Consider the following 56622-nt stretch of genomic DNA (forward strand, 5'->3'; position numbering starts at 1 on the left):
CTTCTGTCTCCAGCGATACGTCGAGCTCGTGCACGAAGGACGGCACCATTGTCAGTTTGACCTTCTCGCAACGACCGTCGCGGCAGGTCGCGGTTGCCTTGACGAGGCCGGCCGCCGTTTCCAGCGTCACCACCGTTTCCGGCTCGTGCATCTCGACGATGCCGGATTCGAGCAGCGCCGTGGTGACGCAGATCGAGTTCGAGCCGGAGCTGGCATGCGCCTGATCGGGCTGCAGGATGATGAAGGCGGCGTCGGCGTCCGGGTGCCTCGGCGGCAGCAACAGATTGACGGAGCCGATCGGCGCGCCGCGCGGCTCGAGGCAGAGGAAGCGGCGAAGCTCCTGGCCCTTCGGATCGGTGTTCAGCCAGTGCAGCTGCTCGGCAACGGTGTTGCCCGGGATCTTCGGAACGCCGCCGATCGCGACCTTTCCGATCTCACCTTCAGCGTGGACATCCAGAAGCTGGATCGTGCGCTTCCATCTCATCGGCGTCTCCCATTATCCGCCGGCAGAGCGACCTCGTCGCCGCCGGCTCTCATGTTATGTCTCAATAGCGGTCGATACGGAACGGCGTCATGTCGACGGCGGGTTTGGCTCCCGTCACCATATCCGCGATCAGCCGCGCGGTGGTGGCCGAATAAGTGAGGCCGAGATGGCCGTGACCGGTTGCGTACCAGACGCCCTGCATTTTCGAGGACGGCGAGATGATCGGGATCGTATCGGGCAGCGCCGGGCGATGGCCCATCCACTCGCTGGCGTCCTTGACCTCAAGGCCCGGCACGGCGCGCTGGGCATGACGCACGAGGACGCGGGCGCGGCGAAAATCGGGCGCGGCATCCAGCCCCGCCAGCTCGACATTGCCGCCGACGCGGATGCCGCCAGCCGTCGGCGTGATCATGAAGGCGCGGTGCGGCCAGATCACCGAATAGCGCATCGAGACGCCCGGCTGCATGATCTGCGTGTGGTAGCCGCGCTCGGTCTCGAGCGGGATGGGCTCGCCGAGCTTTTCCGCCAGGAAGCGTGTGTGGACGCCGGCCGCCAGCACGACGAAATCGGCCGCGACACGCTCGCCGTTCTCAAGCAGCACGACGGAGGTGCCGTCGGCGTTCTTCTCGACGGTGCGCACGGCGCCGGACACGAAGGTCGCGCCGCGTTCGCGGGCGGCGGCGGCGAGCTTGACCACCAGGCGATAGGGATCGCGGATCGTCTTGTTGTCGGGCAGCAGAACCGCCTTGGCGATCGACGGCGACAGCGAGGGCTCCAGATCGCGGATGGCGGCGCCTTCGAGCACGTCGAAATCGAAGCCGTAGCGGCGCATGAAATCGATGTGGCCGCGATCACCTGTAAATTCCGCCTCGGTCTCGTAGATCGCCAGGCATCCTTCGTCAGTCATCAGCTCGGGAGCTGAAATCGTATCCAGCATGGCGCGGAAATCGGCGAGCGCGGGATTTGAAAGGCTCATGCCCGCATCCTCGATGTCACGCAGCCGCGAGGCCTGCCGGCGGCGATGAAGCGCAGGAACCAAGGCGCCATCTTCAAGGCATAGGCGGGACGCAGCCAGACGGGGCCTTCGGGATCGAGCAGCCAGCGGGGGATCTTGCGCCAGGTATTGGGACCAGAGCCGGCGGCGAAATCGAGCGCGATGCTGGCCATGTTGCCGTAAGAGGTGCCGCGCCCGGGCTCGCCCTTGTCGATCAGCGTCACCTGCAGGCCGCGCCGCTGCAATTCGAGCGCGATCGCAGCACCGATGACACCTGCGCCAACTACCGCGACCGTCCGTTTCCTATCGTTCATTTCCTCACCGCCCATTCGCGCGGCGGACCATGCCGCCGACCGCACTGTGATATATCAGAAGCCAGGCGACTTCCATCTGAATTTTCGGCATCCTCGACCGCTGCCCAATGGCGCTACCTTGATTGCGACGATGGAGCCGCCGAATCAAGAATGCAGGTCAGCAATTAAAATCGGGAAGAGAGGTCCGAAATAGAAAAGAGCCCGGTGCGGGAGGAGGTGCACCGGGCTCTTGATCCTGACTGACAACTGGGAGGAGGAGTGTTGTCAGTCCGATGAAGGAGCGCTGGGAGGAGGAGTGCGCTGCCTTCGAGGAGATAGATAGCCTATGATTTCGATCAGGAATAGGGAGATTCCCGCAACGCAGCAATGCACAAAACGCATAACACGGGAATCCAGATCGTTAGGCACCGTCTGCTTGTGCACATCATTTCATCAAATCAACCAAAACTTGAGCAATTTCAGCTCGAGTCATCGCTTGAGGGTCGAAGGCGACGGCAGAGACCGCCGCCTTCGCGACGACTTTACCAGCCGTTGCCGCACGGCATCGAGCCGTCGCCATTGGTGCCGCCGAATGTGCCCTGACAATAGGTCTGGCTGTGCATCGGTTGCATCTGGGTCTGCACCGGCCGTTGGGTGATCGATCCGGTGGTCTGGCGGTCGATGCCGAAGGCGGCGTCCGGATACCAGTAGCCATCGGTGTGGCGGCGGGTGCCGGGACGCTCGGTGCGCGATCCGCGATAGCCGTTCCAATAGCCCGGCTGGGTCTGCGCCACCTGGACGACCGACGCCTGCTGCATGGACGAGCCGGCCGGCGCGGCCTGAACGGGCACCGCCGCCGAAAGCGCCGCGATGAGGCCAAGCGACAGGGCGGATGGGATATGACGGGAGATTTTCATGATAAACCCTCCTTCAGGTTCACATGAGGAAAATGCCGTCTGAACTTGCAAAGTTCCGCGCCTGCACGCGCGCTCCAACAGTCGTGATCGCAGGCGATTGCGCGTGATCCCGACCCTCTACCGCTCGCCCTCTACTGATCGTAGATCGCGCGGTAGCCCTGGCTGGAAATGCAGGTGACGTACTGACGGCGCGCCGCCGCCCTCGCCTGCGCTTCCTGATTGGCTGGATCGATCGCGTAACGCGACATCTGCGCCCGCGCCTCGTATTGCCGGCGCGCTTCACCATACATGACGTTGCCCTCGGCGACGCACATGGTGTGCGCGATGCCCGGCGGATTGAGCGGCGGGTCGAGCGGATTGACGGGCGACAGCATCGGCCCGTTGGCGCGATCGACACAACCGGCCAAGGCTGCCGCCGACGCCAAAAACACCAGTCCACGAACCATATTGCTCAGCATTCAATCTCTCCGGCCCGCAGCCACGGCACTTCCTGCCCAAACGGCATCTTGCGGAGACAATCGTCCGGCAACATTGTGCCAGGCTAGCGCCGGGCAAAATGCCCGCGTCGCGTGGGTGCCCAACACAGAAACGGAGGATTGAACGTGACAGCCATTCAAGACGACCTCTCATCCGACAGCCCGTCGCATCCGGAGGAGATGAAATCGGTCTTCGACCTTCGCATCGGAAAGCACATCACGCTACAGGGCAGCGCCAGAACAACGCCCGCCGGCGTCATCAGCACGGCGATCGCGGTGGCGGCGATGACGTTCGCCGTGGGGTATCTGATTTCGTCGGTCAATCGGCGGCGGTGGTGAGGCGGGTTGAGAATAGACGTCTGGGAACGTCATCGGAATGCGTGGGAACGCGACCGATTTTCAAACTGACTGGAAGCCCTGAAACATAATGGAAGTTGATGGCGCACCCGAAGAGATTCGAACTCCTGACCCCCAGATTCGTAGTCTGGTGCTCTATCCAGCTGAGCTACGGGTGCGTCTGCAGCGGTGTGTCCCGCTGGCGTGAGCGGTTCTCTAAAGGGTCATCTGAACGAATGCAATAGGGTTTGTAAAAAAAGTGACGTCTTTCTTGTCGGGCCGCCGGGATCGCGGGATCGCATCACTTTTCGGACAGGCTGCGGCCGCGATAATCCTCCAGGGACACAGGGCGATCCGGGATTTCGATGCGGAACTGCGTGCCGATCGACGGCTTTTCCACAAGCGCGATGGTGCCGCCGTGGGCCAGCACCAGCTCGCGGGCGATGGCAAGGCCGAGGCCGGTGCCACCGGAGCGGGCGGAGCCGCGGAAGGCGGCGAAGAGGTTCTGGCGGGCCTTCTGCGGCATGCCGGGACCGGTGTCGTCGACGGTGATGCTGACGACGCTGCCGATGCGGTGGGCCGAGACGGTGATGCGCCGCGGCGTGTCGCCGGCACTGCCCCCGCCATTGCCTGATGTCAGTGCCTGCAACGCGTTGCGACACAGATTGTGAATCACCCGGAACAGCTGTTCGTTGTCGGCATCCACCTCCAGATCGGCGCCGATCTGCTCGATGAATTCGACGCCGCTCTGCGGATCGATCGCCAGCATGTCGCGGACATCCTCGACAAGCGTGATCACCCGCACGAGGCGACGGCGGGGCGCCGATTCGCTGGCCTGACCATAGGAGAGAACTTCGGTCGTGTAGCCGACGGCGCGGTCGATGGTGCGCAGCAGCTTCGGAGCGAAGCGCTTCACCATCGGATCATCGACGTCGACCAGGCGGTCGGACATCAGCTGCGCGGAGGCGAGGATATTGCGCATGTCATGGTTGATCTTGGAGACGGCCAGGCCGAGTGCCGCGAGATTGCTCTGCTGCTTCAGCGTCTTCTGCAGCTGCAGCTGCATGGCGGTCAGATGGCGGCCGGCGATCGCCAGCTCGTCGCGTCCGCCTTCGCCGACAAAAACATGCTGCGGATTTTCGGGATCGGCGGAAAACTGCTGCATGCTGCCCGTCAGCCTGCGGATCGGCCTGATCAGAATGCGGTTGATCGCGAAGAAGACCAGCGTCGCGGTAAACAGCGCGATCATGATCGACAACATGAAGACGTTGCGCGCGTAGAGCAGCATCGCATTGCGCAGATACTTGTCCCTCATCAGCACTTCGACGCCGATATTGGTGTCCCGCACCGGACCATAGACGCGAATCATTCGGTCGCCGCCGAAGACGAGCGTGTCGAGCGCATCGCGAATGGCGGTGACGGGAGGCACGCTGGTCAGGTCGTACTGCGCGTCGACCGACGCCGGCATGTCCCAGGTGGCGAGCAGGCGCGAGGTACCGTCCTTGCGCAGCACGATCGCCTTAGTGCCCGTCGCCTCCAAGGTCTGCTTCTGCAGGTCGGCCGGAAGATCCGCGGGCTGCAGGCCATCAATGGCAATGGCGGCGCCCGCCGCGGCGTTCAACCGCTCGTCCAGCCAGCGCAGGCGCATCGACGCCACGGAGGGAAAGAAGATCAGCACTTCGGCAAGCATGATGCAGACGACCGTCAGCCACAGCAGCTTGCCGGATATGCCGCCGAACATGCCGACGGGCCGGCAGGCGGCACGCGCGGCATCGGTCACCGTGGTCAGTGCTTCGGGAACAGTTTGGCCTTGATCAGGGGCGGGCATCGCTTCTCGTCCAACGGGCGTCTCGCGCCACGACTACAATCTCTATATTAGACGATTCCGCGCCGCGTTCAAATCTTTGCGAGCGGTGCGACATATTGCCGAAACGCGAACGCCGCCCGAAGGCGGCGTTCTCAGTCATCTCGGCACCGCGAAATCAGAATTCTTCCCAGCTCTGATCGACCGCGGCGTTGCCGTTGAAGGCGCGGGCAACGTTGCCCATGGCGCGGCGGGCGGGCGAGGCTACCGGCCGGTGTTCCTCGTATCTGGCGACGGCAACGGGTGCCGCCTGCTGCACGTTGGACACCTTGAAGCGCGAGATCAGGCGCACGAGGCTATCGGCTTCGGACGACAGCTTGTGCGTGGCGGCCGAGGTCTCCTCGACCATGGCGGCATTCTGCTGCGTCACCTGGTCCATCTGGTTGACGGCGGTGTTGACCTCCTTGAGGCCGGTCGACTGCTCCTTGGCCGCCGTGGCGATCGAGTGGATATGGTCGTTGATCGCATTGACGCGGCGTTCGATCTGCGAGAGCGCGTCGCCGGTTTCCTGCACCAGCTTGACGCCGATCTGGACTTCGCCGCCGGATTTGGTGATCAGGCCCTTGATGTCCTTGGCGGCCGTTGCCGAGCGCTGGGCGAGCTCGCGGACTTCCTGCGCGACGACGGCAAAGCCCTTGCCGGCTTCACCGGCGCGCGCGGCCTCGACACCGGCGTTCAGCGCCAGAAGGTTGGTCTGGAAAGCGATCTCGTCGATGACGTTGATGATCTGGCTGATTTCGCGCGATGCCTGCTCGATGCGGCCCATGGCATCGACGGCGTTGCGAACGACGACGCCCGACTTGCCGGCATCGTCCTTGGCCTCGGAAACCATGACGCTGGCTTCCTGGGCGCGATCTGTCGAGTTGTTGACGACGGCCGTGATCTCATCCAGCGCGGCGGAGGTCTCTTCCAGCGCCGCCGCCTGCTGTTCGGTGCGCTTGGAGAGGTCGTCGCTGGCGGAGCGCAGCTCGTTGGTGTTGCCGTGGAAGCCCTCGGCGGTTTCGCGCACTTCACGCATGGTCGATTGCAGCGTGGCGAAGGTGCTGTTGACGTTCTTCTGCAATTCCGCGAAGGCGCCCTGGAAATTGCCGCGCATGGTCTGCGTCAGGTCGCCTTCCGAGAGGCTGGCGATGACGCGGCGGGTTTCGCCGACGCCGCCATCGACGCCCGACAGCAGATGATTGATGTTGCTGGCGAACTGGTTGAGGTTCTCGTCGCCGTAGTCCTTGTCGATCCGGCGCGAGAAATCGCCGGCGGCGGCGGCGGCCACCACGACCGACATGCTGGACTGCAGGTCGTCGCTCTTGGCGCGCATGGCCGCTTCCTGGGCATTCATGCGGCGCACGGCAAGGCCATTTTCCTTGAACACGGCAACGGCGGCGGCCATCTCGCCGATCTCGTCGTTGCGGCCGGGGAACGGAACTTCGGTATCGAAGTTGCCGTCGGCGACATTGTTGATGGCTTCGGTGACTTTCTTGATCGGACGGGAAAGATGGATGGTGCCGACATAAAGACCCATGCCGATGCCGGCCGCGATGCCAACGCCGGTGATGCCGAGAACCAGCCACAGGATCGACGTGCGGAAGTTTTCGACTTCCTCGTTGACGGCGTCAAGCGTTGCCCTGTCGGTGGCGACAACCGCGTCGATCTCGGCCTGGAAGGCCTTGCGGTTGGCGCGGTTGGCGTCGTTGTTGCCCTGCTCGTTGGCGGCTTGCGGGCTGACTTCCGTGCCGAGACGCGCGGTTTCCGCGCGGAAGGTCCGGAATTCGGCGGCGCGGGCCTTGAGCTTGCTGAACGCCTCCATCTGATTTTCCGGCACAAGAGGCGTCCAGGATGCGATGGTGGCGTCCACCTGATCGAGGGCTGCAAGCAGACCCTTGGCGAAGCTTGCGGCTTCCTTCGTGGAGGGGGCGCCATAGATGCCGCGCGCTTCCATCACGGTCGCGGTCACATAGCGGTTCAAGCGCTCGCCGGAATAGGCGCGGCTGGCGGCATCCTCGTAGGCGGTGAGATTTTCGTTGTAGCGCTGCACGGCCCAAAGAGCCGTCGCGCCGATAACCAGCGCGACACAAGACATGGCGCAGACAAGTATGTTGATCTTACCTCGAATTTTCAAAGGAACCCCCCAATAAACATAGAAGCCGAAAACTGGATGCCCGGCCGTTGCTTCAAATTGGGCTAAAACAATTAATGTTGAATTTCCGATACTTTCGTCGGCTACTATAAAAAATCACCTGTAAACGATGATTGCCGCCGATATTTTTTCGCGGGAAAAGTATATAAACCGATTGAACGCACGTTTTGGCTGCATAAACAGAATAAAATGATAGCGACCATGATATTGACCGGTCGGCGCAATCATTAACAGCAATCGCTAATTTTCACACTCAAATGGCGAGCAGGCGGGATTCTGGCTGGTATAATTGACTTTCGCGACCTTCGTCCGTATAAGCCGCCGCACGTCCGGTCACATAAGGCTTTTTGAGCCTCTCGCCGTTCGAAAAACAACGCTCCTTGCATTATGCAAATTCAAGAAGGGCCGCACTCCGCGGTGATTAAAATAAATGAAGCGTACTTACCAACCTTCCAAGCTTGTTCGCAAGCGTCGTCACGGTTTCCGTGCACGTATGGCTACCAAGGGCGGCCGTAAGGTCATCGTTGCTCGTCGCGGCCGCGGCCGCAAGCGTCTTTCGGCCTAAGGCCGGAAGTGCCCGATCAGATGACGGGCGATCCGACGACCAAAGATCCCAAAATAACTGCCGGGCGGCTGAAAAGCCGCCCGCAGTTTCTTGCTGTTCGCAATGGCGAAAAACGCAGGGGTGGATTCTTCCTTCTCGAGGTGCTCGACAGGAAGGAACCCGACACCGAAGCCCGCGTCGGCTTCACCGTCACCAAGAAGCACGGCAACGCAGTCGAGAGAAACCGCATGCGGCGGCGCCTGAAAGAGGCGGTGCGACTTCATGCAGGGTTTGCAATGCAGCCCGGACACGACTATGTGGTTGTCGCGCGAAGGGACGTGCTCCAAGCATCCTTCAAAGAATTAGCCGCTGAGCTCAAGGCTCGCGTCCAGACGAAGCCGAAACACAAGCGGTCCGGAGACGGCCGCCCCAGGAACGTATGATGCAAAACAACCGCAACTACTTCATTGCGATCGCCCTCTCCGTGCTGATCGTTCTCGGGTGGCAATTCCTTTACATGAATCCGCGCATCGAAGCGCAGCGCAAGGCCGAGCTTGCCCAGAAGGCACAGCAGACGACCCAGCAGACGCAGACACCGGCAGCCGGTGGCGCGCAGCCGGGCGGCGCTGCTCCGACAGGCCAGGCACCGGCCACCACGTCGCTTGCCGACGCGCTCGCCAAGAACCCGCGCGTCGTCATCGACACCGCGGCACTGACCGGCTCGATCAACCTTGCCGGCGGTCGCCTCGACGACCTGAAGCTCAAGGGCTACCGCGAGACGGTCGACGACACCAGCCCGCTCATCACGCTCTTCAGCCCGTCCGAGACCAAGGATGGCTACTTCACCGAGCTCGGCTACATCGGCGACGCCAATACCGGCAATGTTCCCGGCCCCTCGACGCTCTGGACGGCCCCCGAAGGCGCCAAGCTGACCGAGAAGACCCCTGTTACCCTGACCTACACCAACGACAAGGGCATCACCTTCGCCCGCACGATCGCGGTTGACGAACGCTACATGTTCACGATCACCGACAAGATCACCAATGCCGGTCAGGCATCCGCGGCACTTTCCTCCTATGGCCGCATAACGCGCTACAACAAGCCGGCTGTTGCTCCGACCTACGTTCTGCATGAAGGCTTCATCGGCGTCATCGGCGACGACGGCCTGATCGAAAGCAAGTATACGGCCGTCGAGAAGGAAGCCGTGACACCGGCAACGGCGACCGGCGGCTGGCTCGGGATCACCGACAAGTATTGGGCCGCGACGATCATTCCGCCGCAGACGACCGCCTACGACGCACGCTTCAGCCACTTCACGGATGGGCAGCCGCGCTTCCAGGCCGACTACAAGCAGAACGCCGTGACCGTCGCCCCCGGCCAGACGCTCGAATTGAAGAACCTCGTCTTCGCCGGCGCCAAGGAAGTTCCCGTCATCGACGGTTATGAAGCCACTTACCAGATCCCGCGCTTCGACCGCCTGATCGACTGGGGCTGGTTCTACTTCCTGACGAAGCCGATGTTCAAACTGATGGACTTCTTCTTCCGTTACTTCGGCAACTTCGGCGTCGCGATCCTGATGACCACGATCGTCGTCAAGGCGCTGTTCTTCCCGCTCGCCAGCAAGCAGTACGCTTCGATGGCGAACATGAAGCGCGTGCAGCCGAAGATGGAAGAGCTGAAGGCGAAGTTCGGCGACGACCGCATGGCGCTGCAACAGGCGACCATGGCGCTCTACAAGGAAGAGAAGATCAATCCGATCGCCGGTTGCTGGCCGATCGCGCTGCAGATCCCGATCTTCTTCTCGCTCTACAAGGTGATCTACATCACCATCGAGATGCGGCATGCACCGTTCTTCGGCTGGATTCAGGACCTTTCGGCGCCCGATCCGACCTCGTTCATCAACCTGTTCGGCCTGCTGCCGTTCGCCGCTCCGACCTTCCTGCATCTCGGCGTCTGGCCGCTGATCATGGGCGTCACCATGTTCCTGCAGATGCGCATGAACCCGACCCCGCCCGATCCGACGCAGGCGATGATCTTCAACTGGATGCCGCTGGTCTTCACCTTCATGCTGGCGAGCTTCCCGGCCGGTCTGGTCATCTACTGGGCCTGGAACAACACGCTTTCGGTGATGCAGCAGGCGGTGATCATGCGCCGCCACGGCGTGAAGATCGAACTCTTCGACAATCTGAAGGGGCTGTTCAAGCGAAAGCCGGCGCCAACGGAAAAATAGCGAAAAGCCCTGCTTCGGCGGGGCTTTTTCTTTTGTGGCATTCCGCTTCTCAGGACATTCTTCGCTGCCGGTTGACAAAATCGCCCGAAACCTGAATGCCATAGGTTCACTGGAATTGGACGCGCTGGAAAAGGCCGAATGACCGACAACAACAACAAGCCGCTCTTCGGCCGCCCCTGGATCTTCATCCGCGGCGTGCCGTCCCTGAAGTTCCTGCCGCCGGAAGGACCGGCCGAGGTCGCCTTCGCCGGCCGCTCGAATGTCGGCAAGTCGTCGCTGATCAACGCGCTCGTCGGCCAGCATGGTCTGGCGCGCACCTCCAACACGCCGGGCCGCACGCAGGAACTGAACTATTTCGTGCCCGACGGTTATTCCGGAGAGGCCGGCGATCTGCCGCCGATGGCGCTCGTCGACATGCCGGGCTACGGCTACGCCAAGGCGCCCAAGGAGCATGTCGACGCCTGGACCAAGCTGGTGTTCGACTACCTGCGCGGGCGCGCGACGCTGAAGCGCGTCTATGTGCTGATCGACAGCCGCCACGGCATCAAGAAGAACGACGACGAGGTTCTCGACCTGCTCGACAAGGCCGCCGTCTCCTATCAGGTGGTCCTGACCAAGACCGACAAGATCAAGCCGCCAGCCGTGGTCAAGCTCCTGGCGGAGACGGCCGAAAAGATCAAGAAACGCCCCGCCGCCTACCCCGGCATCATCGCCACCTCCTCGGAAAAGAGCGAGGGTCTGGACGATCTGCGCGCGGCGATCGCGCTGACTGTTGGCGTCGACAACTGGAAGTGAAAGAGGCGCCCCGGGTGTAAAGGGGCGCCTCCCGTTGCTGCCTGAACTACCGGTTACATCTTCGGCAGCAGAACCTTGTCGACGACGTGGATGACGCCGTTCGACTGCTTGACGTCGGCGATCGTGACATTGGCGACACCGCCGCTCTCGTCGGTCAGCGTGATCTTGCCCATGCTTTCCTTGGCCTTCAGCACGCAGCCGCCGACTGTCTTGATGTCGTGCTCGCCACCGTCATCCTTGATCATCTTGGCGACGGTCTTTGCCATGGCGTCGGCGGCAACGACGTGGCAGGTGAGAATCTTCACGAGCTTCGCCTTGTTCTCCGGCTTCAGCAGCGTATCGACGGTGCCGGCAGGCAGTGCCGCGAAGGCTTCGTTGGTCGGCGCGAAGACCGTGAACGGACCCTTGCCTTCGAGCGTCGAGACCAGGCCGGCTGCCTTGACGGCGGCCACGAGCGTCGTGTGATCCTTCGACTTCATGGCATTTTCGACGATGTTCTTGGTCGGATACATGGCGGCGCCGCCGACCATCGGGTTCTTGGCCTGCGCGGCGAAAGCGATTGCGGATACGGCGATTGCAAGGGCTGCCGTGCGCAGCGCGAACTTGATCATGACTGTTCTCCTCATCAGTCCGCTCGCGGGTCGCCGGCTGAATGCATCGGCGTCGCACGGACATGAGGATCTACGAAGGGTGGATGGAAAAAGTTTCAGCCGGTCTCACGGCCGGCGCGCGGCGCCGCTTGCGACCACGGGGCCGGTCGGCGCGCCCGTCGGCGAACCGCCGAATGGCTCCAGACTGACCGCGAAGCTCGTGCCCTCGCCGATCGCCGAGCGCATGTCCACGGGGATCACCAGTTCGCCATCGCCGCCCTCTCCCGCGGCGAAGATGCCGAGCGATTTCGGCGTGCCGCCTTCCGGCAGCAACCACAGTTCGAGCGACTTCTCCTCCGGCTTGCCCGCGGCCACCGGAACGATCCGCATCCGGCCGGTCTGCGCCTCGTAAGACGCGAGCAGATTGACCTGGCCGGCGGGCGCCGACAATTGAGCGACCAGCGGCGGGACGGTCGGCTTCAATGGCGAGACCGTCGCCACCGTCAGCGACAATGCCGCCGAGGTGATGACGAGCGAGACGGCGGCGAGACAGCGCCAGAAGAAGATGGAGTTCCAGACGCCCCTGCCCGGCGCGGCGGCCTGCTGCGGCACGCCGAACAAACGCGCTTCGACCTGCTTGAAGGTTTCCTGACCGGGGGTGACGGCATCGTAATCGTCGTTGAACGTTGAGAGGTTCGCTTCCCAGCGGCCGACGATCGCCGCGAACTGCCGGTCGACGCGCATGCGGTCCTCGACGACACGGCGATCCTGAAAAGACAGAACGCCGAGAACATACTCGCCGGCGAGTACCTCATCGCGGGAGCGACCTCCCTTGCTTTGATCGGACGACGTCATCGTTCCAGGCACTCTCTCAGCTTCAATAGGCTGCGCCGCAGCCATGTGCGCATCGTATTCAGGGGCACGCCGAACTCATCGGCCAGTTCCTGATAGCTCAGCCCTTCGACATAAGCCCGCCTGACCGCCACCGCACGATCAGCTTCCAACTGTTCCATGCAGGTGTCAATCCGCCTTCCTTCATCGCGGATCACAGTTGTCGCTTCCGGATCAAGTTGGCTGTCTGCGAGATCATAGGCACTGTCCAATTCGTCGGCTACCGGCTTGCGGCTTCTCAGGGTATCGATCGCCTGGTTGCGCGCGATCGCCGCAAGCCAGGACGAAGGCGTTCCCGAGGAGATCGCGAAGGCGGAAGCGCGTTGCCAGACCTTGATATAGACCTCTTGCAATGCTTCCTCCCCCTCCGTCTTGTCCTTCAAGATACGCAGACAGATCGCAAAAAGTTTCGGGCTTGTTTCACGGTACAGAGCCACGAAAGCCTTTCGGTCGCGCATTGCAACCCGACCGATCAGTTCGGCGATTTCCTCGCTCGTCATGCCGTGTCTCTTCCCCAATGTCCTTCCCTAACTATGGGTGTTCGGTCACGCTTGGCAAGACGGCGGGGTATGGGCAAATTGCGCGAACTATCGGGCCAATGATTATTCCATCTGTCAAAAACTTGGGATAAAAGGCCGCAACCATTTTTCTGCGGGGTATCCGATGACCGAGACCGAAAGCGAAATCCAGGCACGGCTGCTGGCGCAGGCGCTGCCCTTCATGCAGCGTTACGAGAACAAGACGATCGTCGTGAAATACGGCGGCCATGCGATGGGCAATCCGGAGCTCGGCAAGGCGTTCGCCAGCGATATCGCGCTCCTGAAGCAATCGGGCGTCAATCCGATCGTCGTTCACGGCGGCGGACCGCAGATCGGCGCCATGCTGACAAAGATGGGCATCGAGATCGAAATTCGAAGGCGGCCTGCGCGTCACCGACGCCAAGACGGTCGAGATCGTCGAGATGGTTCTCGCCGGCTCGATCAACAAGGAAATCGTCGCCCTCATCAACCAGACGGGCGAATGGGCGATCGGCCTATGCGGCAAGGACGGCAACATGGTCTTCGCCGAAAAGGCGCGCAAGACCATCAAGGACCCGGACAGCAACATCGAGCGCGTTCTCGACCTCGGCTTCGTCGGCGAGGTCGTTGAAGTCGACCGCACGCTGATCGACCTGCTCGCCCGCTCGGAAATGATCCCGGTCATCGCCCCGGTCGCTCCGGGCCGCGACGGCGCGACCTATAACATCAATGCCGATACCTTCGCAGGCGCGATCGCCGGCGCGCTCAACGCGACGCGCCTCTTGTTCCTCACCGACGTTCCCGGCGTGCTCGACAAGCAGGGCAACCTGATCAAGGAACTCTCCGTCTCGCAGGCGCACCAGCTGATCGCCGACGGCACGATTTCCGGCGGCATGATCCCGAAAGTCGAAACCTGCATCGACGCGATCAAGGCCGGCGTCCAGGGCGTCGTCATCCTCAACGGCAAGACCGCCCATTCCGTGCTGCTCGAGATCTTCACCGAGCGCGGCGCGGGAACGCTGATCGTTCCCTGAGGGCGGTATTTTTTCTGTTGCGGTCGGGATTAAGTCCCCTCCCCAACCCCTCCCCACAAGGGGGAGGGGCTAACGCGTTGCGCCCTTTGTGCCATCTCACACCATCTGCATATGTCGAGAGGCTTCGGTCTCGTGGAGAGGGCGCGCCCAGCAAGCCCCTCCCCCTTGTGGGGAGGGGTTGGGGAGGGGTCTATCTTACGTCTACCTTACAGGGGTCTACCTCACAGCGTCCCGTAAACCACAGCAGCCGCTTCTTTCAGCTTCTCCATCATCGCCCGATATGGCCCCGGTCCATAGCTGACACGGGCGACGCCGAGCTTCGCCAGCGTCTTCACATCAGGCGCGCCCGGCCGCATCATGATGTTCACCGGCAGCGGCGAGGCAGCGCAGATCTTCTCGATCAAGGCTTCATCGATCAGCCACGGCACGAAGAAGCCATCGGCACCGGCGGCCGCATAGGCCTTGCCGCGCTCCAGCGCCTCCTCGACCAGACCGGCATGTTTCGAAAGATCGCCCTCGCGCAAGAACAGGTCTGTTCGCGCATTGATGAAGAACGCAATGCCGCGGCGATCCGCCATCTCGCGGATGGCGCGGATGCGGGCGGCCTGCTTCTCGACCGGGTGCAGCCCATCACCGCCCACCACCTGATCCTCGAAATTGATGCCGATCGCGCCGGCATCGATCAGTTGCTCGACATTCGCGGCAGCGCCTAAGGGATCGGTGGAATAGGCGCCCTCGAAATCGACGGAGAGCGGCAGATCGTTGACCGCGGTGATCTGGCGGGTCGTTGCGACCAGCGCTTCCATCGGGATCTTCTCGCCATCGCCATAGCCCTGCGCGGCTGCGACCGACCAGCTGCCGGTCGCCAGCGCCCTGGCGCCGGCCTCGGTCACTGCCTTTGCCGTTCCCGCGTCCCACACATTGTAGAGAACGACAGGATTGCCCTTCTGGTGCAGCGCGCCGAACGTCTTTGCCTTCTCAGCTTGATTCATCTTCTCCTCCTCACTTCGTGTGCCGGAAAGCTAGTGCGATCACGTCAGGCGATCAATCAACGGGCGTGAATGGTCGCATTCCGGATTTCAATCGAACGCGACGCGTGCCATAAGGCAGGCATGAGCAAGATCGATCGCACGCCCACCCATTCCGACTTCGCGCATGTGACAGAGTGGGTCTTCGACCTCGACAACACACTCTATCCGCATCACGTCAATCTGTTCGCGCAGATCGACACGAACATGACGTCCTATGTCTCGACGCTGCTGCAAATGGAGCGCGATGAGGCGCGCAAGCTGCAGAAGCAGTATTATCTGGAGCATGGCACGACGCTGCAGGGGCTGATGATCCACCACGGCGTCGACCCCAACGACTTCCTCGAGAAGGCGCATGCGATCGATTATTCCAGCCTGACGGCGCAGCCGGAACTGGGCGCCGCGATCAAATCCCTGCCGGGCCGCAAGTTCATCTTCACCAATGGCAGCGTCAAGCATGCGGAAATGGCGGCCGGCGCGCTCGGCATTCTCGACCATTTCGATGACATCTTCGATATCGTCGCGGCGGAATTCGTGCCGAAGCCGGCGCAGGAAACCTATGACAAGTTCACCCAGCTGAAGCGCGTCGAGACGCGCAAGGCGGCGATGTTCGAGGATCTGCCGCGCAACCTGACAGTGCCCAAGGCGCTTGGCATGCAGACCGTGCTCCTGGTGCCCAACAACCTCGAGGACACGGTCGTCGAGTGGTGGGAAAAGACCAGCGGCGAGGATGACCACATCGACTTCGTGACCGACGATCTCACTGATTTCCTTGGCAAGATCACGCGCTAAATTACGAAAGTTTCATCCAGCTTACCGATGTTTAACTGGGTAATCGGGCGAGCGCGCCCTACCTTTTCGTCTGTGATCCGCATTGAGATCGCACAGTGAAAGGAACCCAAATGTCTCGGAACAAGCTGATACTGGCCGCACTTTCCTCCGTCCTGATCGTCGGTGCCGCAGCCGGCAGCAGTTTTGCCGCGCCCGGCGACAAGCAGAAGCATCCGCAGAAGCCCCGTCACATGATGATGGGCGGCGAAATGCGCGGACCTGTCATGCGCGAAGTCGCCTTCGTGCGCATGCTGCAGCAGTTCGACACCAACAAGGATGGCCAGATCTCCAAGGACGAAGCCACGACCGGCATGACGACGATCTTCGCGGCGATCGATACCGACAATGACGGCTCGCTGACACCGGGGGAAATCCGCAAGTATCAGGAAGCGCAGATCGCCAAGATCAAGGCATCCGCGGACGACATGGCCGCCGACGACGAAGCACCACCCGCACCGCCTCCGGCCGATGCCGACGCGGGCCAGCCCGCACCGCCGCAGCCCGAAGCCAACCGTGGTCCCGGCCGCAACGGCATGCGCGGCCCCGGCATGATGCGCGAACTGATGCTGATGCAGCGGATCGACACCGACGAGAACGGCCAGATTTCCAAGCAGGAAGCCGAAGCGGCCTTCGAGAAGTTCTTCACGCGCATGGACACCAACAAGGACGGTGTCATCTCGATCGCCGACATGCCGCAACGCCCATTCCTCTAAGGCGGGGCCTGTAAGGCAGGGCCTGCAAGACAGGAAACGACCGGCATCAGAGCCCGCCGCGACGATCGCGGCGGGCTTTTCCGTGTCTTAGTGGAGCCCCCTACTCCGGGTGTTCGTAGAAGTCCTGGATGATCTTCCAGGCGGCGTCGGCGGTGTCGACGAAGCTGATCAGGTTGACGTCGTCGGGCGCGATCGTGCCGAATTCGGCAAGCGCGTCGAAATTGACGATGCTTTTCCAGAACTTTTCGCCGAAGAGGATGAGCGGCATCTTTTCCATGCGGCCTGTCTGGATCAGCGTCAGGCACTCGAAGAATTCGTCCAGCGTGCCGAAGCCGCCCGGGAACACGGCGATCGCCTTGGCGCGCATCATGAAATGCATCTTGCGGATGGCGAAGTAGTGGAAGTTGAAGCTGAGCTCCGGCGTCACATAGACGTTCGGCGCCTGCTCATGCGGCAGCACGATGTTGAGACCGATGGAGGGCGCGCCCTCGTCGGCAGCACCCCGGTTCCCCGCCTCCATCACGCCCGGTCCGCCGCCGGTCACGACGACATACTCGTGGAAATCGAGATCCGGCGGCGTGTTTCGAGCACAGGCGGGCGAACTTGCGCGCCTCGTCGTAATAGACGGACGCCGCCTCCAGATTGGTGCGCTGGGTTTCGTTGCGGGCAGCCCAGGCGCTCTGGCCGGGCGCAGGAATACGGGCGCCGCCGAACATCACGACGGTCGACTTGATGCCGAGCTCGGTGAGCAGCATTTCCGGCTTCAACAGTTCCAGTTGCAGGCGGATCGGCCGCAGTTCCTCGCGGCACAGGAAGTCCTGGTCGGCATAGGCAAGGCGATAGGCCGGCGACAGGGTCTGCGGCGTTTTCGGCACGGCTTCGGCGCGCTGCTTGTCTGTCTCGCTTGATTTCAACGGATCCCAGACGCCGTCCTTGCGCCGCAACCTGCCGTTTTTCGCCTTTGTCATTCCAATGCCTTTCAGTCCTGCGGCAGCACCTGCCGTATGTCGTTGCGCAGCCGTGATCGGGAACCCGGCCGTCCCGAAAAATCATTCCATTTTAGCCCTGCATGCGATAGAGCAGATCGCATCCCGCCAATCACAATTCCCGGAGGCCCTCGCCTCCAACGATAAAGATCGAAGTTTAAGGAATTCTCATGAGCGCCACCGACCTCTCCGCCCTCGAAAAGACCCTCGAAGCCGCCTTCGACAACCGCGACAGCGTCAACACCTCGACCAAGGGCGACGTGCGCGATGCGGTCGAAACCGCGCTCGAGCTTCTCGACGGCGGCAAGGTGCGCGTGGCAGAGCGCGGCGCCGACGGCGTCTGGAAGGTCAATCAGTGGCTGAAGAAGGCCGTTCTCCTGTCCTTCCGCCTGAACGACATGGAAGTCGTCAAGGGCGGTTCCGGCAATTCGACCTGGTGGGACAAGGTGCCGTCGAAGTTCGAGAACTGGGGCGAGAACGAATACCGCGCCGCAGGCTTCCGCGCCGTGCCGAACTGCGTCGTGCGCCGCTCGGCCCATATCGGCAAGAACGTCGTGCTGATGCCGTCCTTCGTCAACCTCGGCGCTTTCGTCGACGAGGGCACGATGGTCGATACCTGGGCCACCGTCGGCTCCTGCGCGCAGATCGGCAAGCACGTGCATCTCTCGGGCGGCGTCGGCATCGGCGGCGTGCTCGAGCCGATGCAGGCCGGCCCGACCATCATCGAAGACAATTGCTTCATCGGCGCCCGTTCGGAAGTCGTCGAGGGCTGCATCATCCGCGAGGGCTCGGTTCTCGGCATGGGCGTCTACATCGGCAAGTCGACCAAGATCGTCAACCGCGCCACCGGCGAAGTCTTCTACGGCGAAGTCCCGCCCTACTCGGTCGTCGTCGCCGGTTCCATGCCATCGGGCAACGCCACCATGCCGAACGGCCTTGCCGCGCCGCACCTCTACTGCGCCGTGATCGTCAAGACGGTCGACGAGAAGACCCGCTCGAAGACCGGCATCAACGAGCTGCTGCGCGACTGATCAAGACCCGATCCGTTGCCGCGCGTGAACGATCCCATGCGCGGCAACGCACGAGTTTCCGCCCTATATCGAGCCGGTGAAAGCCGGACGCGGCTTTCACCGGGCGCAACTCTTCCTTGCCTTTTCTTTGCCATTACCGCCGGATAGTTCCACTGTCATGACCGCTACCGATCCCATTGCCAATCTCCAGACCCTGATCCGCTGCCCATCCGTTACGCCTGCCGAGGGCGGCGCGCTTTCGGCGCTGGAAGCCATGCTGTCGCCGCTCGGCTTCAAGGTCGACAAGGTGAAGGCGACGGAGCCGGGCACGCCGGATATCGAGAACCTTTACGCCCGGCTCGGCAATGACGGCCCGCACCTGATGTTTGCAGGCCATACCGATGTCGTGCCCGTGGGCGACGAAGGCGCGTGGACGCATCCGCCCTTTGCCGCCGAGATCGCGGGCGGCGAGCTGTTCGGCCGTGGCGCGGTCGACATGAAGGGCGGCATCGCCTGCTTCGTGGCCGCGATCGCCCGCCATATCGAAAAGCATGGCGCGCCTGATGGATCCGTGTCCTTCCTGATCACCGGCGACGAGGAAGGTCCCGCCATCAACGGCACGATCAAGCTTCTGCAATGGGCAGCCGAGCGCGGCGAGCGCTGGGATGCCTGCCTTGTCGGCGAGCCGACCAACCCGAACAGGCTGGGCGATATGATCAAGATCGGCCGCCGCGGATCGCTGACGGGCAAGATCACCGCCCATGGCGTGCAGGGGCATGCCGCCTACCCGCATCTGGCCGATAACGCCGTGCGCGGCATCCTGCAATTGACGCAGGCATTGATGCACCCGCCCTTCGATGCCGGCACCGAGAACTTCCAGCCTTCCAACCTCGAAGTGACGACCGTCGATGTCGGCAATCCGGCGACGAACGTGGTTCCGGCCAAGGCGACGGCGAGCTTCAACATCCGCTTCAACGACACCTGGACGGCGGAAACGCTGCAACAGGAGATCATCCGCCGCCTCGATGCCGCCGCCTCCGAAGGCGTGCTCCGGGCGGGTCGTGCTCCGTTCAGATACGATCTCGTCTGGGCGGAGCGCCCGAGCCACGTCTTCCTCACGCGCAACAACGCGCTGATCGCCTCGCTGTCTTCGGCGATCGAAAGCGTGACCGGCCAGTCGCCGGCGCTGTCGACCACGGGCGGCACGTCGGATGCGCGCTTCATCAAGGATTATTGCCCCGTCGTCGAGTTCGGCCTCGTGGGTCAAACCATGCACATGATCGACGAACGCGTCGTGGTTGATGACCTCGAGCGGCTGACCGTCGTCTATGAAACCTTCATCGCGCGCTGGTTCGAGAATGCCGGGATTTAGGGAAGTCCAATATTATCTGGCCGGCCTCTGGTTGCTGATCCGAATGGATCCGGCCGGCTTCCGTTTTCTCGACATGTCGGACCGGGGCGTCAATCGCTCCTTCTGGGCCTTCGTCTGGTGCCTGCCGCCGATGGGGATTTCGTGGCTGTGGTGGCGCAGAATCCTTCCTGCGCACGATGCCGCCGCAAACGGATGTCAGCCCGGTCTTCTATTTTCGCCTGGGGCTGGTGGAGGCGGCGAACTGGTTCGTGCCGCTGGTGCTGGCCGGCCTGCTGCTGCTGATCATGAAGAAAGGCGAGCGCTTCGGCCATGTGATCGTCAGCGTCAACTGGCTTGGCGTGCCGCTCTCCTATATCAACGGCCTGCTGCTGGCGCTGGTGTTCTTTTTGCCCGGCACGATCGGCATCGTCTCGCTGCTGCTGCTCGCCTTCATGCTGGCCCAGGTCTTCGCCATCGCCCGCATCCTCAGGATGATCTTCAACGGCAACGGCCCGCTGATCGGCGCGATGACCCTGGTGCTGTTCGTGCCGGCGCTGATGCTGTCGGAATTCATGCAGCGGTTCCTGGGGATCTACCCGGTTTAAGGGCTCCGGACCATTTCTCCGTCTTCCTTGGTGAAGGCGCCGATCGGGTTCTCCAGGATTTCCAGCACGACTTCCGACGGACGGCAGAGCCGAGTGCCTTTGGTGGTCCGGACGATCGGCCGGTTGATGAGGATCGGGTGGGCGAGCATGGCGTCGAGGAGGTGTTCGTCGTCGAGATCCGGATCGGCAAGGCCGAGGTCGTGGTAGGGCGTGCCCTTCTCTCGAAGCAGCGCGCGGACGGGGATGCCCATTTCGGCGATGAGCGCGACCAGCGTCTCGCCGCTCGGCGGGGTCTTCAGATACTCGATGATGAACGGTTCCTCGCCCGACTGGCGGATCATGGCCAGCACGTTTCGCGAGGTGCCGCAGGCGGGGTTATGATAGATCGTCGTCGTCATCGGTTGTTTCCGTTTCCTGTCTGCGGTCGACGATCACGTCGGGATAATCGACCTGCATGAAGTAGAGACCGTCGGGCGGGGCGACCGGGCCGCAGGCCTTGCGGTCCCTCGCCTCCAGCGCCGCGCGCACATCATCCGGCGTCCAGCGCCCCTCGCCGGCAAGCTTCAGCGTGCCGGCGAAGGAGCGGATCTGGTTGTGCAGGAAGCTTTGCGCGGTGGCGCGAATTTCGATGAGATCGCCTGATCGCGTCACATCCAGACGGTCGAGCGTGCGCACCGGGCTGTTGGCCTGGCAATGGGCGGAGCGGAAGGTGGTGAAATCGTGCTTTCCCACCAGCGTCTGGGCGGCTGCGTGCATGACCTCGTGATCCATGGTCTTCGCCACGAACCATGCCTTGCCGGCCTCCAGCGCCAGCGGCGCACGGCGGCTGATGATGCGGTAGAGATAGTGGCGGCGCAGCGCCGAGAACCGTGCGTCGAAGAATTCGCTGGCGTTTGTCACATCGAGGATCGCGACGCGCTCGCCTGCCAGCCTCAGATGCGCGTTCAGCGCGTTCTGCAGCTTGAAGGGCGACCATTCCCTGGAGAGGTCGGCATGGACGACCTGGCCCATGGCATGCACGCCGGAATCGGTGCGGCCTGCACCGCGGATCGACACCACATCGCCGCTGGCCGAGAGGATGGCCTTCTCGATCGCGCCCTGCACCGAGGGACCATTTTCCTGCCGCTGCCAGCCGACATATTGCGAGCCGTCATATTCGACGATCATGCGGTAGCGGAACATCAGGCGAGCCTCGTGCCCTTGGCAAGCGGCGTGCCGCGCAGGAAGTCGGCGGCTGCCAACGGCTTGCCGCCGGCCTTCTGCAGCCTGGTCAATCTCACGGCGCCGGTGCCGCAGGCGACGACGAGATCGTCGCTCAACAGTTCACCCGCAGCGCCCGATCCCTCGGCGCGCTCGGAGCCCAGCACCTTGACGCGCTCGGGCTTGCCGCCGAACTCAAGCTCGAACCAGGCGCCCGGAAACGGCGCCAGACCGCGAATGTGGTTGTGAACGTCGGCGGCGTCACGGGAGAAATCGATACGCGTCTCGGCCTTGTCGATCTTCGATGCGTAGAGCACGCCCTCCCCGGGCTGCGGCGTCAGCGGCAGATCGTCCATCTCGAGCTTGACCATGGCCTCGGCCATCGCCCTCGCGCCCGTGAGCATCAACCGGTCGTGCAACTCGCCCGACGTCATGTTTTCGCCGATTGCCACTTCGCTGGTGATGGCGACGGCGCCGGTGTCCAGGCCCTTGTCCATCTTCATCACCATCATGCCGGTCTTTTCGTCTCCGGCCATGATCGCGCGCTGGATGGGGGCGGCGCCGCGCCAGCGCGGGAGCAGCGAGGCGTGGCCGTTGTAGCAGCCATATCGCGTGCCGTTGAGGATCGCTTCGGGAAGCAGCAGCCCGTAGGCGACGACGACGGCGACGTCGGCCTTGTGGGCGGCGAAGCGCTCGCGCTCTTCCAGATCCTTGAAATTGACGGGCGTGAAGACGGGAAGCCCCAGGAGCTCGGCGGCCTGATGCACCGGCGACTTCTGCAGATCCAGCCCGCGACGCCCGCCCGGGCGCGGCGGCTGGGTGTAGACGGCGAGGATCGTATGGCCGGCATCGACCAGCGCGCGCAGCGTCGGAACGGAGAACTCGGGCGTACCCATGAAGATGATGCGAAGAGACATTGTGTGCCGCCAATTCCTGGCTCAAGGCCAATCTTGAAGATCAGCCGCCTTCAAACGGGTTTACGAGCTTGAGATCAAGCCCTTCGAAGTCTTTTGTGTTGCGCGTGGCGAGCGTGGCGCCGTGGATGAGGCAGATTGATGCGATCATGGCGTCCTTGGTCTCCATCGAGCGGCCGACATTTCGACGAGCGGCGGCAAGCGCGCCATAGCGGCGCGCCGCCTCGATGGAGAAGCCAAGAACACGACCGGCAAAGTCGGCCTCGATCCGAGTGAAATCCGCGATCAGCGATGCCTTCCGGCGACCTTCGTCGAGCAGATGCAGACCGTAATACATCTCGCCAATGGAAATGGTCGTCAGGAACAGGGACTCGATCTCGAACCCGTTGAGCCAGGTCAGGATACGTTCACTGTTGAGCCGGCCCTGGATCTCGGAGATCACGTTGGTGTCGAGAACGATCATGGTTCGAAGCGCGGCGGATCGCGATCGGTTTCATGACGGAGCTCGGAAAAGGTCTCGACCTCATCCGCCGTCAGCCGCTCATCTCCCAACAACCCTCGCAAACGATTTCCCGCGGGCACGAGCGATTGCTCCCTGAGGATCTGGCCCCGCATCATTTCGATCGCTTCCTGCGAAAGACTGCGACCATTGCGGATCGCACGCTCCTGCAGATGCGCCTTCAAGTCGTCATCAAGGCCACGGATCAGAAGATCACCCATCTGGCACCTCCACTACGATATCACTGATATCATAGCACTTGGGTCCCGGGTTATCAACGCGAGGCTCAGAGCGCCTTGGTGGTCTTGGAGGCCTTGGTGAACTTCTTGATGACCATCTCGCGCTTCAGGCGGGAGATGTGATCGATGAAGAGCACGCCGTTCAGGTGGTCGATCTCGTGCTGCAGGCAGGTGGCGAGCAGGCTGTCTGCTTCCATCGTCTGCTCCTTGCCGTCGCGGTCGAGATACTTGACGCCCACGGTCGCCGGGCGCTCGACCTCGGCATAGTAATCGGGAATCGAGAGGCAGCCCTCTTCATAGACCGAGCGCTCGTCGGAGGAGGTGACGATCTCGGGATTGATGAAGACGAGCGGCTGCTTTTCCTCGCCCTCGCGCGAGACGTCGATGACGAGCATACGGCGCGCAACGCCGATCTGGATGGCGGCGAGCCCGATACCAGGAGCATCGTACATGGTCTCCAGCATGTCGTCGGCGAGACGCTGCAGATCGCTGTCGACGCGCTCGACCGGCTTGGAAACCTGGCGAAGCAACGGATCGGGAAGAATGATGAGTGGCTTGATGGTCATGGCGTTCCCATAACGCATCTTTTTGCGGGATGGAATTATCCGAAAGCCGGAGGCGGCGCTTTTTTACGCCGCCGTCGTCATTTCGACACTTTCGCCTCAGGCGGCGCGGCGCGGCGCCTCGTGGGCCGGTCGCGTGGCGCCACCGATGCGGAAGCGCTCGAGCAGGCCGACCAGGCCTTCCACCTCGTTGCGGAGGCGGCGGGTTTCGGCGGACGTGCGCTCGACCATTCCCGAATTCTGCTGGGTGATGGTGTCCATGTTGCGGATGGCGACGCTGACCTCGTTGACGCCGGTCGCCTGATCGCGGGCGGCGGCGGCGATATCGGCAACGAAGCTGTTGATAATGTCGATACGATCGATCATGTCGCTCAGGGATCGCCGGTGCTGCTGACGATGTCGACACCCTGGTTCACCTGCGCGGAGCTCTCGGAGATCAGCTTCTTGATCTCCTTGGCGGCATCGGCCGAGCGCTGCGCCAGCTGGCGGACTTCCTGGGCGACGACGGCAAAACCCTTGCCCGCCTCGCCGGCGCGCGCCGCTTCGACGCCTGCGTTCAGCGCGAGAAGGTTTGTCTGGAAGGCGATGTCGTCGATGACGCCGATGATCTTGGTGATCTCGCTCGACGACTTCTCGATGCCGGCCATGGCGGAGACGGCGCTGGTGACCAGTTCGCCGGAGTTCTTCGCCTTCTGCTGTGTTTCGCGCACGGCCGCGGACGCCTTCTCGGCGTTGGATGCCGTCTGGCCGACGCTGACGGAGAGCTGCTGCAGCGCGGCCGAGCTTTCCTCGACGCCGGCTGCCTGCTGCGCGGTGCGCAGCGCCAGATCGTCGGAGCCCTTGGCGATCACATCGGTGCCACGCAGGATCTCGCCGGACGTGCTGCGAACCGATGCGAAGGAGGCGCGCAGCGCCGCGACGGCGCGGTTGTAGTCGTCGCCCATGTCCTTGAAATTGCCCGGCAGATCATCGGGCAAGGTGGCTTCGAGATCGCCCCGCGACAGCGCTTCGAGACCACGGCGCAGATGGCTCAGCGCCATCGCCTGATCGGCTTCCGCCTTCTGGCGCTCTTCCTCGAGCTTCAGCCGCTTTTCTTCGAGCGCTTCGAGATAGACCGAGATCGAGTAGTCCATGTCCAGCATCGCGGCCTTGACGACGGCGGTCAGCTTTTCGGCGAGCAGCTTGCCCTGGCCGCGACCGAAGCGCGATGGCCATTCCTTGGCCATCAGGCCCCTGATCAGATCACTCATCAAGAGCGCGTAGCCGCCGATGTACCAGCGTGGCTCGAGGCCGATGCGCGCATGCGTCTTGCCGACCGCGACGACGCCCTTGACGTAGGCTTCGTCGAAGTTGCCGCCGGCGAGATTGGCCCAGTGGGTCTCCTGCCGCGACTTGGCATGGTTCATGTGCGATTTATCGGAAAAGAAGCTCGCGACCTGAGGCGTGCGCGCCAGCTTTCCGTAGAACCGGTCGAGCGCACCACCCAGCATCTCGGAAATCGCCGGCCGCATCTGGCGCAGCGATTGACGCGCGCTGTCATCCAGCTCGATGAAATCCAGGCGTTGCTTAAGACCGTTTTCTGGCTGCTGGCTGCTCATAATATATATCTGCTTCTTCATGTGATGAGGTGCAATTTGCGCGCAGCTTTTGCCGAATATAGTTTCGTAAGCGTTAAATTACCCCGTCATTTCTTAGCTGGCATTCGTGTGGCATCTCCCGCGCAAAGGCGGGTCTATCAATCATGTTCACGTTTTGATCTGGAAAAGCCGTGCGACTTTGCTATGGTGCGCGCATGACAACCAGCACCGACTCGCTCTCCGCCACCCTTTCAGGCTTCAGCCCCATGTCGCTCGCCCTTGCCGGCGCGGCCCTTGCGGCACTGATCGTGCTGATGATCATCCTTCTCGTTCGTGGCGGCCAGCTGCGGCGCGAACAGGCGGAAGAGGCGCTGGAGCGCGCCGCCGAAGCGGATGCGCGGATGAGGGAGCTGTTGCGGATCCAATCGGAAATGCAGGGGCGGATGGCCGCGATGGCGGAGGTGTTCGGCTCCAGGCAGTCGGAACTCAACCAGGCGATCAGCCAGCGGCTGGACGGCATGTCGCAGCGCGTCAGCTCGACCATAACGGAGCAGACCAAGTCCACGCATGAGAACCTGAGGAAGCTGCAGGAGCGGCTGGCGGTTATCGATGCGGCGCAGAACAACATCCAGACGCTTGCCAAGGATGTCGTCGGGCTGCAGGCGATCCTGTCCAACAAGCAGACGCGCGGCGCCTTCGGCCAGTCGCGCATGGAGACGATCGTCGCCGACGGCCTGCCGATCGGCGCCTATGCCTTCCAGCAGACGCTCGGCAACGGCTCGCGCCCGGATTGCACCATTCGCATGCCCAATGGCGCGCCGCCGCTCGTGATCGATGCCAAATTCCCGCTCGAGGCATGGAACGCCATTCGCGAAGCCGGCGGACCTGAACTCGCCAAGGCCGCGTCGCAGCAGTTTCGCCGCGATATGGAAATCCATATCCGCGATATCGCGGAGAAATATCTGATCCAGGGCGAAACCCAGGATACCGCGTTCCTGTTCGTGCCGTCGGAATCGATCTTCGCGGAAATTCACGAGAATTTCGAGGCGATCGTGCAGAAGGCGCATCGCGCCCGCGTGGTCATCGTCTCGCCCTCGCTGCTGATGTTGTCGATCCAGGTCATCCAGGCGGTGTTGAAGGATCAGCGGATGCAGGCGCAGGCGCATGTCATCCAGGGCGAGGTCGCCAACCTGATGGATGACCTCGGCCGCCTCGACGATCGCGTTCGCAAGCTGCAAGGGCATTTCGCCATGGCGCAGAAGGATGTCGACATGATCGTCACCTCCGCCGACAAGCTGACCAGACGCGGCGCCAAGATCGAGGCGCTGGAATTCGAAGGCGCGGAGGCAGGCCGCGCGGCGGACGAGGAAGCGCCCGCGTCGAAATCCGTCGAGAGCAGAACGGGACTTCTTAAGCTGAGGGTGGTTGACGACGAGTGACGCCTTCGGCAGTGTCGCGCCCGACAGAGAATTGGAAGGGACACCCGCAGCATGATCACCGTTTTCGGCTCCATCAACATGGACCTCATCGCCACGACGCAACGGCTTCCGAAGCCGGGCGAGACGGTGGCCGGCAACGGCTTTTCAACGGCGGCGGGCGGCAAGGGAGCCAACCAGGCGCTGGCCGCGCGTCGCGCCGGACGCACCGTGCACATGGCGGGCGCGGTCGGCCATGACGGCTTTTCGGACGAAGCGCTTGCCCTCCTCAAGGAGGCCGGCACCGATCTCCAGTCCGTCAAGCGCGCGGACCAGCCGACGGGAACCGCGATCATCCTCGTGGGCGGCGATGGCGAAAACATGATCGCCGTCGTGCCGGGCGCGAACGGCACGGTCACGCCGCAGGATGCGGATCAGGCCGTCGGCGCGATGAGCAAAGGCGACGTGCTGATGCTGCAGTTCGAAATTCCGCCGGCGTCGGTCGAACGCGCGCTTGTCGCCGCCCGCGCCAAGGGGGTGACGACGATCCTCAATCTCGCGCCGCTGATTGCGGATGCCGGGCGTCTCGGGCGCCTCGCCGATATCGTCATTGCCAACGAAACCGAGTTCGAGCTTCTGGCCGGGCAGGAAAACATGAGTGCCGAGGATCGCGAGGCCGCACTGAGGCGCCTCAACGCCGAGACGGGACAGACGCTGATCGTCACGCTTGGCGGCGATGGCGTGGTGGCGATCCGAGACGGCGCGATATCGCGCGCGAAGGGGCTGAAGATCGAGCCGGTGGATACCGTCGGCGCGGGCGACACCTTCTGCGGATACTTCGCCGCCAGCCTCGACGAAGGGCTCGATTTCGAGCCCGCGCTTCGCCGCGCGGCCGTTGCCGGCTCGCTCGCATGCCTCAAGCCGGGTGCCCAGCCTTCCATCCCTTCGCGGGATGACGTCGCAAACAAACTATAAGCATTATCAACCGGCGACATCGGCGCCGCGTTTGCCTGCGATGGGGCGAAAATTCATCGCATTTCACTCAAATTTAATAGGTTTCCGGCGATCTTCCGCGTGATCGCCGGCTCCCTTCTCCAAGGGGATACGGCACTCGCCACGGCGGCTCCATGATGAAGCCCGCCCTTGCTTCTTGTGCCGGCGGATGCCTTGCCCGGCCCATCCTTGATCTCCCCCGAGGAATCCATGTTCATCTTTCGCATGAAATCGCTTGCGGCCAAACTCATTGTGATCACCGGCAGCGCGATCGCGCTGGTTCTCCTGATCTCCAATTTCTTCCTCATCGACCAGACTCGTGATCGCGTGGACACGCTGACCATGGATCAGGCCAATCTCGAGGCAAAGGCAATCGCCAACGAAGTTGCTTCCTCGGTCGGCGAACTCGCCGGCGCGGCGCGTTCCATGGCCGGCGTCATCGGTCGCGGCCAGGAAGGCAAGTATCTCGACCGCAAGGCGATCGTCGATATGCTGAAGGCCAATGTCGAGCGCAACCAGTTCGCCTTCGGCAGCTGGTTCGGCGAAGAGCCGAACGCATTCGACGGCCAGTCGCCGTCCTTCGCCGGCCGCACGGATCTCGGCTCGGACAAGACGGGCGCTTTCAATGCCTACTGGACCAAGAAGAAGGATGGCGGCTTCACCTTCTCCGTCTTCGGATCGGACTACAAGGCCGAATGGTACAGCCTCGCCGCCGCAAGCAAGAAAGGCGCGATCTCCTCGCCTTACGCTGAAAGCACCACCGGCGAGAACACCGCGATGACCTCCATCGCCTACCCGGTCATGTCCGGCGGCAAGATGATCGGCGTCAGCGGCGTCGATATCTCGCTGAAGGCCCTGTCCGACAAGCTCGGCGGATTGAAGCCGTTCGGCACCGGCCGCGTGACCCTGCTCTCGCAGGGCGGCAACTGGATCGTCCCGCCAGCCAAGGATCTGGCAATGAAGCCCTACGAGGGTGAGGGTACCGATGCCGTGAAGAGCGGTCTTGCCACGCTCACGCCCTCGATCGTCAAGGATCTCTCGGTCGATGGCGGCGAGCTGTTCGACCGCGTGGTCTATCCCTTCGCGCTGCCCGACGTGAACACGAACTGGGTCATCCTCGTCGATGTGCCGCACAGCGCGGTCGCCGGGCCGGTGCAGGACCAGACCTTCATGATGATCGTGGCAGGCATCATCGTTCTGGCCGCCGTCATGCTGGCGCTCTACTTCGCCGTCCGCACCTTCGTGCAGAAGCCGCTCGGCGGCCTGGTTGCCAGCGTCAGGATGCTGAGCGAGGGCCGCTATGACCAGCCGGTCACCGGACAGGAACGCTCGGACGAGACGGGTTCGGTCGCCAAGGCGCTCGAAGGCTTCCGCCACGCGCTGGCCGACAGCCGCCGCCTCGAAGCAGAAGCGAGGACCCAGCGCCAGGAAGCGGAAGACGAGCGTGGCCGTTCGGAAAGCGAACGCCAGCAGTCGGTTTCGCTGCAGCGCCAGATCGTCTCGATCGTCGGCGCCGGTCTTTCGGAGCTATCGCAGGGCAATCTCGGCCACCGCATCACCGACGAATTCCCGGGCGAGTACAACAAGCTGAAGCAGGACTTCAACGCCGCCTTGGCCGCGCTTGAAGAGACCATCACGACGATGAACCTCAGCGTCGTCAACATCGGCTCCGGCACCAGCGAAATCAGCGGCAGCGCCTCGGATCTCGCCAAGCGCACCGAGCAGCAGGCGGCAAGCCTGGAAGAGACGGCAGCGGCTCTGAACGAGCTGACCGCGCAGGTCAACTCGAGCGCCGACAATGCCCGCACGGCCGCCGACAACGTCAACCATGCCTGCGAGGATGCGGAGCGCTCCGGCGATGTCGTACGCAAGGCGATCGCCTCGATGCACGGCATCGAGCAGTCCTCCACCGAGGTCTCGCGCATCATCGGCGTCATCGACGAGATCGCGTTCCAGACCAACCTGCTGGCGCTCAACGCGGGCGTCGAGGCCGCGCGTGCCGGTGAAGCCGGCAAGGGCTTCGCCGTCGTTGCCCAGGAAGTTCGCGAACTGGCCCAGCGTTCGGCGAACGCCGCCAAGGAGATCAAGACGCTGATCAACACCTCGGCCGTCCAGGTCAAGGAAGGCGTCGATCTCGTCGGCCGCGCCGGCGACACGCTGCACAACATCTCCGAGCAGGTGATGCGCATCAACGGTCTGATCCGGGAAATCTCGGCATCGGCCAGCGAGCAGGCGATCGGCCTCAAGGAAGTCAGCCAGGCGATGAACCAGATGGACCAGGTGACGCAGCAGAACGCCGCCATGGTCGAGGAGACGACCGCGGCCAGCGTGACGCTGAACGAGGAGGCACAGACGCTGCAGCAGCTGGTCGCCCGCTTCCGCGTCGGCAACGGCAACCACGCGTCATCCCTGCGCTCCACGGCCCAGCAGATGCGGGCGCCGACGCCGGCACCAAGCTACCGTCCGTCGTCGCAGCCGAGCTACCGCCAGGCAGCCGCCCCCGCTCCGCGCCGCGCTGTCGCGCAGTCGCACGGATCGGCGGCCGTCGCGCAGGACAATTGGGAAGAGTTCTGAGCCGATCGGCTGAGCCAAAACAAAGAGAGGCGCCGGAGCGATCCGGCGCCTCTTTTCATTTGAACTGGAGATGATCAGGCCGCGTTGGAGGTCTGCTCTTCGTTGAGGAAGGCATAGATCGCCGAGGCGCTGTCGGTGGCGCGCAGCTTGGCCACGAGATCGTGGTCGCGCAGGACGCGGGCGATGCGCGAGAGCGCCTTCAGATGATCGGCGCCGGCGCCTTCCGGCGCCAGAAGCAGGAAGACGAGATCGACCGGCTGATCGTCCAGCGCTTCGAAATCGACCGGCTGTTCGAGACGCGCGAAGATGCCGACGATGGAATTGACGCTTGCCAGCTTGCCGTGCGGAATGGCGATACCATTGCCGACACCGGTGGAACCAAGCCGCTCGCGCTGCAGGACGACGTCAAAGATCTCGCGCTCGGACAGCCCGGTGACTTTCGACGCCTTGGCCGACAATTCCTGCAGGAGCTGTTTCTTGGAGTTGACCCTGAGAGCGGGAATGATCGCATTCTGCTGCAGCAAATCTGCCAAAGCCATTTCTTTTTCCTTTTGTGCCAAGCCGGGGGAGCGGCAGATGCCCGCCGCTCCGCTCCGTTGCCTCAGCTTTTGATGTTGGCTGCGTCTATCCAGCCAATGTTGCCGTCGTGCCGACGGTAAACGATGTTCAACTGTTCGTTACCCGGGCTGCGGAAGAGCAGCAGGGGCTCGTCCGTCATGTCGAGCGCCATCACGGCGGTCGCGACGGACATGGTCTTCATCTGCTTGGTGCTTTCGGCAACGATCGCCGGTGCGAAATCATCGGCGACCTCGTCGTCATGATCCGGCATGCCATCCATGACGGTGTAGGCGACTTCGGCAAAACCATTCAGATGATTCCCGGCATGGTGATCCTTGAGCTTGCGCTTGTAACGGCGAAGTCGCTTCTCGATACGCTCGGAAGCGGCGTCGAATGCCAATTGAGGGTCCATTGCCTCGCCAGCCGCGTGCAAAATCACGCCACTGTCGAGATGAACCTTGCAATCGGCGGCGAAACGGGCGTTGGCCTTTTGTACGATCACTTGACCAGAATACCCTCCGTCGAAGTATTTCGTGACGGCCACGGCAATTTGGTCCTCTATCCGCTGACGGAACGAGTCACCAATTTCCATATGTTTACCGGATACACGCACACTCATGGAGTTTCCCTTCTTATGTGGTTTGCGAGTACCAGTTTACGCCAAGCCTGACTCTCATCCAAGCACTTCGCGCAATCTCAAGCAAGATCGGCCGAAGTTCTCGGCTGTGGGCGCCCTTTGGATTGATGGGGATAACCTCTAACGCCAGTCACAGCGTCAATTTGGCGCGGCTTCTAGCCAGAAGTTACCAAAAAGTCAACACGGGCCCTGTTTTCTCGCGGGGGCGGGACGCGTCGGCCGGAACAGACCGAACTGCTCAGAAGCCCGCGACCTTCGCGAGCGCTCGCTTTTCCCGCCGGCGCTGGACGGAGGAAGCGATATTCATGGCTTCACGATACTTCGCCACCGTCCGGCGAGCAAGCTCCACCCCACTCCCCTTTAGGATGTCTACGATATCATCATCTGAGAGTACGGCGTCGGGGCTCTCCTGCGCGATCAGCGCGCGGATCCTGTGACGCACGGCCTCGGCCGAATGGCTGTCGCCGCCTTCCACCGCGCTGATCGACACCGTGAAGAAATATTTGAGCTCGAACAGGCCGCGCGGCGTCAGCATGTACTTGTTCGACGTCACGCGGCTGACGGTCGATTCATGCATCTTGATCGCCTCGGCCACCGTCTTCAGGTTGAGCGGGCGCAGGTGGTCGACGCCGTGGAGCAGGAAGGCATCCTGCTGGCGGACGATTTCGGTCGCCACCTTCATGATCGTCTTGGCGCGCTGATCGAGGCTGCGCGTCAGCCAGTTGGCCGTCTGCAGGCATTCCGACAGAAAGGCGTGGTCATCGCCATTCTTGGTGACCTTGGCGAAATAGGCCTGGTTCACGAGGACGCGCGGCAGCGTATCCGGGTTGAGCTCCACCAGCCAGCTGCCATCGGCGCTCGGCCGCACGACGACGTCGGGCATGATCGCTTCGGACACCGCCGTCTCGAAGCCGCTGCCCGGCTTGGGGTTCAGCTGGCGGATCTCGCTCAGCATGTCGAGCAGGTCCTCTTCGTCGACGCCGCAGAGCCGCTTCAGCGTCGCGAAATCGCGACGGGCCAGCAATTCGAGATTGCCGACGAAAGCCTGCATGGCCGGATCGAGGCGATCCTTCTGGCGCAGCTGGATCGCCAGGCATTCCGACAGGTTACGCGCAAAGACGCCGGGCGGATCGAGCGTCTGCAGCGCGGCCAGAACCCGCTCGACATCGGCCATGCCGGCGCCGAGCCGTTCGGCCGCTTCATTCAGATCGGCATGGAGGTAGCCTGCCTCGTCCAGCTGGTCGGCGAGATACCGGCCGATCAGCTGGTCGGCCATATCGGGCAAAACGAAAGGCATCTGCTGGGCAAGATGGTCGCGCAGCGAGACCTGGCCGGCGACGAAATCGTCCAGGTCGTAGCCATCCGCCCCCTCGCCGCCGCCCGGCATCGATTTCCACTGGCTGATCAGTTCGGGCGCGTCGGGCCGCTGCGGCACGCCGTCGTCGGGAAAGACGTTGGCGTAGTTGGCGTCGAGTTCGTCGCTCATCCTGACGGCGCCGGCGCCATCGGCGCGATCGGACCAGTCACCCGACATGACTTCGGAGCGGCTGTCGTAATCTTCGTCGAAGCCCTGCTCTTCGGCGTGGCGGGCGTGCGCATCGTCCTCGTCGCCGGCGCGATCACTGCCCGTTTCGGCGTCATTTGACGGAAACTCGAGCAGTGGATTCTTTTCGACTTCCTGAGCGATGAACTGGGTGAGTTCGAAGTGCGTCATCTGAAGCAGCTGGATGGACTGCATCAGCTGTGGTGTCATCACCAGCGATTGGCTTTGGCGCAGGTATAAATTGGCCGAAAGTGCCATGATGGACGCAAAACTCCCGCTCGGTTCCTCCGGGAAAACAGTGTCCTATAACGGGGATAGAGCGCCGTGCGTCCGTAGGACGCACAAAGGACGCTCTAACTCGTTGAATTTACATATCGGACGTAACGAAAATCGATCGCGATTTTCATTACGTCCGATATGTGGGACCACTGATATCCAAGTTGGCCCAAAAATTGCTTTTTTATGCTATTTGGTCAAGCGGAACTATGCGGGAAGGTGAATTTCCGCTGTGAGAGCCCCATGAACAAAGGGGCTCGCGATCAAAAAAGACAAACGATCAGAGGCTGAAGTTGTCGCCGAGATAAAGCCTGCGGACTTCCGCATTGTTGACAATATCGTTCGCCCGACCATGCGTCAGCACTTCGCCGGCATGGATGATATAGGCACGGTCGATCAGGCCGAGCGTCTCGCGGACATTGTGGTCGGTAATCAAGACACCGATGCCGCGCGCCGTCAGATGATGCACGAGGTTCTGGATGTCGGACACCGAGATCGGATCGACACCGGCGAAAGGCTCGTCGAGCAGCATGAATGTCGGGTCGGTGGCCAGCGCGCGGGCGATTTCCAGGCGGCGGCGCTCACCGCCGGACAGGGATACGGCTGCACTCTTGCGCAGCTTGCGGATGTGGAACTCGTCGAGAAGTTCGTCGAGCTTCTTCTCGCGCTGCGCCCTGTCCTTCACATGCACCTCGAGGACGGCGCGGATGTTTTCCTCCACCGTCAGCCCGCGAAAGATCGAGGCTTCCTGCGGCAGATATCCGACGCCGAGGCGCGAGCGGCGATACATCGGCATCGACGTGACGTCGTTGCCGTCGATCTCGATCGTGCCTTCGTCGACGGGGACCAGACCGGTGATCATGTAGAAACAGGTCGTCTTGCCGGCACCGTTCGGCCCGAGAAGGCCGACGGCCTCGCCACGACGCACGACCAGCGAAACGCCGTTGACGACGCGCCGGGTGCTGTATGTCTTCGTCAGACCGCGCGCGATCAGGGTGCCCTGATAGCGGCTCTTGTCAACGGCACCGCCATCTGCGGCGGCCTGTTGCCCGGTCTTGCCGAACATATTCGATAGCGAGAATAATTTCACGTGCTGGCCGGGGTCAGTTCTTTTTCTGGGATTGCGGATCGAGCTGAATCTGGACGCGGCCCCCGCAGCTTTCCAGTTGTGCCTGACCCGTCGCCATCTGCACCGTCAGCTGGCATCCTGTGAAGACGTTTCCGCCATCCGTCAGAACGACCTTGTCGCCCTTCAGGACGAAGAGCTGCTTTGCCATGTCGAACGAACCGTTGTCGGCGGTCGCGGTCTGCGTGCCGGAGGTGAGGAACACCTTGTTCGAGACGAGGATGCGGTCGATGTCGGCGCTGCTCGATGAGAGGCCGGATGCCGGTGTCGCGCTTTCGGCGGCCTTGGTGGCCGGCGCGCTACCATCGGTGGCGGCATCCTTCGCCTTGTAGAACACCCGCATTTGACCGGCCTGCAACGTGGTCGTCCCCTGGACGACCTTCACGTTGCCGGTGAAATCGGCGATGCGTTCCTGGTCCTTGATCTCGAGCTTGTCGCTTTCGATCTGGATCGGCTGATCCTTGTTGAGCTGCAGCCCGCTCATCTGGCTGGTTGTCGCCTGCGCCATCGCGGCTCCGGCCAACAGCAGGAGTGCAAGCGCACCGTTCGTGAATACTGCGCCCGCCTTGCGGGTAGAAATGCGACAATCTTTTGCCATGGTGACCCGGGTGTTAAGTGCCCTGTTTGCGAATAACGGTGGGATTCACGTTCATTCGAACGCTCCCCTCGAACGTGATCGTCCGTCCCTTATCTGTCATCTTGAGCGAGCGCGCAACAACAGAAGCGCCATCTTTTTTGATGTCGACGGGGTCGCTGGTGATGAGCTTTCCGCCTTTGACATCGACCTGCGCCGTCTGGAACTTGGCGGTCAGGCCGTCACTCATGTTGATGACGAAGGGCGAGGTGATGTTGAGGTTGTCGGTCGCGCGGTCATAATCGGCGGTTGTCGCCTCGACGCGGGCGACCAGATCGTCCTTGACCGGAACCACCGCCTTGACGGTTTCGAGCGAGATCAGGTTCGGATTCTTGATGTCCTGCAGCGCCCGTTCGGCGAGCATCGAATAGTTGATGCCTGCGGCATTGCGGCCGGCGATCGCCGGTTTCAGCATCACGACCTTGCCGTTCTCGATCTTGGCGCCCTCGATCTTGATGTTCTCGGGCAGATAGGTGCGGATCACCGAGACGCCGATGAAGGCGAGCGAGACGATCACGGCGGCGACAGGCAGCAGAACCTTCAGCCGGCGCACGCGCTGGGAGTGAAACCGCGCCGCGCCATAGGCGCTTTGCGCAGGCTTGGCATAGGCAGCCTGCCCGCCATTATCCAAGGTGTTGAGCATTCATTCGGTCCGTGTCGATGATAGGACGGCGTATATAGGGAGCGCTTTCGCCCGATCACAGTTCGTTTCGCATTATTACACTGACTTGCCAATATGGATTTTTTTCTGCAACAAGCAAGAAAACCGCAAAACCAATCGACACAGCGTTTCCGCATATCTATTGCACTCTACGTCAAAAGAGTTGTGTGAGACTTGCCGACCGGAGGAATAGATGGACAGTTCCATGATCGCGGATCGCCGCAGACTACGCCGCAAGGTCGGTTTCTGGCGGGTGGTGGCCGTGCTGCTGCTGCTCGGGCTCGCGCTCGCCTTTTACGGCTTCCTGTTCGCCGACAACGCCAACCGGCGCCCGCATGTGGCGCGGGTGACGATCTCCGGCCTGATCACCGACGACAAGGAACTGCTCGAGCGTCTGGACAAGATCAAGGACGACGATGCGGTGAAGGCGCTCGTGGTTTCCATTTCCTCGCCCGGCGGGACGACCTATGGCGGCGAGCGGATCTTCAAGGCGATCCGCGCGATCGCGGCCAAGAAGCCCGTGGTTTCCGACATCCGCACGCTCGCGGCATCGGCCGGCTACATGATCGCCACCGCCGGCGATACGATCATCGCCGGCGACAGCTCGATCACCGGCTCGATCGGGGTGATCTTCCAGTATCCGCAGGTCAAGCCTCTGCTCGACAAGCTCGGCGTCTCGATGGAGTCGATCAAATCCTCGCCGCTGAAGGCGGAACCCTCGCCCTTCAATGCGGCGAGCGACGACGCCAAGGCGATGATCAACAACATGGTCGTCGACAGCTACGCCTGGTTCGTCGATCTGGTCGCCGATCGCCGCAAGCTGCCACGCGAAGACGTGCTGAAACTGGCCGACGGCAGCATCTTCACCGGGCGCCAGGCGTTCAAGGCAAAGCTTGTCGACCAGCTCGGCGGCGACGACGAAATCCGGGCGTATCTGGCCACCAAGAACGTCAGCAAGGACCTGCCCGAGATCGATTGGAACAAGAAGAGCACCACGCCGTTCCTGCTCGCAGGCGCGGCCTCGCAGATCCTGACGCTTCTCGGATACGGCGATCTCGCCAGAAGCCAGGACCTCACGGGAATTCTGCCGCAAAAGTTGCTTCTTGACGGGCTCGTTTCAGTTTGGCAGGTTGGCAATGATTGATAAGAAATCAATAATTTAAGGGGGCCACCGTGATCAAGTCCGAGCTGGTGCAGATAGTTGCGGCTCGCAACCCGCATCTTTACCATCGCGATGTGGAAAATATCGTGAACGCGGTTCTCGACGAGATCACCGATGCGCTGGCGGCGGGCAACCGCGTCGAGCTGCGCGGTTTCGGCGCCTTTTCGGTAAAGAACCGTCCCTCGCGCTCGGGCCGCAACCCGCGTACCGGCGATACCGTGTTCGTCGAGGAGAAGTGGGTTCCGTTCTTCAAGACCGGCAAGGAGCTGCGCGAGCGGCTGAACCCCGGACAGGCCGACCAGGACGATTGATCGCCGCCCGCCTCACACGCCCGCGACGAAACCGCACTTGAACTTCACGGCAGCTTTTCTATCCTGTGGCTGAACGAACGCGCCGCTATTGACGAGCGTGCGCAAGCATGTGGAGGCCTGCGATGGCGAAGAAGATTATCAACCTCCTGATTTTGCTGCCGCTCGGCATCATCCTGATCATTTTTTGCGTCGCCAACCGGCAGAGCGTGACGCTGGCGTTCAATCCGTTCCGGCCAGAGGACCAGGTGCTGTCGCTATCGGCGCCCTTCTTCGTCTTCCTGTTCATTGCGCTCATCATCGGCATGTTCGCGGGCTCGGCGGTTACCTGGGTGAACCAGGGCAAGCATCGCAAGCGGGCGCGCAACGAGGCCAAGGAAGCCGTTCGCTGGCAGGGCGAAGCCGACCGTCACAAGGCGCGCTCCGAAGACATCGCCGGACAGCTGCCGTCGCGCTAAGACTTCAGGTTTTTCAGCAACGCCTGACATAATGCGCGCGGTGATTTCGGCTTGCCAAGGCCTTGCACCGCGCCATCTGTCTTCATAGCTATGTCCAATAGAACCCGTTGCGGCCGTCTTTGGAAAAGCAGTTTCACTGCCTCAGCGCGTCGCTTCATGAGGATGAAACCATGAACACAGATCAGATCCTGAAATCGGTCGTCGCCGTCCGCAGCACCATACCCGAGGATGCCTTCACGGCTGATACGCTGGGTACGCGGCGCGAGGGCAACGGCGTGGTCATCAAGGACAGCGGTCTGGTGCTGACGATCGGCTATCTGATCACCGAGGCCGAGGAAGTGTGGCTCACCGCCCATGACGGGCGGGTCGTGGCGGCCCATCCGCTCGGCTATGACCAGGAGACCGGCTTCGGCCTCTTGCAGGCGCTCGGCCCCCTCAACCTGCCGGCGCTGGAATTCGGGGACGCGACAGCGGCAGAGCTTGGGCAGGCCGTGATGCTGATCGACGGGACCGGCGAGTTCGTCGATGCCAGGATCGTCGCCAAGCAGGAATTCGCCGGCTACTGGGAATACCTGCTCGACGAAGCGATCTTCACCACGCCCGCGCACCCCTCCTGGGGCGGGGCGGCGCTTGTCGATGGCGAGGGCAAGCTGATCGGGATCGGTTCGCTGCGATTGCAGATGAGCCAGGGCGGCGATGTGGCCGATATCAACATGATCGTCCCGATCAACCTGCTGACACCCATTCTCGACGACCTGACGACGCGCGGCCAGGTCAACAAGCCGGCACGCCCCTGGCTCGGCGCGTTCTCGGCCGAAAGCAACGGCGACGTGATCGTGATGAGCGTCGCCGAGGGCAGCCCGGCGGATCAGGCCGGGCTCAAACGTGGTGACGTCATCTCGGAAATCCGCGACGGCGAGGTCGACGGGCTGGCCGACTTCTACCGCAAGATCTGGAGCAGCGGCCCGGCTGGCGCCGAGATCCCCATGCGCATCCTGAGGGATGGCCGCGAGGCGTGGCTGCGCGTGCACTCCGCCGATCGCAACAGCTTCCTGCGCAAGCCGCAGATGCAGTGATGTCTCAGCGCTCGGGAAAGAAGGTCATCTCTTCGTATTCGCCTTCACGCGATGCTCCCTTGCCGGTCACCACGAAGCCATGGGCGCGATAAAAGGCCTTGGCGCGCTCGTTGCGGTCGAGGCATTTCAGCCGGTAGGTCTTGTCGGGCCAATAGGGCAGCGCCCTTAGAAGAGACTGGCCGACGCCGAGGCCGCGATACTGTTTCCTGATATAGAGCATGTGGATGAAGTCGTCGGGCGACCATAGCGTCATGAAGCCCGATATCTCGCCATCCGGCATTTCGGCGAGCCACAGCAGTTCGCCCTGCGTGTGCGCCGCGAAATCCTCGTGGCGGAAAGCCTGCGGATCGACCCAGGTGAAGGTATCGCGACGCACCGCGAGATAGATATCCGCGAGTTCTTCCAGGTCTGCCTTTTCTGGCGATCGGATGATCCAGTGCATGGCTATGGATGTAGCCGAGACGGCATGGGCTGCCAATTACCTCGTTGGTTTCTTGTTCGGCAACGGCCTTTTATTCCGCGGCCTTGGCGCTGACCGCCGCATTGAAATCGGAAAAGAAGCGTTGCGCGAGCTTCTGCGACGAGGAATCGATCAGCCTGGCGCCGAGCTGGGCGATCTTGCCGCCGACATCGGCGCCGGCGCGATAATGCAGGACGGTCTCTCCCCCGTCGTCCTCCAGCGTCACATCGGCCGACCCCCTGGCGAAGCCGGCGATGCTGCCCTTGCCTTCCGCCGTAAGCGTGTAGCTCAAGGGCGCATCGATGTTGGAGACGCGGATTTCGCCGGTAAAAGTCAGCGGCACCATGCCGATCTTGACCCGGATCGTGGCGACGAGCTCGTTCGGACCCGTAAAGGCCAGCGACTGGCAGCCGGGAATGCATTCCTTGAGGATATCGGGATCGTTGAGGCCAGCCCACACGACGTCGCGCGGCGCGGTGATACGCTCTTGTCCGACGAAGTCCATCACAATCCTCCCATTTTCACGTCATCGAACATATCGCGGCGGGAAAGCGCTTTGCCAAGGTGAAAATGGGATGCTATTTGCACGGGCTCTATCAAATTCAGCACGCGGAACACCACGTTGAGACAAAAAGAACGCCGGCCGGGCCAGAAATCCGGCACGGGCCCCGCCAGTGGACGCCGCGGCGACGAGCGCGGCAACAGCCGCCCGCCGAAGCCGGCGAACAGGCCCGCGCCACCGCAACAGGCCGCGCGCGAGCCCGCCTCCGCGCCAGCGGCGCCGGAGCGCCCATTGATGGAGCGCAGCGGCGAGCGCCCGCCCGAGCGCGTTCCCGTCATTCTCGAATCCCTCGGCGCCGGCGATTTTCACCTGATCGACAGCGGTAACGGGGAGAAGCTCGAACAATACGGCCCCTACCGGATCATTCGTCCGGAAGCACAGGCGCTGTGGAAGCCGTCGCTTCCGAGCCACGTCTGGGACAAGGTCGACGCGGCCTTTACCGGCGACACCGACGAGGAAGGGACCGGCCGCTGGCGTTTTCCGAAGGAAGCGCTGGGCGAGACCTGGCCGCTCAACCTTCTCGGCGTCGATTTCCTCGGCCGCTTCACCTCGTTTCGCCATGTCGGCGTGTTTCCCGAGCAGATCGTTCACTGGACGTGGATGAAGCAGCAGGTCGAAGCCGCCGGCCGGCCGCTGAAGGTGCTGAACCTTTTCGGCTACACGGGCGTCGCCTCGCTGGTGGCGGCCGCGCCGGCGCCGAGGTCACGCATGTCGATGCCTCCAAGAAAGCGATCGGCTGGGCGCGCGAGAACCAGGCGCTGAGCGGGCTTGAAAAGGCACCGATCCGCTGGATCTGCGAAGACGCGATGAAGTTCATCCTGCGCGAGGAGCGCCGCGGAAACAGCTACGACATCATCCTGACGGACCCGCCGAAATTCGGCCGCGGACCGAATGGCGAAGTCTGGCACCTGTTCGAACACCTGCCCGTGATGCTCGACATCTGCCGCGAGATCCTGTCGCCCAAGGCTGTCGGCCTCGTGCTGACGGCCTATTCGATCCGCGCCAGCTTCTATTCCATCCATGAGCTGATGCGCGAGACGATGCGCGGCGCCGGCGGCGTGGTGGAATCCGGAGAGCTGGTGATCCGCGAGGCCGGGCTTGACGGCAACACGCCGGGCCGCGCGCTCTCCACGTCCCTCTTTTCCCGCTGGGTGCCGAAATGAGCCACGAACACCGCGACAACGGTCCCCGCAGGGTCGGCCAGGTGAAGGAAGTCACCTCGCTTGCCAATCCGATCATCAAGGACATCAAGGCGCTCAGCGACAAGAAGACCCGCGAGCAGAGCGGCACCTTCATGGCCGAGGGCCTGAAGCTCGTCATCGACGCGATCGAGCTTGGCTGGACGATCCGCACGCTTGTCTACGCCAAGGCCGCGAAGGGCAAGCCGCTGGTCGAACAGATGGCGGCGAAAACAGTTGCCTCCGGCGGGCTGGTGCTCGAGGTCAGCGAAAAGGTTCTCTCCTCGATCACCCGCCGCGACAATCCGCAGATGGTGGTCGGCGTGTTCGAAAACCGCTGGAAGCCGCTGCGCGACATTCGCCCGGCCAAGGGCGAGACATGGATCGCGCTCGACCGCGTTCGCGATCCCGGCAATCTCGGCACGATCATCCGCACCGCCGACGCGGCCGGCGCTTCCGGCGTCATCCTGGTCGGCGAGACCACCGACCCGTTCTCGCTCGAGACGGTGCGCGCCACGATGGGCTCGGTCTTCGCCATGCCCGTCTCGCGGGCGACGCCGGAGGAGTTCATCGCCTGGAAGAAGCAGGCGGGCGTTTCGCTGGTCGCCACGCATCTGGCCGGTTCCGTCGACTACCGCACGATCGACTACAAGACCAAGCCGGTCGTCATCCTGATGGGCAACGAACAATCCGGCCTGCCGGAGCAGCTTGCGCGCGAGGCCGATGCTCTCGCGCGCATTCCGCAGCAGGGCCTGGCCGATTCACTCAATCTGGCGGTCGCCAGCGCCGTCATGATGTTCGAGGCGCGCCGCCACCTTCTCTCACTGTCCGAGGCCAAATGACCGATCAGACACAAGACCGCCCGACGCTGCTTTCGCGCCCGCTGCCGATCCTGATCGGCGTCATCGCCGCCGTGTTGCTCGACCAGATCATCAAGATCGCCGTCGATCGCACGCTTCCGTTTCAGGAGGCGGTAGAGGTCATCCCGATGCTGGCGCTTTACCGCACCTATAATTACGGCGTCGCCTTCTCGATGCTGTCGGGCATGGACGGGTGGTTCATCGTCGGCATGCGGCTGATCATCGTCGCCTTCGTGCTCTGGCTCTGGCGCCGCACCGACAAGCACCGCACCTTCGCCCATCTCGGCTACGCATTCATCATCGCCGGCGCGCTGGGCAACATCCTCGACCGTTTCCTTTATGGACACGTGGTCGACTACATCCTGTTCTATACCGAGACATGGTCCTTCGCTGTTTTCAACCTGGCCGATATTTTCATCACGACCGGCGCGGGATGCGTGATTTTGGACGAGCTATTGCAACCCAAGACCAGCGATAAATAAAATCTTAGCGTTTTGCTGAAGGCATTTGGAACAGCCGGCGTGCTAATTTGAACCTATGGTCGGACTGGGTCAGTTACACGATAAGCTTGCCGACGCCTTCGGCGCGCCTGCCGCTCATCGCCAAGATGAGCAGGCCGCGATCCCGGCTGACATGTCCCATACGGCACCGGAGCAAGGCCCCGTCGCCGCCGCTCCCGTGATCGCCACCTCGGCCCGCAGACTGCTCTCCTACTGGCTCGGCGGCGCCGGCATCGTCTCGGCCATCCTGCTGCTCGCGCTCGGTCATGTCGGCGGCCCGCTGCTGATGTCGATCGGCATCGGCGCGCTGGTGCTTGCCGCGATCGTTGGCTTCGCCGTCTTCTCGACCCGCCGCCATCACACCCGGGCACGCACCGGCGACGACGCCATGCGCGGCGGGAGCGATACCGCGCTCTTCGCCAGCATCCACGACGCGCTCGGCGACATCACGGTGACCCGGACGATCGATCGCCGGATCGTTGCCGCCAACGACCTGTTCCGGCGGCTGACCGGGCGACCGAACCCGATCGGACAGACCTGCGAGGAAATGGGCATCGCCTTTCGGCCCGGCACGGAACCGCATCGCTACGACGTCGAGATTTCGACGCCGGAGGGGCAGCGCATCTTCTTCTGGCGCGATGTGGTGACGCGCAACCCCGCCGACGGAAAGCTGCTTTTGCACAGCATCGCCCGCGACGTCACCGCCGATCGCATCGCGGCGCAGGAGCGCGAGGAGGCGCGGCAGAAGGCGGAGTTCAACAGCGCCTCGAAATCACGGCTGCTTGCCACCGTCAGCCACGAACTGCGCACGCCGCTGTCGGGCATTCTCGGCATGACGCATCTCCTGACCGAAACGCGGATGACCCAGGAGCAGGACAATTACCTGACCGGCATCCGGCAGTCCGGCCATGCGCTGACCCAGCTGGTCGAGGACCTGCTCGATTTCTCGACCATCGAGGTCGGCCGCTTCCAGCTGCGCCCGCGGTCGGAATCGGTGCGCAAGCTGCTCGAAAGCGTCGTCGAGATGCTTGCCCACCGCGCCCACGAAAAGGGCATCGAGATCGGCTCGACCGTTTCGTCGGACGTTCCCGAACTGATGAACTTCGACGCCGCGCGCCTGCGCCAGGTGCTGTTCAACGTGATCGGCAACGCGGTGAAATTCACCCAGGTCGGCGGCGTGTTCATTCGCGTGTCGCTGCAGGAGGGCGAGCTTTCGATCACGGTCACCGATACCGGGCCGGGCATGACGGAAGAAGAGCAGGCGCGTGTCTTCGGCGAATACGAACAGGCGGGCACCATGGTGGAAAAGAGCAACGGCACCGGTCTTGGCCTTGCCATCTCGGCGCGCATCATGCGCGAATTCGGCGGCGCGCTGACGGTCGCCAGCGAAAAGGGCACCGGCACGGAATTTAGCATCCGCTTCCGCACCGAAGGGGACGAACAGCCCGCGCCGCGCCGCGACGCTTTGCTCGCGGGCAATCTCGTCGTTCTGCTGGCGCCGGCGGGGGCCGCCCGCATGGCGATTTCCGAGACCATCCGCACGCTCGGGGGCCAGTGCCACTTCGTCGAGGACGGCGAGACGGCGCGCTGGATCCTGCTCGACATGGCGGCGAACGGACGGCGCCCGACCGACATCATCGTCGACCACCGCATGTCGGCGGAGTTCGCCGCGAACCTGGCCGACCGGACGGATATCGCAGCCCTTGGCCTGCGCAAGATCTTCCTGGTCAACCCGGAAGAGCGCAACGCCCATTCGCTCGACCTCTTCGACGCCTGGCTGATCCGGCCGCTGCGCGAACAGTCGCTGATCGACGTGCTGCGCGGACGCATGCGCGGCATGGAAAAGCGCGACGCGCTGAACGACAACCAGCCTGGCTTCAGCGCAGGCATTCCGGATGCGGGCATTCAGGGCGGGCTGAGGATCGTGCTGGCCGAAGACGATCCGATCAATGCCATGCTGATCCGCGCCATGCTCGAAAAGGCCGGCCACAGCGTGCAGCATGTCGAACATTTCGAGGCGCTGCTCGACGCGGCGCTGGCGGAAGGAAGCGTGCGGCCGGATATCGTCATCAGCGATCTTTCCATGCCCGGCGGCGACGGCATCGAAATGATTGGCCGGCTACGCGGCCATGAGCGCCGGCTCGACATTCCCTCGGTGCCGATCATCGTCCTGACCGCCGACAAACGCGACGAATCGCGTCGTCAAGTCTTGCTGAACGGGGCAAACCGCGTCATGCTGAAACCCATAGACCCCATACGGCTGTTGACGGAAGTCCAGGCCGTCGCCGCGCTTTCCGCCCGCCGCGCGGAAGCACTGTAGCGATAAAGCACCCATGTGCCTCTTGCGTATTTGGGGGTTTAAAATGTCACTTTGCTGTCGCATATAAGTGTTTTATGGCGTCCTGAAGCCGGCAATGAAAGATTCGTCATGTCCGTGGATATCTGCAACCGTGAGCCCCTCGTCGACGCCCTTCCCCCCGCGCGGAAGGCCGAACAGATCGAGAGCGACGTGTTCGGCCGGATCGGCAATCTCGAAACGCGCCTTGCCCGCACGCCCGGCGAGATCGACGCAGCGCAGTCCGTTCGCTACCGGGTTTTCGTGGACGAGATGAAGGCGCAGCTTCCGGCGGAAGCGATGCGCCGCAAGCGCGACTTCGATGCCTACGACGCCTTCTGCGACCACCTGCTGGTGCTCGATCGCTCGATCGAGGGCGACAGCGAGGACCAGATCGTCGGCACCTACCGCCTGCTGCGGCAGGAGGTGGCGATGGCCAATGGCGGCTTTTACTCGGCTTCCGAATTTGACATCAACTCGCTCATCGCGCGCCATCCGGATAAGCGTTTCATGGAGCTCGGCCGCTCCTGCGTGCTGCCGGACTACCGCACCAAGCGCATCGTCGAGCTCCTGTGGCAGGGCAACTGGGCCTATGCGCTGAAGCACGGCATGAGCGCGATGTTCGGCTGCGCCTCCTTCCCCGGCATTCACCCGGAAATGCATGCGCTGGCGCTCTCGTTCCTGCGCCACAACGTCGCCGCCAAGGACGAGTGGGCCGTCGACGCCCTGCCGCATCTTGCCCGCGACATGGACCTGATGCCGGTCGAAGCCGTCAATCCGAAGCGGGCGCTGATGGCGCTGCCGCCGCTGATCAAGGGCTACCTGCGCCTCGGCGCGATGGTCGGCTCCACCGCCGTGGTCGACAAGGCGTTCAACACGACGGATGTGCTGATCGTTCTGCCGATATCAAGCATCTCGGATCGGTATGTGAATTATTACGGTGCCGATGCCGGGCGGTTTGCCAGCTGATTTGGTTGGCGTAGTTAGCTGCATTTAGCGTTGTGCCGTGTGGCCCCCTCATCCGCCCTTCGGGCACCTTCTCCCCGTTGGGGCGAAGGGGAGGTTGAGCAAGCGGCCCGCTACGAGTCCCTTCTCCCCAGCGGGGAGAAGATGGCGGCAGCCAGATGAGGGGGCCGCACGGCACACCCTCATCCATAGCCACCTCACCCCACAATCAACTCACGACCCCGTATAGGCCGCGATCGCGGCCATGTTGACGATGTCGCTGTCCTTCGCCCCCATCGAGGTGATCTGCACCGCCTTGTCGACGCCGACGAGAATGGGGCCGATCACGGTCGAGCCGCCGAGTTCCTGCAGCATCTTGGTGGAGATCGAGGCGGAGTGGAAGGCCGGCATGACCAGCACGTTGGCGGGGCCCGACAGGCGGCAGAAGGGATACTGCTCCATGGCCTTGCGGTTCAGCGCCACGTCGGCCGACATCTCGCCGTCATACTCGAAATCCAGATGGCGGCGATCGAGGATGGCGACGGCTTCGCGGACCCGCTCGGAGCGCTCGCCGGAGGGATGGCCGAAGGTCGAGTAGGCGAGCATCGCGACGCGCGGATTGTAGCCCATGCGGCGCGCGAAGCCGGCTGCTTCGACGGCGATATCGGCAAGCTCCTCGGCCGACGGCATGTCGTGGACCGCCGTGTCGGCGACGAAGACGGTGCGGCCGCGGCAGAGCGCGATCGACACGCCGATCACCCGATGGCCGGGTTTCTGGTCGATGCAGCGGCGAACATCCTCGAGCGCCGTCGAATAGTTGCGGGTGATCCCGGTCACCATGCCGTCGGCATCGCCGAGCGCCACCATGCAGGCCGCGAAGTGGTTGCGGTCGTTGTGGATCAGGCGCTGGGCATCGCGGTGCAGGTATCCCTTTCGCTGCAGGCGGGCGTAGAGATAGTCGATATAGGCCTCCACCCTCGTCGAGATGCGGGCGTTGACGATTTCGAGGCCGGGGCGGTTGAGATCGATGCCGGCGCGCTCGGCGGTCGCCTTGATCAGGTCCTCGCGGCCGAGCAGGATGGCGGTGCCGAGCTGCTGGTTGGCGTAGGAGAGCGCGGCGCGCATGACCTGCTCCTCCTCGGCCTCGGCGAAGACCACGCGCTTGGGATGACGGCGCACGCGCTCATAGAGGCTGGCGAGCGTCGAGGCGATCGGATCGCGCCTGGCCGACAGCTCGCGCGCATAGGCGGCCATGTCGGGTATCGGCTTGCGGGCGACGCCGCTTTCCATGGCGGCCTGTGCGACCGCCACGGGGATCGCCGAAATCAGGCGCGGATCGAAGGGGACCGGGATGATGTACTGCGGACCGAAGCGCGGGCGATTGCCCTGGTAGGCCGCGGCGACATCGTCGGGAACGTCCTCGCGGGCGAGGCTCGCCAGCGCCCGGACGGCGGCGATCTTCATATCGTCGTTGATCGTCGTGGCGCGGACATCGAGCGCGCCACGGAAGATGTAGGGGAAGCCCAGGACGTTATTGACCTGGTTCGGATAATCCGAGCGGCCGGTCGCCATGATGGCGTCGTCGCGGATGCGCGCAACCTCTTCCGGCGTGATCTCGGGGTCGGGATTGGCCATCGCGAAGATGATCGGGCGGTCGGCCATCGACAGGATCATCTCCTCGGAGAAGGCGCCCTTCTGCGACAGGCCGAAGACGACATCGGCGCCCTTCATCGCTTCTTCCAGCGTGCGGGCCTTTGTCTTGACCGCATGCGCCGATTTCCACTGGTTCATGCCTTCGGTGCGGCCCTGGTAGATCACGCCCTTGGTGTCGCAAAGCGTGATGTTCTCGGGCGCGAAACCCATGGCCTTGATGAGCTCGACGCAGGCGATGGCCGCGGCGCCGGCGCCGTTGCAGACCAGCTTCGCCGTCTTCAGGTCGCGGCCGGTCAGTTCCAGCGCGTTGATGAGGCCGGCGGCGGCGATGATCGCGGTGCCGTGCTGGTCGTCGTGGAACACCGGAATGTCCATCAGCTCGCGCAGGCGGCTCTCGATGATGAAGCAGTCCGGCGCCTTGATGTCCTCGAGGTTGATGCCGCCGAAGGAGGGGCCGAGAAAGCGGACGCAGTTGATGAACTCGTCGACATTTTCGGTATCGACCTCGAGGTCGATGCTGTCGACATCGGCGAAGCGCTTGAAGAGCACCGACTTGCCCTCCATGACCGGCTTGGAGGCCAGCGCGCCGAGATTGCCGAGGCCGAGGATGGCCGTACCGTTGGAGATGACCGCAACCATGTTGCCGCGCGACGTGTAGTCATAGGCGGTAGCGGGATCGGCGGCGATGGCCTTGACGGGGACGGCGACGCCCGGCGAATAGGCAAGCGAGAGATCCCGCTGCGTGGCCATCGGCTTGGTCGGGTTGACTTCGAGCTTGCCGGGTTTTCCCTGCGAATGGAAGTCGAGCGCTTCCTTGTCGGTAATGCCGTTGGCGGGGCGCTGCTTGCTGTTCATGTCGGGCATATCTCCTCCAAATCTCCTGACAACCGGCCTTCGATTGCGCTGGTCGCCCCTCTATAGACACGGTTCCCGGGGCTGACACGACGCGTTGCGAAAAAGCCGTACGGCTACAATCGATTAAAATATCCGTTGAAACTGACAGGCTCCCCTCACAAGGGGTTCCCGACCTTGCGGCTCGTCGAATACCTCCCTCAATCCTCCTGTGGGCTAACGGCTCCCATTTCCCGATAGCTGTTGTCTTCTATAGCCGCGCTTCGATAGGGTGGCACCCTGTTTTTTAGAGAAAAGCCCACTCCGTGAACGATCGAATGACCTTGAGACGCGAAGCCTTTTCGGCTGCCGAGCTTGCAACGGAAGAGAGCCGCGCCTCGGCCACGCCGATGATGGAGCAGTTCATCGAGATCAAGGCGAACAATCCGGATTCGCTGCTGTTCTACCGCATGGGCGATTTCTACGAGCTGTTCTTCGAGGACGCGCTCGACGCCTCGCGCGCGCTCGGGATCACGCTGACCAAGCGCGGCCAGCACATGGGCCAGGATATCCCGATGTGCGGCGTGCCGGTTCACGCGGCCGACGACTATCTGCAGAAGCTGATCGGGCTCGGTTTCCGGGTGGCGGTCTGCGAGCAGGTCGAGGACCCCGCGGAAGCCAAGAAGCGCGGCAGCAAGTCCGTGGTCAAGCGCGACGTCGTGCGGCTGGTGACGCCGGGAACGATCACCGAGGAAAAGCTGCTTTCGCCTTCGGAATCGAATTATCTCATGGCGCTGACCCGCATCCGCGGCGCCTCCGAGCCGCTGATGGCGCTTGCCTGGATCGATATTTCCACCGGCGTTTTCCGCCTGGCGGAGACCGAGGCATCGCGGCTGTTGGCCGATATCTCGAGGATCGATCCGCGCGAGCTGATCGTGCCGGATACGATGTTTTACGATCCGGAGCTGAAGCCGGTATTCGACGTTCTGGGCCGCACCGCCGTGCCGCAGCCATCGGTGCTGTTCGACAGCGCCACGGCGGAAGGGCGGATCGCGCGCTATTTCGGCGTCTCGACGCTCGATGGCTTCGGCACCTTTTCGCGCTCGGAACTCGCGGCAGCGGCAGCGGCCGTCGCCTATGTCGAGAAGACGCAGATCGCCGAACGGCCGCCGCTCGGCAAGCCGGAGCGCGAAAGCGCTGCCTCGACGCTGTTCATCGACCCGGCGACGCGTGCCAATCTCGAACTTGCACGCACGCTTTCCGGCGATCGCAACGGCTCGCTCTTGAAAGCCATCGACCGCACCGTGACCGGCGGCGGCGCGCGGTTGCTCGCCGAGCGCCTGATGTCGCCGCTGACCGATCCGGCGCGGATCATCGAACGGCTGGATTCGATCGGCTTCCTGATCGAGGAGCCCTCGCTCTCGGGCGACCTGCGCGATCTCCTGAAGCACGTACCCGACATGCCGCGCGCGCTGTCGCGACTGGCGCTCGAACGCGGCGGTCCGCGCGATCTGGCGGCGATCCGCCAGGGGCTGAACGCCGCCACAGACGTGGCGCGGCTGCTCGAAACCGCGATGCTGCCCGAGGAACTGGCCGACGCGCTGGCCGGCCTCATCGCCCTGCCGCAACAGGTGGCGGCACTGCTCAGCGAAACGCTCGGCGACGAGCTGCCGCTTCTGAAGCGCGACGGCGGCTTCCTTCGCGACGGGGCCAATGCCGAGCTGGACGAGGTGCGCGCGCTGCGCGACCAGTCACGCCGGGTGATCGCCGGCCTGCAGCTGCAATATGCCGACGAGACCGGCATCAAGTCGCTGAAGATCAAGCATAACAACGTGCTCGGCTACTTCATCGAGGTGACGGCGGGCAATGCCGGGCCGATGACCGACACGCCGGAGGCCAAGGCGCGGTTCATCCACCGCCAGACGATGGCGAACGCGATGCGCTTCACCACCACCGAGCTTGCCGATCTCGAAAGCCGCATCGCCAACGCCGCCGACCAGGCGCTGTCGATCGAGCTTGCCGCTTTCGACCGCATGAGCGCGGCTGTCGTCTCCGAGGCGGAGACGATCAAGGCCGGCGCGCGGGCGCTGGCCATTATCGACGTTGCCGCGGGCCTCGCGCTGCTGGCCGACGAGCAGGCCTATTGCCGGCCGCAGGTCGATGGTTCGACCATGTTCGCCATCGAGGGCGGGCGGCATCCCGTGGTCGAGCAGGCGCTGCGCCGCCAGTCCACCGGGCCGTTCGTCGCCAACAATTGCGACCTCTCTCCCGAGGGAGACGGCAAGGATGGCGCGATCTGGCTTTTGACCGGCCCGAACATGGGCGGTAAATCGACCTTCCTGCGCCAGAACGCGCTGATCGCCATTCTCGCGCAGATGGGCTGCTTCGTGCCGGCGACGTCGGCGCATATCGGCATCGTCGACCGGCTGTTTTCGCGTGTCGGCGCTTCCGACGACCTGGCGCGCGGGCGCTCGACCTTCATGGTCGAGATGGTGGAGACCGCAGCGATCCTCAACCAGGCGACCAGCCGCTCGCTCGTCATTTTGGACGAGATCGGGCGCGGCACCGCGACCTTCGACGGCCTGTCGATCGCCTGGGCGTCGGTCGAGCATCTGCATGAGGCAAACCGCTGCCGCGGCCTGTTCGCCACGCATTTCCACGAACTGACCGTGCTGTCTGAGAAGCTGGCGCGGCTTTCCAACGCGACGATGCGCGTGAAGGAATGGGACGGCGACGTGATCTTCCTGCACGAGGTCGGCCCCGGTGCCGCCGACCGCTCCTACGGTATCCAGGTGGCACGGCTTGCCGGCCTGCCGGCCTCCGTCGTTTCGCGTGCCCGTGATGTGCTGACGCGGCTCGAGGACGCCGACCGCAAGAACCCGGCGAGCCAGCTGATCGACGACCTGCCGCTGTTCCAGGTGGCGGTGCGGCGCGAGGATGTGGCGCGCGGTCCCTCGAAGGTCGACGAAGCGCTGAAGAACATGAGCCTCGACGACATGACGCCGCGCGAGGCGCTGGACGCGCTCTACGACCTCAAGAAGAAGCTGAAGCAAGGGTAAGCGCATGTTCATGGACCGCCTGCTTGCCGAAACGCAGCTGCTCGCAAACATCTTCACGGCGATCGAGGCGCTTCGCCTCGCCGACGAGGACGGCACTCCGCGCGGCTGGGCCTCGCCTTTCGGGCTGTTGCAGATCACCCGCTGCTGCGCCCGCATCTCCGATCTGACGGCATCGATCGCCAAGGCCGGCTACCGCGAATGCGACCGGGACATGCTGGAGGAGATCGCCAGCGAGACGCGCAAGGTTCTCTACTCGGTGAACGCGCAGGTCGCCGCGTAAGCGCGACCGCCTCGTACGCCGCGTCGGCGCGCGATCACCTTTTCGCCAAAATTAAAGGTTCTTGCAGTATGAAAGCCCGTGTCAAATAGCGGACAAAAAGGCTATAGCGCATGCAGACGAAACGACAGGCGCAGCAGATGGCCGCGCCGCGCGAACAGGAAGCCGCCCAGCGCATGGCGCCGACGAACGACATCGATTTCTCCGACATTCTCGATACCGACTATCTGCGCAAGCAGTGCGACGCCGTGGTCGAAGCCAACAAGAACCGGCCGGACGCGATGCGTTCCGATCTGCTTGGCATCTTCAAGAAGGCCAGCGCGGACGGGCGCAACAAGGCGCGCGAACTGCTCTCGGCCGACGGCAGCGGACTGAAATGCGCGCGGCGGATCTCCTGGCTGCAGGACCGGATCATCACGGTCCTCTACGAATTCGCCACCGACCACGTCTTTCCCAAGCAGAAGGACAAGTTCTCGGTGACGGCCGTCGGCGGCTACGGCCGCGACACGCTGGCGCCGGGCTCGGATATCGACCTGCTCTTCCTGTTCCAGCCGAAGCCGGCGGAAGAGACGCACAAGGCGGTCGAATTCATGCTCTACATGCTGTGGGACATGGGCTTCAAGGTCGGCCACGCCACCCGCACCCTGGAAGAGTGCATCGCGCTGTCGAAGTCCGACATGACGATCCGCACGGCGATCCTGGAGATGCGCTACATCTGCGGCCTTCGTTCGCTCGAAACCGAGCTCGAGGCCCGCTTCGACAAGGAGATCGTCACCGGCACCGGCCCCGAATTCATCGCCGCCAAGCTCGCCGAACGCGACGAGCGCCACCGCAAGGCAGGCGACACGCGCTATCTCGTCGAGCCGAACGTGAAAGAGGGCAAGGGCGGGTTGCGCGACCTGCACACGCTGTTCTGGATTTCCAAATATTACTACCACGTGCGCGACACCGCCGAACTGGTGGCGCTCGGCGTTCTCTCCAAGCACGAATATCATCTGTTCGAGAAGGCCGACGACTTCCTCTGGGCGGTGCGCTGCCACATGCACTTCTTGACCAACAAGGCCGAGGAACGGCTCTCCTTCGACATCCAGCGCGAGATCGCAACCGCGCTCGACTATCATTCGCGCCCCGGCCTTTCGGCGGTCGAGCGGTTCATGAAGCACTACTTCCTTGTGGCCAAGGACGTCGGCGACCTGACGCGCATTCTCTGCGCGGCGCTGGAGGACCAGCAGGCGAAATCGACGCCCGGGCTTTCGGGCGTGTTCAGCCGCTTCACCCACCGCACCCGCAAGATCGCCGGCAGCACCGACTTCATGGAGGATCGCGGCCGCATCGCGCTCGCCGGCGCGGACGTGTTCAAGCGCGATCCCGTCAACATCATCCGGCTGTTCCATGTGGCCGATATCAACGGGCTCGAATTCCACCCGGATGCCCTGAAGCGCGTGACGCGCTCGCTCAGCCTGATCGACAACAGCGTGCGCGAGAGCGAGGAAGCCAACCGGCTGTTTCTCTCCATCCTGACCTCGAAGCGCGACCCGGCACTGATCCTGCGGCGCATGAACGAGGCCGGCGTGCTTGGCCGCTTCATTCCCGAATTCGGCAAGATCGTCGCGATGATGCAGTTCAACATGTATCACCACTACACGGTCGATGAGCATCTGCTGCGCAGCGTCGACGTGCTCTCGGAGATCGACAAGGGCAAGGCCGAAGAGCTGCATCCGCTCGCCAACAAGACGATGCCCGGGATCGAGGACCGCGAGGCGCTCTATGTGGCGGTGCTCCTGCACGACGTCGCCAAGGGACGCCAGGAGGATCACTCGATCGCCGGCGCCCGTGTCGCCCGCAAGCTCTGCGCCCGCTTCGGCCTGTCGCACAAGCAGACGGAGACCGTCGTCTGGCTGATCGAGGAACACCTGACCATGTCGATGGTGGCGCAGACGCGCGACCTCACCGACCGCAAGACGATCACCGACTTCGCCGACCGCATGCAATCGCTGGAGCGGCTGAAGATGCTGATGATCCTGACGGTCTGCGACATCCGCGCCGTCGGACCCGGGGTCTGGAACGGCTGGAAGGGGCAGCTCCTGCGCACGCTCTACTACGAGACCGAGCTTCTGCTTGCCGGCGGCTTCTCGGAAGTTTCGCGCAAGGAGCGCGCGGCGGTCGCCGCCGAGGCGCTGTTCAACGCGCTTGCCGACTGGACGCAGAAGGATCGCAAGATCTACAGCAAGCTGCACTACCAGCCCTATCTACTTTCGGTGCCGCTGGAAGACCAGGTGCGCCATGCCGGCTTCATCCGCCAGGCCGACAAGGCCGGACAGGCGCTGGCGACGATGGTGCGCACCGACAGCTTCCATGCGATCACCGAGATCACGGTGCTGTCGCCCGACCATCCGCGCCTGCTCGCCGTCATCGCCGGCGCCTGCGCCGCGGCCGGCGCCAACATCGTCGACGCGCAGATCTTCACGACCTCGGACGGCCGGGCGCTCGACACCATCCATGTCAGCCGCGAGTTCAAGGACGACGCCGACGAGCTGCGCCGCGCGGCCACCGTCGGACGGATGATCGAGGACGTGCTGTCCGGCCGCAAGCGGCTGCCCGAGGTGATCGCGACCCGCACCAAGAACCGCAAGAAGAGCAAGGCCTTCGTCATCCCGCCGTCGGTGCATATCTCCAACAGCCTGTCGAACAAGTTCACCGTCATCGAGGTCGAGTGCCTCGACCGGCCGGGCCTTCTGTCCGAGGTGACCGCCGTGCTGTCGGATCTGTCGCTCGACATCCAGTCGGCGCGGATCACGACCTTCGGGGAGAAGGTGATCGACACCTTCTACGTCACCGATCTCGTCGGCCAGAAGATATCGGGCGACAGCAAGCGCTCCAACATCACCGCCCGCATGCGGGCTGTCATCGCCGAGGAACAGGACGAGCTGCGCGAGCGCATGCCGTCGGGCATGATCGCGCCGGCCGACACGGCCGAGAGGACGCGATAGGTGGTCGCCAAGCCCTCTCTCCCTCATTCCTGTGCTCGTCACAGGAATCCAGCCAGCCCAAGTCCTTGGGCTGAAAAAGAGTCTTTCGCCGCGCAGACGCGCGGCAGCTGGATTCCTGTGACATCGCCCGAGCGAAGCTTGGGCACAGGAATGAGGGAGTTCTATGGGATCGGCGCATCCAAGCAATTGCACTCTCACCCTTCCCATGAAGGAATTTTAGCCGCATGAGCCTCGTCAAGAAATTCGCCACCGTCGGCGGCGCCACGCTGGGCAGCCGGTTGTTCGGCTTCGCCCGCGAAACGCTGATGGCGGCGGCGCTCGGCACCGGGCCGATGGCCGACGTGTTCTACGCGGCCTTCCGCTTTCCGAACCTGTTTCGCCGGCTGTTCGCCGAGGGCGCGTTCAACGCCGCCTTCGTGCCGCTCTTCGCCAAGGAGATCGAGGCGAACGGCACCGATGGCGCCAAGCGGTTTTCCGAGGAAGTGTTCGGCGTCCTGTTTTCCGTATTGCTTCTCATCACCATCGTGATGGAGCTCTCGATGCCGCTTCTGGTGCGCTTCGTCATCGCGCCGGGCTTTACCGACGATCCGGAGAAATTCTCGATCACCGTGCGCATGGCGGCGGTGATGTTTCCCTATCTGATGTGCATGTCGCTGACGGCGATGATGAGCGGGATGCTGAATTCGCTGCATCATTTCTTCGCCGCCGCCGTGGCGCCGGTCTTCCTCAACGTCGTGATGATCGGGGCGCTGTTTTACGCGCTCTACACCGGCGCCGAACCGCTGCAGACCGCCTGGTATCTCTCCTGGGGCGTGCTGCTGGCGGGCGTCCTGCAGCTCGCGGTCGTCTATTTCGGCGTACTGCATGCCGGCATGAGCATCGGCATCCGCTTTCCGAGGATCACGCCCAACGTCAAACGGCTTTTGATCCTCGCCATCCCCGCCGCCGTGACCGGCGGCATCACGCAGATCAACCAGATGATCGGCCAGGCGATCGCCTCCAGCAAGGAAGGTGCGATCGCGGCCCTGCAATATGCCGACCGCATATACCAGCTGCCGCTCGGCGTGGTGGGCGTCGCCGTCGGCGTCGTGCTCCTGCCGGAACTTGCGCGCGCGCTGAAGGGCGGCAATCTGCGCGAGGCGGGCAACCTGCAGAACCGCTCGATCGAATTCGTGATGTTTCTGACGATCCCCGCCGCCTTCGCGCTGTGGATCTTGTCCGACGAGATCATCCGCGTGCTTTACGAGCGCGGCGCCTTCCAACAGGAAAACACGATGATCGTCGGCTCGATCCTTGCGATCTACGGCATCGGGCTGCCGGCCTTCGTGCTGATCAAGGCGCTGCAGCCGGGCTTCTACGCCCGCGAGGACACCAAGACGCCGATGCGCTTTTCGGCGGTCGCCGTCGGCGTCAACTGCGCCACGGCGCTGACGCTGTTTCCCTATCTCGGCGCGCCGGGCATAGCGGTCGCGGAAGCCACGGCCGGATGGATCAGCACCGTTCTTCTGTTCACCACGCTCATCAGGCGCGGTCACCTGAAATGGGAATGGGCGCTCGCGCGGCGAACGGCGCTGCTCGTCGTTTCGGCCGCCGTCATGGGCGGGGTGATCATGTATCTGCAGCAGCGCTGGGAGCCGTGGCTCGCCTCGAGCGCTTCGCTCGCGACCAAGGTCGGAACGCTCGGCCTGCTGATCGGCATCTCGATGGTGGTCTATTTCGCCACGGCGTTTCTGATCGGCGGCGCGAACCTCGGCATGATCCGCCGCAACCTCAAGCGCAAGCCGGCGGCCACCAAGACGGACGGCTGATCCGCCACCCCGGGACCGGCGCCGCCGCTCAACATCTGGTCCAGTGGCGCTTCGGGCCGACATCGACATGGATGATGCCGTTGCAATAACGGCCAATGCCGCCGATGCCGGGCGCCTGCGCGGCAAT

48 protein-coding genes, 1 tRNA gene and 7 pseudogenes (2 of these 56 cut by a window edge) are annotated in these 56622 nt (G+C 63.2%); 27 read left to right on the forward strand and 29 right to left on the reverse strand.

Features of this window, described 5'->3' with window-relative positions; genetic code table 11:
• The 4 genes and pseudogenes from P3R82_RS23700 to P3R82_RS23715 all read right to left on the reverse strand — a co-directional run.
• Positions 1-484 (reverse strand): annotated as a pseudogene (locus tag P3R82_RS23700) (4-hydroxyproline epimerase) (it extends 553 nt beyond the left edge of the window).
• A 61-nt stretch (positions 485-545) separates the two neighbouring features.
• Positions 546-1792, reverse strand: a pseudogene (locus P3R82_RS23705) (FAD-dependent oxidoreductase).
• Between the two features lie 521 nt (positions 1793-2313).
• Positions 2314-2688, reverse strand: a complete 375-nt coding sequence (locus P3R82_RS23710) for a surface protein (RefSeq protein WP_283195562.1) — start codon at positions 2686-2688, stop codon at positions 2314-2316.
• Between the two features lie 131 nt (positions 2689-2819).
• Positions 2820-3146, reverse strand: coding sequence for a hypothetical protein (locus P3R82_RS23715; RefSeq protein ID WP_183901229.1), 327 nt, complete (start codon positions 3144-3146; stop codon positions 2820-2822).
• Positions 3147-3290: 144 nt separating this feature from the next.
• Here P3R82_RS23715 and P3R82_RS23720 point away from each other — a divergent pair, with 144 nt between their 5' ends.
• Entirely contained in the window at positions 3291-3503 is a 213-nt protein-coding gene (locus P3R82_RS23720) for a hypothetical protein (RefSeq protein ID WP_283195563.1), read from the forward strand.
• Between the two features lie 99 nt (positions 3504-3602).
• Here the strand turns inward: P3R82_RS23720 and P3R82_RS23725 are convergent.
• The 3 genes from P3R82_RS23725 to P3R82_RS23735 form a co-directional block, all read right to left on the reverse strand.
• Positions 3603-3679: transfer RNA gene (locus P3R82_RS23725), tRNA-Arg, on the reverse strand.
• 122 nt (positions 3680-3801) lie between these two features.
• The gene (locus tag P3R82_RS23730) at positions 3802-5328 is read right to left on the reverse strand and encodes a HAMP domain-containing sensor histidine kinase (protein WP_283195564.1); all 1527 of its coding nucleotides are present in this window, start codon (positions 5326-5328) and stop codon (positions 3802-3804) included.
• Positions 5329-5482: 154 nt separating this feature from the next.
• The gene (locus tag P3R82_RS23735; RefSeq protein ID WP_283195565.1) at positions 5483-7480 is read right to left on the reverse strand and encodes a methyl-accepting chemotaxis protein; all 1998 of its coding nucleotides are present in this window, start codon (positions 7478-7480) and stop codon (positions 5483-5485) included.
• Between the two features lie 448 nt (positions 7481-7928).
• Here P3R82_RS23735 and rpmH point away from each other — a divergent pair, with 448 nt between their 5' ends.
• The 4 genes from rpmH (at position 7929) to yihA (ending at position 11067) form a co-directional block, all read left to right on the forward strand.
• Positions 7929-8063, forward strand: coding sequence for a 50S ribosomal protein L34 (gene rpmH, locus P3R82_RS23740; protein WP_065689331.1), 135 nt, complete (start codon positions 7929-7931; stop codon positions 8061-8063).
• A gap of 20 nt (positions 8064-8083) precedes the next feature.
• Entirely contained in the window at positions 8084-8485 is a 402-nt protein-coding gene (gene rnpA, locus P3R82_RS23745) for a ribonuclease P protein component (RefSeq protein WP_183901226.1), read from the forward strand.
• On the forward strand, positions 8485-10272 hold the full coding sequence (yidC, locus tag P3R82_RS23750; protein WP_283195566.1) for a membrane protein insertase YidC: 1788 nt from the start codon (positions 8485-8487) through the stop codon (positions 10270-10272). Before rnpA ends, yidC begins: the two co-directional genes overlap by 1 nt.
• Positions 10273-10410: 138 nt before the next feature.
• The gene (gene yihA, locus P3R82_RS23755; RefSeq protein ID WP_283195567.1) at positions 10411-11067 is read left to right on the forward strand and encodes a ribosome biogenesis GTP-binding protein YihA/YsxC; all 657 of its coding nucleotides are present in this window, start codon (positions 10411-10413) and stop codon (positions 11065-11067) included.
• Between the two features lie 53 nt (positions 11068-11120).
• Here the strand turns inward: yihA and P3R82_RS23760 are convergent, their stop codons facing one another.
• The 3 genes from P3R82_RS23760 to P3R82_RS23770 form a co-directional block, all read right to left on the reverse strand.
• Positions 11121-11678, reverse strand: a complete 558-nt coding sequence (locus P3R82_RS23760) for a fasciclin domain-containing protein (protein WP_283195568.1) — start codon at positions 11676-11678, stop codon at positions 11121-11123.
• Between the two features lie 105 nt (positions 11679-11783).
• Positions 11784-12512, reverse strand: coding sequence for an anti-sigma factor (locus P3R82_RS23765; RefSeq protein ID WP_283195569.1), 729 nt, complete (start codon positions 12510-12512; stop codon positions 11784-11786).
• A complete protein-coding gene (locus P3R82_RS23770; RefSeq protein ID WP_283195570.1) occupies positions 12509-13048 on the reverse strand; it encodes a sigma-70 family RNA polymerase sigma factor in 540 nt (179 codons plus the stop codon). The genes P3R82_RS23765 and P3R82_RS23770 overlap by 4 nt, the downstream gene beginning before the upstream one ends.
• A 163-nt stretch (positions 13049-13211) precedes the next feature.
• Here P3R82_RS23770 and argB point away from each other — a divergent pair.
• Positions 13212-14100 (forward strand): annotated as a pseudogene (gene argB / locus P3R82_RS23775) (acetylglutamate kinase).
• A 221-nt stretch (positions 14101-14321) separates the two neighbouring features.
• On the opposite strand, the gene P3R82_RS23780 reads toward argB, so the two are convergent.
• Positions 14322-15092, reverse strand: coding sequence for an isocitrate lyase/phosphoenolpyruvate mutase family protein (locus tag P3R82_RS23780; RefSeq protein WP_283195571.1), 771 nt, complete (start codon positions 15090-15092; stop codon positions 14322-14324).
• A 120-nt stretch (positions 15093-15212) separates the two neighbouring features.
• Between P3R82_RS23780 and P3R82_RS23785 the strand changes: the two genes are divergently transcribed.
• On the forward strand, positions 15213-15920 hold the full coding sequence (locus P3R82_RS23785; RefSeq protein WP_283195572.1) for a pyrimidine 5'-nucleotidase: 708 nt from the start codon (positions 15213-15215) through the stop codon (positions 15918-15920).
• A gap of 110 nt (positions 15921-16030) precedes the next feature.
• Complete coding sequence (locus P3R82_RS23790) at positions 16031-16672, forward strand: EF-hand domain-containing protein (protein WP_283195573.1); 642 nt, start codon at positions 16031-16033, stop codon at positions 16670-16672.
• A gap of 100 nt (positions 16673-16772) precedes the next feature.
• Here the strand turns inward: P3R82_RS23790 and P3R82_RS23795 are convergent.
• Positions 16773-17640 (reverse strand): annotated as a pseudogene (locus P3R82_RS23795) (LOG family protein).
• A 188-nt stretch (positions 17641-17828) separates the two neighbouring features.
• Between P3R82_RS23795 and dapD the strand changes: the two are divergent.
• The 3 genes and pseudogenes from dapD (at position 17829) to P3R82_RS23810 (ending at position 20624) form a co-directional block, all read left to right on the forward strand.
• Positions 17829-18689 carry a 2,3,4,5-tetrahydropyridine-2,6-dicarboxylate N-succinyltransferase gene (gene dapD, locus P3R82_RS23800; protein WP_283195574.1) on the forward strand — a complete coding sequence of 287 codons (861 nt, stop codon included), beginning with the start codon at positions 17829-17831 and terminating at the stop codon, positions 18687-18689.
• Between the two features lie 157 nt (positions 18690-18846).
• Positions 18847-20040, forward strand: a complete 1194-nt coding sequence (gene dapE, locus P3R82_RS23805; RefSeq protein ID WP_283195575.1) for a succinyl-diaminopimelate desuccinylase — start codon at positions 18847-18849, stop codon at positions 20038-20040.
• Positions 20027-20624, forward strand: a pseudogene (locus tag P3R82_RS23810) (hypothetical protein). The gene dapE and the pseudogene P3R82_RS23810 overlap by 14 nt, the downstream one beginning before the upstream one ends.
• Here P3R82_RS23810 and arsC read toward each other — a convergent pair.
• From arsC to P3R82_RS23845, 7 genes and pseudogenes are all read right to left on the reverse strand, one after another.
• Positions 20621-21022, reverse strand: coding sequence for an arsenate reductase (glutaredoxin) (gene arsC / locus P3R82_RS23815; RefSeq protein ID WP_283195576.1), 402 nt, complete (start codon positions 21020-21022; stop codon positions 20621-20623). The pseudogene P3R82_RS23810 and the gene arsC overlap by 4 nt on opposite strands.
• Complete coding sequence (gene truA / locus P3R82_RS23820) at positions 21000-21806, reverse strand: tRNA pseudouridine(38-40) synthase TruA (RefSeq protein WP_283195577.1); 807 nt, start codon at positions 21804-21806, stop codon at positions 21000-21002. The genes arsC and truA overlap by 23 nt, the downstream gene beginning before the upstream one ends.
• The gene (gene fmt / locus P3R82_RS23825) at positions 21806-22741 is read right to left on the reverse strand and encodes a methionyl-tRNA formyltransferase (RefSeq protein WP_283195578.1); all 936 of its coding nucleotides are present in this window, start codon (positions 22739-22741) and stop codon (positions 21806-21808) included. Before fmt ends, truA begins: the two co-directional genes overlap by 1 nt.
• Before the next feature lie 40 nt (positions 22742-22781).
• On the reverse strand, positions 22782-23201 hold the full coding sequence (locus tag P3R82_RS23830; RefSeq protein ID WP_283195579.1) for a type II toxin-antitoxin system VapC family toxin: 420 nt from the start codon (positions 23199-23201) through the stop codon (positions 22782-22784).
• The gene (locus P3R82_RS23835; protein WP_283195580.1) at positions 23198-23458 is read right to left on the reverse strand and encodes a plasmid stabilization protein; all 261 of its coding nucleotides are present in this window, start codon (positions 23456-23458) and stop codon (positions 23198-23200) included. Before P3R82_RS23835 ends, P3R82_RS23830 begins: the two co-directional genes overlap by 4 nt.
• 65 nt (positions 23459-23523) lie before the next feature.
• Positions 23524-24042 carry a peptide deformylase gene (gene def, locus P3R82_RS23840; protein ID WP_283195581.1) on the reverse strand — a complete coding sequence of 173 codons (519 nt, stop codon included), beginning with the start codon at positions 24040-24042 and terminating at the stop codon, positions 23524-23526.
• Positions 24043-24138: 96 nt separating this feature from the next.
• Positions 24139-25637: pseudogene (locus tag P3R82_RS23845) on the reverse strand (globin-coupled sensor protein).
• Between the two features lie 194 nt (positions 25638-25831).
• On the opposite strand from P3R82_RS23845, the gene P3R82_RS23850 reads away from it, so the two are divergent.
• From P3R82_RS23850 to P3R82_RS23860, 3 genes are all read left to right on the forward strand, one after another.
• Positions 25832-27055, forward strand: a complete 1224-nt coding sequence (locus tag P3R82_RS23850) for a DNA recombination protein RmuC (RefSeq protein ID WP_283195582.1) — start codon at positions 25832-25834, stop codon at positions 27053-27055.
• 51 nt (positions 27056-27106) lie between these two features.
• Complete coding sequence (locus P3R82_RS23855) at positions 27107-28006, forward strand: ribokinase (protein ID WP_283195583.1); 900 nt, start codon at positions 27107-27109, stop codon at positions 28004-28006.
• 228 nt (positions 28007-28234) lie between these two features.
• Positions 28235-30598: a methyl-accepting chemotaxis protein gene (locus P3R82_RS23860; RefSeq protein ID WP_283195584.1), complete on the forward strand. Its 2364-nt coding sequence runs from the start codon at positions 28235-28237 to the stop codon at positions 30596-30598.
• A gap of 74 nt (positions 30599-30672) precedes the next feature.
• Here the strand turns inward: P3R82_RS23860 and ptsN are convergent, their stop codons facing one another.
• The 6 genes from ptsN to lptC form a co-directional block, all read right to left on the reverse strand.
• A complete protein-coding gene (ptsN, locus tag P3R82_RS23865; RefSeq protein WP_183901201.1) occupies positions 30673-31137 on the reverse strand; it encodes a PTS IIA-like nitrogen regulatory protein PtsN in 465 nt (154 codons plus the stop codon).
• 62 nt (positions 31138-31199) lie between these two features.
• Complete coding sequence (raiA, locus tag P3R82_RS23870; RefSeq protein WP_283195585.1) at positions 31200-31775, reverse strand: ribosome-associated translation inhibitor RaiA; 576 nt, start codon at positions 31773-31775, stop codon at positions 31200-31202.
• A 256-nt stretch (positions 31776-32031) separates the two neighbouring features.
• Complete coding sequence (gene rpoN / locus P3R82_RS23875) at positions 32032-33594, reverse strand: RNA polymerase factor sigma-54 (protein WP_283195586.1); 1563 nt, start codon at positions 33592-33594, stop codon at positions 32032-32034.
• A 298-nt stretch (positions 33595-33892) separates the two neighbouring features.
• The gene (lptB, locus tag P3R82_RS23880) at positions 33893-34678 is read right to left on the reverse strand and encodes an LPS export ABC transporter ATP-binding protein (RefSeq protein ID WP_183901199.1); all 786 of its coding nucleotides are present in this window, start codon (positions 34676-34678) and stop codon (positions 33893-33895) included.
• Between the two features lie 37 nt (positions 34679-34715).
• Positions 34716-35336, reverse strand: a complete 621-nt coding sequence (locus P3R82_RS23885; RefSeq protein ID WP_183901198.1) for an LptA/OstA family protein — start codon at positions 35334-35336, stop codon at positions 34716-34718.
• 13 nt (positions 35337-35349) lie between these two features.
• Positions 35350-36015, reverse strand: a complete 666-nt coding sequence (lptC, locus tag P3R82_RS23890; protein ID WP_183901197.1) for an LPS export ABC transporter periplasmic protein LptC — start codon at positions 36013-36015, stop codon at positions 35350-35352.
• 211 nt (positions 36016-36226) lie between these two features.
• On the opposite strand from lptC, the gene sppA reads away from it, so the two are divergent.
• The 4 genes from sppA to P3R82_RS23910 all read left to right on the forward strand — a co-directional run bounded on the left by sppA (position 36227) and on the right by P3R82_RS23910 (position 39037).
• Positions 36227-37177: a signal peptide peptidase SppA gene (gene sppA / locus P3R82_RS23895; protein ID WP_283195587.1), complete on the forward strand. Its 951-nt coding sequence runs from the start codon at positions 36227-36229 to the stop codon at positions 37175-37177.
• Positions 37178-37206: 29 nt separating this feature from the next.
• A complete protein-coding gene (locus tag P3R82_RS23900; RefSeq protein ID WP_018898213.1) occupies positions 37207-37506 on the forward strand; it encodes an integration host factor subunit beta in 300 nt (99 codons plus the stop codon).
• Between the two features lie 122 nt (positions 37507-37628).
• On the forward strand, positions 37629-37961 hold the full coding sequence (locus tag P3R82_RS23905; RefSeq protein ID WP_183901195.1) for a LapA family protein: 333 nt from the start codon (positions 37629-37631) through the stop codon (positions 37959-37961).
• A gap of 170 nt (positions 37962-38131) precedes the next feature.
• Entirely contained in the window at positions 38132-39037 is a 906-nt protein-coding gene (locus P3R82_RS23910; RefSeq protein ID WP_283195588.1) for a S1C family serine protease, read from the forward strand.
• 4 nt (positions 39038-39041) lie between these two features.
• On the opposite strand, the gene P3R82_RS23915 is transcribed toward P3R82_RS23910, so the two are convergent.
• Positions 39042-39479, reverse strand: a complete 438-nt coding sequence (locus tag P3R82_RS23915; RefSeq protein WP_283195589.1) for a GNAT family N-acetyltransferase — start codon at positions 39477-39479, stop codon at positions 39042-39044.
• A gap of 70 nt (positions 39480-39549) precedes the next feature.
• Positions 39550-40002 carry a carbon monoxide dehydrogenase subunit G gene (locus P3R82_RS23920; protein ID WP_283195590.1) on the reverse strand — a complete coding sequence of 151 codons (453 nt, stop codon included), beginning with the start codon at positions 40000-40002 and terminating at the stop codon, positions 39550-39552.
• A gap of 117 nt (positions 40003-40119) precedes the next feature.
• On the opposite strand from P3R82_RS23920, the pseudogene P3R82_RS23925 reads away from it, so the two are divergent.
• The 5 genes and pseudogenes from P3R82_RS23925 to P3R82_RS23945 all read left to right on the forward strand — a co-directional run bounded on the left by P3R82_RS23925 (position 40120) and on the right by P3R82_RS23945 (position 45901).
• Positions 40120-41222 (forward strand): annotated as a pseudogene (locus P3R82_RS23925) (class I SAM-dependent methyltransferase).
• The gene (locus P3R82_RS23930) at positions 41219-42079 is read left to right on the forward strand and encodes an RNA methyltransferase (protein WP_283195591.1); all 861 of its coding nucleotides are present in this window, start codon (positions 41219-41221) and stop codon (positions 42077-42079) included. The pseudogene P3R82_RS23925 and the gene P3R82_RS23930 overlap by 4 nt, the downstream one beginning before the upstream one ends.
• Positions 42076-42579 carry a signal peptidase II gene (gene lspA, locus P3R82_RS23935; RefSeq protein ID WP_283195592.1) on the forward strand — a complete coding sequence of 168 codons (504 nt, stop codon included), beginning with the start codon at positions 42076-42078 and terminating at the stop codon, positions 42577-42579. The genes P3R82_RS23930 and lspA overlap by 4 nt, the downstream gene beginning before the upstream one ends.
• A gap of 55 nt (positions 42580-42634) precedes the next feature.
• Entirely contained in the window at positions 42635-44917 is a 2283-nt protein-coding gene (locus tag P3R82_RS23940; RefSeq protein WP_283195593.1) for an ATP-binding protein, read from the forward strand.
• Between the two features lie 108 nt (positions 44918-45025).
• The gene (locus tag P3R82_RS23945; RefSeq protein WP_283195594.1) at positions 45026-45901 is read left to right on the forward strand and encodes a GNAT family N-acetyltransferase; all 876 of its coding nucleotides are present in this window, start codon (positions 45026-45028) and stop codon (positions 45899-45901) included.
• 210 nt (positions 45902-46111) lie between these two features.
• On the opposite strand, the gene P3R82_RS23950 is transcribed toward P3R82_RS23945, so the two are convergent.
• Complete coding sequence (locus P3R82_RS23950) at positions 46112-48394, reverse strand: NADP-dependent malic enzyme (RefSeq protein ID WP_283195595.1); 2283 nt, start codon at positions 48392-48394, stop codon at positions 46112-46114.
• 305 nt (positions 48395-48699) lie between these two features.
• Here P3R82_RS23950 and mutS point away from each other — a divergent pair, with 305 nt between their 5' ends.
• The 4 genes from mutS to murJ all read left to right on the forward strand — a co-directional run bounded on the left by mutS (position 48700) and on the right by murJ (position 56495).
• Positions 48700-51420, forward strand: a complete 2721-nt coding sequence (mutS, locus tag P3R82_RS23955) for a DNA mismatch repair protein MutS (RefSeq protein WP_283195596.1) — start codon at positions 48700-48702, stop codon at positions 51418-51420.
• Between the two features lie 4 nt (positions 51421-51424).
• Positions 51425-51700: a hypothetical protein gene (locus tag P3R82_RS23960; RefSeq protein WP_283195597.1), complete on the forward strand. Its 276-nt coding sequence runs from the start codon at positions 51425-51427 to the stop codon at positions 51698-51700.
• Positions 51701-51810: 110 nt separating this feature from the next.
• A complete protein-coding gene (locus tag P3R82_RS23965; RefSeq protein WP_283195598.1) occupies positions 51811-54687 on the forward strand; it encodes a [protein-PII] uridylyltransferase in 2877 nt (958 codons plus the stop codon).
• A gap of 224 nt (positions 54688-54911) precedes the next feature.
• Entirely contained in the window at positions 54912-56495 is a 1584-nt protein-coding gene (gene murJ / locus P3R82_RS23970) for a murein biosynthesis integral membrane protein MurJ (protein ID WP_183901182.1), read from the forward strand.
• A gap of 28 nt (positions 56496-56523) precedes the next feature.
• On the opposite strand, the gene P3R82_RS23975 is transcribed toward murJ, so the two are convergent.
• Positions 56524-56622, reverse strand: the end of a protein-coding gene (locus P3R82_RS23975) for a DUF882 domain-containing protein (RefSeq protein ID WP_283196413.1). 324 nt of this gene lie beyond the right edge of the window; only the last 99 of its 423 coding nucleotides appear in the window; its start codon lies beyond the right edge, outside the window; the stop codon is at positions 56524-56526.

It is taken from the genome of Rhizobium sp. AN80A, assembly GCF_030053015.1.
In the GTDB taxonomy this organism is placed as follows: domain Bacteria; phylum Pseudomonadota; class Alphaproteobacteria; order Rhizobiales; family Rhizobiaceae; genus Rhizobium; species Rhizobium metallidurans.

Excerpts from the sequence above, each read along its gene's own strand:
- P3R82_RS23710 (WP_283195562.1), bottom strand. The coding sequence starts at position 2,688 with ATGAAAATCTCCCGTCATATCCCATCCGCCCTGTCGCTTGGCCTCATC.
- P3R82_RS23715 (WP_183901229.1), bottom strand. The coding sequence starts at position 3,146 with ATGCTGAGCAATATGGTTCGTGGACTGGTGTTTTTGGCGTCGGCGGCA.
- P3R82_RS23730 (WP_283195564.1), bottom strand. The coding sequence starts at position 5,328 with ATGCCCGCCCCTGATCAAGGCCAAACTGTTCCCGAAGCACTGACCACG.
- rpmH (WP_065689331.1), top strand. The coding sequence starts at position 7,929 with ATGAAGCGTACTTACCAACCTTCCAAGCTTGTTCGCAAGCGTCGTCAC.
- rnpA (WP_183901226.1), top strand. The coding sequence starts at position 8,084 with ATGACGGGCGATCCGACGACCAAAGATCCCAAAATAACTGCCGGGCGG.
- yidC (WP_283195566.1), top strand. The coding sequence starts at position 8,485 with ATGCAAAACAACCGCAACTACTTCATTGCGATCGCCCTCTCCGTGCTG.
- yihA (WP_283195567.1), top strand. The coding sequence starts at position 10,411 with ATGACCGACAACAACAACAAGCCGCTCTTCGGCCGCCCCTGGATCTTC.
- P3R82_RS23760 (WP_283195568.1), bottom strand. The coding sequence starts at position 11,678 with ATGATCAAGTTCGCGCTGCGCACGGCAGCCCTTGCAATCGCCGTATCC.
- P3R82_RS23765 (WP_283195569.1), bottom strand. The coding sequence starts at position 12,512 with ATGACGTCGTCCGATCAAAGCAAGGGAGGTCGCTCCCGCGATGAGGTA.
- P3R82_RS23770 (WP_283195570.1), bottom strand. The coding sequence starts at position 13,048 with ATGACGAGCGAGGAAATCGCCGAACTGATCGGTCGGGTTGCAATGCGC.
- P3R82_RS23780 (WP_283195571.1), bottom strand. The coding sequence starts at position 15,092 with ATGAATCAAGCTGAGAAGGCAAAGACGTTCGGCGCGCTGCACCAGAAG.
- P3R82_RS23785 (WP_283195572.1), top strand. The coding sequence starts at position 15,213 with ATGAGCAAGATCGATCGCACGCCCACCCATTCCGACTTCGCGCATGTG.
- P3R82_RS23790 (WP_283195573.1), top strand. The coding sequence starts at position 16,031 with ATGTCTCGGAACAAGCTGATACTGGCCGCACTTTCCTCCGTCCTGATC.
- dapD (WP_283195574.1), top strand. The coding sequence starts at position 17,829 with ATGAGCGCCACCGACCTCTCCGCCCTCGAAAAGACCCTCGAAGCCGCC.
- dapE (WP_283195575.1), top strand. The coding sequence starts at position 18,847 with ATGACCGCTACCGATCCCATTGCCAATCTCCAGACCCTGATCCGCTGC.
- arsC (WP_283195576.1), bottom strand. The coding sequence starts at position 21,022 with ATGACGACGACGATCTATCATAACCCCGCCTGCGGCACCTCGCGAAAC.
- truA (WP_283195577.1), bottom strand. The coding sequence starts at position 21,806 with ATGTTCCGCTACCGCATGATCGTCGAATATGACGGCTCGCAATATGTC.
- fmt (WP_283195578.1), bottom strand. The coding sequence starts at position 22,741 with ATGTCTCTTCGCATCATCTTCATGGGTACGCCCGAGTTCTCCGTTCCG.
- P3R82_RS23830 (WP_283195579.1), bottom strand. The coding sequence starts at position 23,201 with ATGATCGTTCTCGACACCAACGTGATCTCCGAGATCCAGGGCCGGCTC.
- P3R82_RS23835 (WP_283195580.1), bottom strand. The coding sequence starts at position 23,458 with ATGGGTGATCTTCTGATCCGTGGCCTTGATGACGACTTGAAGGCGCAT.
- def (WP_283195581.1), bottom strand. The coding sequence starts at position 24,042 with ATGACCATCAAGCCACTCATCATTCTTCCCGATCCGTTGCTTCGCCAG.
- P3R82_RS23850 (WP_283195582.1), top strand. The coding sequence starts at position 25,832 with ATGACAACCAGCACCGACTCGCTCTCCGCCACCCTTTCAGGCTTCAGC.
- P3R82_RS23855 (WP_283195583.1), top strand. The coding sequence starts at position 27,107 with ATGATCACCGTTTTCGGCTCCATCAACATGGACCTCATCGCCACGACG.
- P3R82_RS23860 (WP_283195584.1), top strand. The coding sequence starts at position 28,235 with ATGTTCATCTTTCGCATGAAATCGCTTGCGGCCAAACTCATTGTGATC.
- ptsN (WP_183901201.1), bottom strand. The coding sequence starts at position 31,137 with ATGGCTTTGGCAGATTTGCTGCAGCAGAATGCGATCATTCCCGCTCTC.
- raiA (WP_283195585.1), bottom strand. The coding sequence starts at position 31,775 with ATGAGTGTGCGTGTATCCGGTAAACATATGGAAATTGGTGACTCGTTC.
- rpoN (WP_283195586.1), bottom strand. The coding sequence starts at position 33,594 with ATGGCACTTTCGGCCAATTTATACCTGCGCCAAAGCCAATCGCTGGTG.
- lptB (WP_183901199.1), bottom strand. The coding sequence starts at position 34,678 with ATGTTCGGCAAGACCGGGCAACAGGCCGCCGCAGATGGCGGTGCCGTT.
- P3R82_RS23885 (WP_183901198.1), bottom strand. The coding sequence starts at position 35,336 with ATGGCAAAAGATTGTCGCATTTCTACCCGCAAGGCGGGCGCAGTATTC.
- lptC (WP_183901197.1), bottom strand. The coding sequence starts at position 36,015 with ATGCTCAACACCTTGGATAATGGCGGGCAGGCTGCCTATGCCAAGCCT.
- sppA (WP_283195587.1), top strand. The coding sequence starts at position 36,227 with ATGGACAGTTCCATGATCGCGGATCGCCGCAGACTACGCCGCAAGGTC.
- P3R82_RS23905 (WP_183901195.1), top strand. The coding sequence starts at position 37,629 with ATGGCGAAGAAGATTATCAACCTCCTGATTTTGCTGCCGCTCGGCATC.
- P3R82_RS23910 (WP_283195588.1), top strand. The coding sequence starts at position 38,132 with ATGAACACAGATCAGATCCTGAAATCGGTCGTCGCCGTCCGCAGCACC.
- P3R82_RS23915 (WP_283195589.1), bottom strand. The coding sequence starts at position 39,479 with ATGCACTGGATCATCCGATCGCCAGAAAAGGCAGACCTGGAAGAACTC.
- P3R82_RS23920 (WP_283195590.1), bottom strand. The coding sequence starts at position 40,002 with ATGGACTTCGTCGGACAAGAGCGTATCACCGCGCCGCGCGACGTCGTG.
- P3R82_RS23930 (WP_283195591.1), top strand. The coding sequence starts at position 41,219 with ATGAGCCACGAACACCGCGACAACGGTCCCCGCAGGGTCGGCCAGGTG.
- lspA (WP_283195592.1), top strand. The coding sequence starts at position 42,076 with ATGACCGATCAGACACAAGACCGCCCGACGCTGCTTTCGCGCCCGCTG.
- P3R82_RS23940 (WP_283195593.1), top strand. The coding sequence starts at position 42,635 with ATGGTCGGACTGGGTCAGTTACACGATAAGCTTGCCGACGCCTTCGGC.
- P3R82_RS23945 (WP_283195594.1), top strand. The coding sequence starts at position 45,026 with ATGTCCGTGGATATCTGCAACCGTGAGCCCCTCGTCGACGCCCTTCCC.
- P3R82_RS23950 (WP_283195595.1), bottom strand. The coding sequence starts at position 48,394 with ATGCCCGACATGAACAGCAAGCAGCGCCCCGCCAACGGCATTACCGAC.
- mutS (WP_283195596.1), top strand. The coding sequence starts at position 48,700 with ATGACCTTGAGACGCGAAGCCTTTTCGGCTGCCGAGCTTGCAACGGAA.
- P3R82_RS23960 (WP_283195597.1), top strand. The coding sequence starts at position 51,425 with ATGTTCATGGACCGCCTGCTTGCCGAAACGCAGCTGCTCGCAAACATC.
- P3R82_RS23965 (WP_283195598.1), top strand. The coding sequence starts at position 51,811 with ATGCAGACGAAACGACAGGCGCAGCAGATGGCCGCGCCGCGCGAACAG.
- murJ (WP_183901182.1), top strand. The coding sequence starts at position 54,912 with ATGAGCCTCGTCAAGAAATTCGCCACCGTCGGCGGCGCCACGCTGGGC.